Source organism: Amycolatopsis sp. NPDC049868 (assembly GCF_044461365.1).
Taxonomy (GTDB): domain Bacteria; phylum Actinomycetota; class Actinomycetes; order Mycobacteriales; family Pseudonocardiaceae; genus Amycolatopsis.
Window position 1 is genome coordinate 1 of sequence record NZ_JBITKV010000012.1, and the last position, 57,671, is coordinate 57,671.

Genomic DNA, 57,671 nt, shown 5'->3' on the forward strand with positions numbered 1-57,671 from the left:
TGGTGAGTCGGTCGCAGGGTGCGGGGCCGAATTTTGGTGGGGCTTTCAGTGGGTTGCCGGGTGTGGTGGAGAAGCTGCGGTTGAGTGTGGCGGATTTGGGGCGGTTCGGTGTGGGGGGTTCGGGTGGCGGCACCGGTGGGACTGGGGGCGGGGAGAAATCAGTCGCCGGTGAGGAAAAGTCCGGTGACCACACCGGGGACAGTACGAATACCGCCGAGCGGGATGCCGGCCACGCGCGAGGCGGCAACACCGGTACCGGGCAAAAAGCCGATGCCGAGGGCAAGACCAGCGACGGTGCCGGAACGGATAGTACGTCCCGCCCGCGGACGGTGTCCTCGGGCGAGGTTGCGGAGAACGGCACCAGCCGCGCCGCGGCCGATGATGCGGCGAATGGCACCCCGGCCGGAGAGGACTCCCGCGGTGACGCTTCCCGCGGTGACGCTTCCCGCGGTGAGGATGCCCGTGGTGACGCTTCCCGCGGTGGTGGAGTCCACAATGGAGTTTCCCGGGATGGTGCCGAGGTTTCGCCGGGTGGTGCTGGGGCGGAGTCCTCCCACACTGGCGTTTCCCGCACCACGATGGGATCAGAAGCGGGGTCGGAGCGGTTCGTCACGGTCGATACTCCACTCGGCACCGGTTTCCAGCACACTACGGCGAACGACACGTCCACGACGACAACATCAGCTGGGCATACCGGCGATACCGGATCCACCGAGGCCAGTGGTCGTGCTGGAACCACGAGTAATGCCGGGGCTGTGGCTGAGGGTGGTGTGCGGGTCGGCGGGTCCGGTCTGGTCACTACTTCGCAGGGTGAGGGGACGGCAGGTCACGGCACTGGCGGGGACAGCGCCTCAGACCAGGCGGGTTCGAACACCTCCAGGCCGAATATTTCTGCGTCGGACACGCGGTCGGATGCGGCGGGTGCTGGTGCTACGGAGCGGTCGGTGGCGGGGTCTGCCCCGGCGGCGGAGACCAGGCCGCAGACGGTCGCCACGTCGGCTGGTGCCTCGCCGGGTGAGGGAGTGGCGCGTGGCGTGGGGGAGACGCGCCCGCAGGTCACGGGCAGCGCTCCAGGGCAGTCAGGGGCGACTGACGGGTCTGGTGAGTCGGGGCAGCGGGGTGGGCCCGCGTCGACGTCTATGTCGCAGAACTCGGCGGAGCAGGTCACTGAGCGTCCGTTGTCGAGGTCTTCCGCTGGTGCGGTCGATTCCGGGGGCGCTGGTTTCGGGGATCGGCAGAAGCCGGCGACCATCGGTGGCGGGAATCAGCCGGGCCTCCCGGCGGAGGTGTCGGCGGGGCAGCAGCGGCCGGTGACCAGTGTGCAGCCGACTGCGGCGGAGCAGTTCCTCAAGCCTGCCGCGTCGGTGGGGGGTGTGTCGGATGGTGTGGGTTCTGGGAAGCCGCTGGTGGCGGGTGCGCCGTTGGATTCGCCTGGGAGGCCGGGTTCGGAGTCGTCTGCCGGGCAACAGCGACCGATGCCGGCCACGCAGTCGGTGCCGGTGGAGCGTGGGTTGACGAGTTTCCTCAAGCCGGGTCCGGTGAGTGGTCTTGCCGATGCTGTGCCGTCGGGTGGTGTCGGGTCCGGTCAGCAGGCGGTGGCCGCTGGGGTGGAACGGCCGGTCGCCACGCCTGTCTCGGAATCGTTGGCGGGTCAGCAGCGGCCGGTGCCCGACGCGCAGCCGGCAGCGGCTACGAGTGGGGCTCCGGAGGCGGTGAAACAGCCGGCTCCGGTGGCAGGAGGCAGCCCCGAGCCTGGGGCAACGACGCCTGAGCGGCAGTCCTCGCCGGATGCTGCTGCGCGGCCTGCTCCTTCGGTTGCTGACGGTTCTGGCAAGGTGCCGGAGTCGTCGGTCGTGCTGGGTGAGAGCAAGTCGGGGACGGTGCCACCCCAGCCCCAGCCGCCACAGCGGTCTGGGGTTGGTGACGTGGGTGGTCGTCTGGAGGGTGGTGGGCAGCGGCAGACGGCTGGTCTGGTGGCGGGGAAGCCGGAGGTTGTGCCGCCAGTGGCCGCGGGTGTGCCGGTGGAGTCCGTGAAGTCGTCGTTGCCGCCGGTGGGTGGTAGGCCCGAGGGAGTGTCGCCCGCGGCGCAGGAGGCTCCGGCACCGGGTGTTCCGGCGAAGTCATCGCAGGCGCAGGGGCCGGCGGTCGTTGGTGGGTCTCCGGATGGTCCGCAGCCGTCGGTTGCCCGGCCGGGGGACAAGTCGGATGGTGTGGCGCCGTCGCGGCCGTCACCGCCGCTGTTGCCGGAGTCGGTGCGTGGGTCGGAGACGCGAGTGCCTGGTGCGGGTGAGTATCGGTCGGCGGGGGCGAGGTTGCCGGTGGTGCCTGCTGTGGACGCGGGGGGTGTTCTCCCGCCGACGCCGACGCCGACGCCGACGCCGCCGTCGCGGCCTGTTGTTGTGTCGGAGAAGGACGGGGTCGAGGGGGATGGTTCGTCTCCGGTGTTGCTGTCTCCGTTGGAGGTCGGCGTGTCGGACCCGGGTTCGGTTGTGGGGTCGGGTGGCAGGCCCGGGGTAGGGGGGGCTGTGTGGGCTGGCGGGACGAGTTGGGTACGGGGTGAGGATGGCTGGTTCGTGGCGGGGGGTGAGGGTGCGGTGGCTGGGGGGCGGATTGTTGTGCCTGAGGGATCGCGGGCGGTGGTGGATGGTTCTGGTGAGCTTCAGCTGGTGGTTTTGCCTGATGGGCTTAGTCATGAGCGGGGTTTGGATGGTGCTTGGTCACGGGGGAGGGCCGACGGCGGCGAACTGATCGTCGCCAAGACCGATGGACAGCTGTCGGAGTTGCGGTTGGCGGATGGTTCGAGCGTCGAGGTGGCGCCGGAGAACGAGTTGGTGCGTGACCAGGTCACCGATGAGGTGGTCGCCTATCGGTTGGTGAGGCGTCCAGGTGGTGCGCGGCTGGCCCAGCCCCGCACGTTCCTTCCGAATTCCGACGGTAGCTGGGTCGAGACGGGCGAGCCGGTGCGGGCGGAGAGGTTCGAGGCGTGGCTGGCGGGCGCGAACAAGGCGCATGAGACGGCGCGGATGTTGTATGACACAGCCGCTCGGTCGGGGCTGGAAGTCCCGGAACGGCAACGGCTGGGGAACCTGAGCGACGAGGCGTTGAAGGACATGCTGCGGGGGAGCACCGACGATGTGGTCGCGGCGCTCTACGAGGCGGCACGGCGTCGGGATGGCGTGGCCTTGCGGTGGACGCAGATCGCGGCGTCGAACGCGTTTCAGGAAGCCAAGAACGTCAACATGGCCGCGGGTGAGGGGAAGTCGTGGCTGTTCTTGGTGGACGCGGCGCGTCAGGCGGTCCGTGAGGGTGTGGATGCGGTGCAGGTGATCACCACTCGGGCGAACCTGGCTGATCGTGAGCTCGAGCACTACGTTGATCTGCTGGGGTCGCTGGGGTTCGCGGTGCATCGGATGGATCCGGACAAGGTGCCGCCAGAGCCGGTCGCGGGACAACCCACGATCTTCATCGGGACACATCAGGACGTCGCTTTCACCTACTTGAAGCAGGGGCTGGTCCCGGGACAGCGTTCCGGGGAAAAGGCTTCCGGGCGCATCGTGGCCCTTGTCGATGAGATCGATGAGGCGTTCGTGTATGCGAATCTCAGTTTCATCATCAGTGACGGTGCGGGGGACGCGGCATCTGATGAGGTCGCGGCGGTGGTGCGGTGGGCCAGGGAGTTCCTTGTTCAGCAGCTGGAGGACGGAGGGCTGACGGCGGAGGATTTCGGCCGTATGCCAGGGCAAGTGTTGGCGGAGTCCGGTGGGCCCGCGGCGCTGACCGAGCAGGGGGCCGCCAAGGTCGCTCGGGTGCTGGGCAGGGAACTGGACGAGGCGGGGCGCCGACGGTTGGACATGGCGGCCACCGCACACTGGGAATACCGCGACAACCGTCATTACGTCAACGATCGCGGGAAGATCCTCATTCTCGACCAGACCACGCATGCGGTGCTGCAGGATCCCGAGACATCGATGGAGAGCCGCTGGAACGGCGGGTTGGCGCAGGCTCTCGAAGCGAAGCACGGCCTGAGGATTCGTCACGATACCGACACGAGCAGGAGTATCACCGCTCAGGAGCTGTATGCCCTGGATGTCTATCGCACGGTGGTGGGCGCCTCGGGGACGGCGCTGGGTAAGAACGAACATTTCGCCGAGCTCGGGTTCTCGGGGGACATCGTGGATATTCCCCGGTATTACGCGTCCCGACTGATCACTCATGATGATCATGTCAGTCCGGATCTGGACACGAAACTGGACGCGATCGCCGACGACATCCACGCGATGTGGCAGGAGGGACGTCCGCAGCTGATCCCGACGCATTGGAACGACCTGGTGGGCGATCTGTCCGAGCGGCTCACCGAGCGGGGTGTACCGCATACGGCGGTGGACGCCCGGTGGTTCCTGAACCAGGGTCTCGACCACGAGGCGGCGTTCAAGGACGTGCTCGCGCGGGCCGGGAACGAAAACCGCGTCCTGGTGATCAACATGCAAGGCAACCGAGGTGTTGACATCCAGCTCAGCGACGCGGTCAAGAAAATGGACGGGTTGCGGGTCAGGGGGACCGCGCATTCGGCCATCTCTCGCGACATCGACATCCAGCTTGCCAACCGCGCGGCCCGCAGTGGTGACCCAGGGGACGTCATCTTCTACACCTCGCCAGATGACGAACTGTTCCAGCTCTCCCGCAACGACAACGTCAAACTCGCGATCATCCGCTATGAACAAGCGCTCCCCGAGGCCATCGGGAACGCCGCCGAATCCGCGCCGCACGACACCAACCCCACCACCACACCCGAACATCAGGAACAGCTACACGCCGCCGAGGAAGCACTGCGCGATCTCGTCCGCCCCCTCCAGGACGACGCCGCAGACCGGCTCCGCCCCCACACCGGCCCCAGCACCGCCGACGCCGCCGACACCACCGTCGCCGAAGACTCCGGTCTCTCACAGAGCGAGGTGTTCGGGGTTGAGCCCGGTGTGAGGTTCCCGGCCGCGGCTGTGCCTGACTTCGATATCGAAGAGTTCGACGATGCCGTGCGGGCGGGTGCTGGACCTGTCTATCGTTATGACTCCCTGGAGCCGGGGCAGGTCTTCGATACCGGTTTCCTCCCGCCGGATACCGGCATTGCCGATGTGCCGCCGCCGGCTGAGGCGTCGGTGTTCACCATGGCGGACCCGTATTCGCACGCGCTGCCCGAGGAAGCGGGGCGGTTCCAATATGTGGTCCATGCCCCCGGTGGAATCGTCACCGCACCGGTGGGCGGCAGCGAGGCGGGGGTGCTGTTCCCCGGTGGTATCGAGGCACGGTTCATTCGTGGTGCGTATGAGATCTCCGGTGGTGATCGTGTCCGGTTCATTCCCAACCCGGGTTTCGCCCCCCACCCGGTGATCCCGTCTGCCTCGGTGCGTTTCGATGAGGGTGGTGTCCCTGTCGCCGACGATGATTCCGCTGTCACCGATATCGCCGCCCAGGTTGCTTCGATCGCGTTGTGGCGCCAGGGGCAGGGGTTGCCGCTGCCCGTCATCACCGTCACTGGTTATGAGGATGCGTCGGCCGGTTCGGCGCAGGCCGGTCGTACCGGTCAGCCGCATATCAACAGCACTACCGATGCGCTCACCGATGCCATTGACGCCGCGTTGCGTCGGCTGGCCGGGTCTGATCCGTCTGTGACTGCGAAGGATATGCCGGTCACGGCGGTTTCCACCGGGCTGCGGCCGCCGGGTTTCGCGACGTCGCCTTCCACGCTGGTGTCCCATGTTGTCACGGTTTCGGTGGATCCTAATCCTGTTCGCGGGCCGACGTTGACTTTCGCCGACCGGCGGCCGCCGTCGGCGGCGGTGCTGCCGGAGTGGCGTGGTTTGGTCGATGTGGCGAAGGCCCGGCTGGCGGTGCTGAGGGAGACGGACGGAGCCCGCTATATCGAGGTGATGAGGCAGGGGTTTGCTGTTGCGGGGGCGTCGGACGCCACCAGGCCCGGTCGTACTACTCCTGTCTGGCGTGAGCTCTACGATGATTTCGCCGAGGTCGTGGCCGCCGAGCTGCTGGATTCGTGGGATCACGCCACTGGTGACCCTGCTCCGCAGAGCCTTGACGACGCCCGTGAGTTCGCCCGTGGATGGCGGGAACGGCTGGGGATCCCGGGATCGACCGGTGGACTGCCCGGCGGCGCCCCGCACAACCGCCCACAACTCGACGACAAGCCCCACACCACCGGCGAATCCTCAAACTCCGCGCGTCCGGACGCTGAGCCCGCAGTGGACGAGACGGCTGAGTCACGAGGACCAGGGAACGGCTCCGCGGATTCCGGTCCGGAGGCGTCACTGAGTTCGGTGGTATCGGCGTTTGCGAGGTCGTGGGCGTGGCAAAACCGAGCCGCCGAGGCGTTGGCCCGGTTGGCGAAGGAGAGTCCAGAGCAGCGTAGCGAGCTGATAGCGAAGGCAATGGGCATGTTGCGGCCGCCCGGGACACCGAAGGCGGCAGCGGAGCAGGTGCCGGTCAGCGCTGAAGCCGCTCATGTTGTGGCGGCCGAGGTGTTGCTGGGTGGGCGGACGCCTCGCGCGGCCGGGAGGCTCGCGAGGACACTGCGGGACGCGTTGTGGTTGCCGGGTAGCCCTGGCGCTTCAGGGGTCATCGGGCCGCCACGGCCGGGTTCGGTCGAGGCGACCGCGGCGGCCCTGAGGGAACGGCTGGGAACGGTGCCGTCGTTGGAGACGACGGTGGCGCACGAATGGCGTGAGCTGGTCCAGTCGGCTGTGGGCCAGGTCGAGTCATTGGAGAAGGAACAGCGTACGGCGGTCCTACGGCGCGCGACAGAGATCGCGGGGGTGCCGGACCCGGGGAGGCTCGTGCCACGTGAGTGGCGGCAGCGGCGGGACGAGTTCGTGCGCGTGCTCGCCGCGGAGCTGCTGGACGAGCGTGGACAGTACACGGGCGCCGAAAGTCGGGAGAGGTTCGAGGCTGTCCAGCGGATCGCCGAAGAATGGTGGAGCAACCTACGGATGCCAGGGCACACACCGGGGTTGGGCTCGGCGCGGGAAGCCACGACGGACGAACAGGCCCGGATCGACGCACTCAAGGATGACCTGGACGAGATCGTCGGGACCCGGGCACCTCCGGCGGAAACGACCGAGGCGGACGGCACCGAAATCACCGTCGGTCATCTTCGCCGGCTCCTTGCGTCTGAACTGCGTGAAAGCCGTCTTGAGGGGCTGGTGAGGTTCAACACGACCCTCCAGCCGGTGTCGTTGACGGAGATCTTGACCAAGATCGCGCCGGACGTCCAAGGCTGGCGGAAGATCGAGGAACTCCAGCGGGATCTCGGACTGAACCCGTTGAAGTACCGGGGTGAGGGCAGGTATCTCACCGTCACGAGCCTGGACGGGAAGAAGTTCGAGCTGCGGCTCCGGACGGAGCTTGACTGGGGAAGCAAGGAGCTGAAGCCGGTCAGGCCGGGCAGGGACCTCCGGACGCTGAAGTCAAAGAACAAGAACGCACTCTCGACACACCACTACGTCGGTTTCGACAATTCCTTGGCGCCGACCATCGCGAACTCGGCCTTGCCCGGCCCGATCATCGCGGCCACTCCCCGTGTCCCGGTGTCGCCGAACCAAGAGCGGACCACCGAACTGGTGATGGAATACGGCAATTCTTACGTCGTCGGCCTTGGAAGGTCGCACGATGTGGAGGTGCCGCTACGCGTGACCGCGTCGATGGTCGACGAGGACGAGAACAGGGTGATTTCGGAGCACACCGACCCGGATGGCACTGTCACGGCGACCGGCAAGGTGAACGTGGCGGTCCCGCTCGAACTGAGGGGGGCGGCGGATCCGGCCGACGACGTGCTGGCGGTCGCGGGTGGTTTCGGCGTGCCAGACAAGATCGTCAGCGACGCCGGCATCGAGTGGTTGAGTGCCAGGCGAATCCATCGTGTCGAGGGAGCCGGGATCCCGGACCTCTATGCCCTGGCGTCCCTGGAGCTGCACAAGGGCAATGATGGTAAGGACTTCTTCGACCAGATCGTCGACCATCTGCGGGAAGAGCACGGGGGCAGGTTCGACAAGGTGTTCGCAGTCGGGGCACATGGCCGTGAGCTGCTGCGCGGGTTTTTGAGCAGGGACCGAATCCGCAAGGATTTCCACAAGATGTCGGTGCGGGTACCGCTACCGCATCCGGAGTCCGGATGGATGACCTTGGAGCCGTTGTACCCCGGCCGAGGGAAACTGCGCGCGCTGTTCGAGCGCAGGGAATCCGCGCCCCGGCTGCGGATGCGGCTGGTTCCCTTGTTCCTGCTCCGCGACGAGCCCGGTGGCTCGGCGGCGCGGCCGGTCACCGACACCGAAACGCGGCATCACGAAACGAGAGAGGAGCAGGTCGGCTCCCGTCGTCCGGGGCTGGGGGCGTTGGCCGGGTTCGGGGTGGACGTCCCCCCGGTGGCAACGGCGTTCGCCGGTGCGTCCGCCGAGGTCGGGTATGAACGCAAGCATGGAGACTCCCGAGTCGAGTTGGTCGCGCATAAGGATTCTCTCTCGGGCAAGGCCGAAACCGCCGGGGCCCAGGTCGTCTACGGGGTTCAGATTCAGCCGATGGGGTCCAAGTCGGTGTCGCTGGCGGGTGCCGTGACCGCTCATCTGTTCTCCCACTCCGCCTTGCCGGGCGGGCTGGAGGGTGCCGGTGAACAGAGTGACGCAGCGGCTTTCCGCACGGGAGAGGGCCGGGAGGTCTTCGCGCCGGCGGAGATGGAAAGCGGCAAGTTCGTGACGGGCCGGGTGACCGCGGTGAGCCAAGCGGACACGGAGTGGGCGTACAACATCGTCGTGCCGCTGCTGCGGCAGATTCCCCGGGAGCTGAAGGGATACTCACTGCGCGGGAGGACGTTCCTGCGGCAATTCGACGATCCGAAGCTGGCCGACGGGAAGAGCCTGACGCCCAAGATCCAGGACATGCTGTCCCGTGACGAAGAGTTGCGCCAGGCATTGTCACCGCGCGAGGTCATGGCACTGATGAACGTGATCCTTGGCGAGAAAGGGCTCCAGATCCCGTTGAAGCGGAAGGGGTTCGGTCATGTCGACCGCGCCACGGTGGTGTTGCGGGGAACTCAGGGACAGCTGCGGGACGGACCCCGGATCGACCTCGAGGAAATGACCCGCCCGCTGCGGACGAAGGAGACCCAGTCCACGACCTCGTATTCGGGCTCGGAGTGGTCGTGGTCGGTCGGCATGCCCCAAGGCCGCCTTTACCTGAACGCCGTGTCCCATGTGCCGACGTATCTGGTCACCGGGCCGGAGGTGTCCGGCTCGTCCGGGACGTCGTTCGGCGTTACGCGGAGTTCGGGCAGGTACATCGACCGGACGCGGGGTGATGGCCTCGACGAGGACGGGAACCTGGCTCCGCCGAGTATGGTTCAGTTCGAGTCGGAGGTGGAATTCACGCTCAACGTGCTGGCTTCGGTGAAGCAGAACGAGGGGCTGCGCCGGGTCACCTTCGGCAAGCCGGGCCGGAGCGTCCCGAAAAGCAAGGACATCACCAAGGATTTGCCATCGGGCGTGCTGCGGCGGCGAACCGCGCCGATGCGGTTCCTGGTTCCCGGGAACCTGACCACGGCCGAGGCGCCAGAGCCTTGGCCTCAGGTGCCGTCCTTCGATCCGGCTGACGCGCATGAGGTCGGCCCGGAGCCGCTGGACCTGCCGGCATCGGTGTTCGACAACGTCGAAATCGTGTCTTCGCCGGAGACCTTCAAGATCCAGGAAATGGCCAAGCGCCTGTTGACCGAGGCGTCCGGCGGTGACCCGATATTCGAGTTCGAACCGGGGAAGATCGACACCATCATCGCCCGCGACCTTTCCCCGGCTGCCCTGACCGACGACCCTGGCCTGTTCGCGCGGAGGAAGCTGGTCGAGGGGCTCAACCACAAGCGCCGGACGGAAACCCGCGTAGGCACGGTGGAGTTCGCCTTCGCGCCGGCGATCTCCCGTCTCGAAGCGACACGTGAGGAGTATCAGCAGCTCGTCGTCGAGCAGGTGGGTGCCAGTGGATACGAGACTGGGCGGAGTCGTGGGACGGGGGCGAAGCTCAAGACTGCGGTCGTCTTCGTGCCCAGCAACCAGCAGACAGTGAACGTGGCGGCGGGCGACAGCGGCGACGCGAGTACCGGCGGCGGGAACACGGCCGTCAACCCGCTGGGGTTGCTGGTGTTCAACCTCTCCCCCCTGACAGCCGGCACTAACAAAGCGGTTACGCACAAGCAGATGGGTGTCGAACGGTTCACCGACGGGGGTCTGCCCGAACCACGGCTCCTCGCGGAGGTGGCGGTCACGGTCAAGGGCATCGCGCAGGTGGACACCACGAATCCGCTGACGCTGGGGCTGACCAAACCGGTTTCGCGGCGGGCCGGTGGCGAGGTCACCCTCCCGATGAAGGTTTGGCTAAGCCGCAAGCAGCTGTACGCGATGTTGTCGCCCGAACAGCTGAGCCGGCTTCGTTCCGATCTTGATCTCTGGGAGCTCCTGTTCGGCCACGAGTTCGATCATCTGCTCAGCGAGGACGAGACGACACCGCGGTCCCGTGTCCCGTCTTCGTCGGAGCGGATGCTGCCGACGCCTTTGTCGTTGCGAGAGAACGGTTCCGCCGCGCCGTCGCTGGGGCTGAGCGGTATCACCGAGCGTATCGACCTGAACCATTTGGCCGGTGAGCTGCGCAGCCAACTGGAGACCAGCCTCGGCGCGGACGTCGCGCATCGGTTGCTGCCGGTGCCGCTGATCGAGTTCGGCAACGCCAACCACCGCAAGACCCTCGACTTCCTGACTGCGGTGAACCGATCGATCCACCATCTGCTCAACGGCCGGATGGTCGCTCCGCTCCGGCTGGAGGACCGGATCAGCGGAAAGACCTACACACTCGCCCTCACCGCCACCCGCCGGGAAGGCGGCGACCACCGCCCCGCACTGCGGGATGTGCGGTTCCGGGGGGTCGAGCACAAGACGAAGCTCCGTGCCCGTGCCCGTGTCTTGGCCGAGACCGAGCGGGTCGGTAAACGAAGCCGGACGGCTTTGACGTTCGTCGCCGCTTTCCGCGGTGCCCTCGGCGTACGTGAGGTCGACCAGACCGCCCCTGATGAGGCGCAACCGACGACCGGCCAGGGGCCGCCGATGGGGACGGTGGGCGCCGGCCAGCTGAGCCAGTTCAAGATCGGGAACCGGGAGCGGAAAAAGTCCCGGACCACCAAGTCCCTTGGCGACACGAGCGGGTATGGCGGCGTGGGCCCGGTTCTGTCCTATCTCGGGACGCTGGAAATCACCGCGAGCATCGAGCGGCACGGCACCGAGTACGCCTCGGCGACGCATACCGAAGAGGTGAATTTCGGCCAGCTTCCCCACATCTCGTTCCCACCGCCAAAACAAGGTCAGCTCGGTTTCACCGGTGAGCCGGTGCGCATCCCCGACGCGGAGCGAACCCGGGCCGGCCTGGATCACTGGCGGGCCCAGCGCGACGACGGTGTGCCGACGGCGCAGCCGCCTCCGTTCGGCACCCGCGCCGTCGAGAACTATTTCGGTGACCTGGCGCGGCTCAAGGACGTCGCAAGGGAAGCACTGGTGGATGCCGACGTCCCGATCACCCGCGAGATCGACAACGCGCTCGACTCGGTGATCACCTCTCCGATGGTCACCAACCGGCTGTCGGAGGACATCGTGTCGGCGGGCTGGAAGGTGCCGCTTCCCGGAGGGTACGTCCTGGAAGTGCACGGGAGGATGGTCGACTCCCGGTTCGCGAGCGTGGGCGACGCCGCGGTCACGGGACTGCGAAAGGAATCATACAAGTCGAATTCCGAGGTCACGACCGGTAACACCTTCGAGATGAACCGGCCGGACGCCCTGTTCGTCGCCGGCACCCAGCATCCGGCGGGGGCGGACAGCCGGTCGGAGGGCAGGGGCATCGGCCAAAGCAACCAGGTGACCTCGATCAACGAGGTCAAGGGCATCGAGGCGCCACCATCGGCGAAACTCACTCACGCCGGGACACGCGCGGACCACTCCACTACGGACCCGGCCTACCTCGGCACCGCGAAGGACGATCTTTCCCAGGTGCGGCTCCTCGATCTCGAATTCACGGTCGTGGTGGCCAAGGCGAAAGCACCGGACACGTTCCTGTCCGGCGTCCGGTTCCCGGTCACCGACGGAGCCGGGATGCGCATGCTCAACGATGTCGCCGAGGCTCTCACCGGCGATGTGCTGCCGTCCGGCCTCAAAGCGGCAGCGCGGGATCTTCACTACAGGGGCCAGGCGTGGACGAGCGCGGTACTCCAGCAGCGGGGCCGGGAGGAGGCCGTCCGCAAGGCGGAACGGGCGCAGGACGAGGAGTGGACGCGCGACGTCGGACAGCGTGCCGAGATCAACGAGCAGCTCGACGGTGCCCAGCGCAGGGTCGTCGAAGCGCGCATGCGATTCGACGAGACACAGCGGGAGCTGCTCGCTTCGGCCCAGGAGGAAGCGCGAAAGAGCAACGACGGCACAACGGCGCTCGACGCGATACGGCAGCGTCCGCGTCGCGACGCCCGTGCAGAAGCCCGTGACAATCTCGCCGAGGCCGAAGCACACCTACGGCGGCTGCGCGACAAGCTGCACAAGGTGACGATCCGGCAGCCCGACCGCCGCCTGTTCGATGCCTTGGCCGAGGCTGAGGCGGCGCTGCGGGACGCCGAAGCGCGCTCACAGGAGGCCGAAGAGCGCTGGTGGGGCGCCAAGCGCCGATACGACGAGGAGACCGAGCGGAAATACCGGCAAGATGCCGGCAACCGCCGGATGCGGGCCGAGAACGACAAGCGGTCGCTGGAGCGGATCGCCGCGGCGAAGGCCGAAGTGGATCGCCTGGTGTCCGCTGCCGGGCCTACGACTACGGAGCAGCACGCGGCGGCCGAGGCCACCCTGCGCGACCTGTACTCGGCACACGCCTGGGGAGTGACTCGCGGTCTGCGGGAGCCGAACGCGCCCGCAGCACGGCCGGCGCCTACCGCCTCGGTGTTCAAGACGCTGAAGACAGAGGTGGCTAAGGCGGCGCAAGAGGTCGAGACACTGCGTGGAAGGCACGACAGCCTGAAGGTGGAACTGGCCCGCACCGCGAACGCGGCGATGGACGGCAGCTCGCAGCGGGACCTTGTCCAGGCCAAGCTGTCGCGGCTCCTGGTGGCGCAGCATGAGCTCGCCCGGCAGCACATGGACGCGTCCGAACGGCTGGCGCGGGCGGAGGCGGGCTTGCGGCGAGTACGCGTCCGGTTCGACGACGGGACGGAGCCGGGGCAGGAAGCGCCCGTCAAGACGAGCGGGACCACACCGGGGCGGCCGGCTTTGGTGGGTGCGTCACCCGGCGCCTTGACCAGTGGCGGTCTCTCGGTCGAGGAAGCGCTCCGTCAGAAGTGGCGCGACGAGAGGGGTGTCTCGACACACCCCGGGTGCCCCCATGGAAAGGTACGCGGCTGGGACGTGTTCAGCTGCCACTGCGACCGCTGCCTGACCGCCAAGAGAAACGACAACTACCGGCGGTTCCCGGAAACACCCGATGACTTCCGCGAATTCTCTCTTACCCGAAGTGGGCGTGAGGCGGAGGGGACATATCGTCCGGAGCAGGGACGAACAGGCGGGCCGGGGCCGCATTTTCGAGGGGCGGATGGCTCTGGCCGGAACGAAGGTATCGAGCACGTGGTGTTCTGCGCTGCGGCGCAGAACGAGTTGCCGCGGCGGGAACGAAAGCGTCTCCGGGAATTCCTCGATGATTTCTGCGAACGTTTCCCGGAGCATGATGCCGCAGGCGGCCGACGACCGGTCATCGAGATTACCGGTCCTTATGCCGACCTGGTCGGCAAGATCGCGGCGGAGAAGGGCGTTGCCCACACTATCGATGAGGGAGGCGGTCGCCCCGCACACACCGACCTTCGCGTCCGGCACACCGCTGACCAGGTGTGGATCGCCGATTTCGCCGGCCGGATCATCGGTGACGTCGACAGGTGGCGCCAGTTCGGTTATCCGCCACCCACGGTGACACTGATCGGCGACTATGGCGCGCCGATAGCGCGGCACCTCGCCGCGTACGGCGACGACCAGTACCGCATCAAGACCTCCGTGTGGCCCGAGGGCAGTCAGTTCAGGACGGAGGTGCGGATCGCCTGGAACACCGAACACCCCGAAGGGGAAGCGGACGCTTCTCTTGATCTTCTGGCGGATCGGGAACCCACAATCGATGAGCAGGCCAAGATCATGGGACTGGTCGCGAACCTGAACGCGGCCATGAACCGGCCTTCGGAACTCCGGCTGCCGGTACCCGGATCGTTGACGATCCGCGGCCCCGCCGGAGCGCTCGTCGCCGGTCTCCTGCACACGCACTCGATCGACCCGAGGATCAGGATCGACTTTGGCGCCCCGCACCCTGCCGGCGTCACCACTGTCCACGTGGGCTGGAATCCCCCTGGGATCACCCACTACGTAGCGACTGCGGAGACGATCGACGGCATCGCCGACGAGATCAACGCGGTCGCGCGGGCCCGGTCGCGTGAAGGCTTCCGGCTGCACAACGTGAGCGTGCCCAACCCCGATGTCGCGGCGGCTCTGAGGGCTCGTGGTGTCCGTGACGTCTTGGCGACAGGGAACAGGAACAACGACACGAGTTTCACCGTCGACTGGGCACTCCAGGAACTGGTGTTCGGCCACGCTTCCGAACTGCCTGAGGCATACAGGGGCGAAATCGCCGATTTTCTTCGCGACCGCTACCACCCGCAAAGATGGGCTCGCGACGCGTTGGGGCAACAACCGCCGACGGTCTGGATCACCGGCCGTGGTGCCCGGGCGGTCGCCGCGGAGCTGGAGAAGAATGGGGTCACGCCCGAGGTGGCGGAAGGAGACGGCCGGGCGGATGGCGCCGACGTCTATGCCGACCTGGCGACGCCCGGAAGGCTGGACCATTCACTGACGTTCGACTTCCCCGCGCGTCCGCATGCGAGCCTTCAGGTGGTGTATCCACTGGATGACTCCGAGTTGAGTGGAGGGGACGAGGCGGCTCTCGCCGAGCTGGGCGGAGATCTCGCCCAGCTCAATGCCGACCGGTCCGTGCTGGGTGGTGATCCTCCCGGTGTGCTGGTCGTCGGTGGCAAGGCGCAGGAGGTGGCGCGCAGCCTGGTGGACGGAGCCAGGCCGGTGTCGGACCGTCTGGCGGAGACGGCTCGGCAGAGGGCTGCGGCAGCTGGGTTGGAGCCGGCCACCTCGGACGGGTATGCCGTGGTTCCTCGGACCGTGCCGGTGGGCAACCCCGGCACCGCGGTGGTTCACCTGGACTGGGGCCTGGCGTATCGCAGTCCTGACGAGGTGGTCGTCCGGCTGTCGCAAGGTGCTGACGGCACCACCGTGCCGGATGGTAACAGTACCGCCGCGCTGGTGTTGCTCGCCGTGGACGTGAACCAGGCGAGGGTGACCGGCCGGCTGAATGGCGCGTCACAGCCCTCTGTCAGGGTCCGCGGCGACCGCGACCTCGCGGGGAGGGTGATCGCCGCTCTCGGTCACCACCGGATCAACGCCCGTTACGACGCGGCGGCTCCGGCCCGCGCAGGGTTGGAGCCGGGAACTGTGGCCGTCCACATCGATCGGGCGGGACAGGGCCATGTCACCGCGTCCGCGAAGCCGAGTGCCCGGCTCTGGGATGTCCTGGACAGCGCGCCGCAGGTCGTTTCACTGGAGAGCTTCGGCGGTGACCTCAGCACCGCCCGTGAGTTCATGCGCGTGTTCTATCCGACTATTCCGGATGTCAACCCCGGCAAACTGGAGTACAGGTGCGGGCCGGCCACCGTGCAGGCCGACAACGCGATACGCGCCCACGAGACGGGGTCTGACGCAAGGTTCACCGTCGACGGGCCGGAACGATCGATCACGACCGCGGCCGTTGAACAGTCGCTGGGCGGTGGCACCTATAGGTGGATGGCCGGAGGCTACGACGAGGTCAGGGAGTTCATGACGGCCCGTCCGGGCGCGCGGGGCTCGGTCGTGATGCCAGGTGAGAGCGAGGGATTGGGGCACGCCGTCATCGTGCACCACAACCTGGGCCTGCGGCCCCGGTTCGGTGGCGGCGAGAGTGGGGCGACCACCTTCCTGGACGCCACTGTCGGGTTGCCCGCGCAACTCGAACCGGGGCCGGTGTGGTTCATGCTGCACCCTGTCTCGGATCAGTTCCTGTCTGTGCCTCAGGAGCCGCGAGGGGACGTGGGGGATAGGCGTCGTCCGGATTGGGTGGGGGTGTCTGGGGATGAGTTGGGTCGGTGGGGTGGGGAGCGGGGGGGTAAGCGGTCTGTTGTCGGGGATGACGATCCCGGGGTTGGGTCGTCCAAGCGTGCACGTCGTCAGGAGCCCGGTGAGGGTGTTGAGTCGTCGTCTGGGGCGGTTGGTGATGTGTGGGCTTCGGTGGCGGCGTGGGAGGCGGGGTTTGATGTGGATCTTCCTGGGGTGGGTGAGAATTTTGGGGGTTGGCCGGATGCTGGTGTGTCGTTGGATGAGGTGGGGTGGGGGGTTGAGGGTTGGGATGAGCAGTGGCGGTCGGGGTCAGCGGATGAAGGTGGCGGTTCTTCTGAGGGAGTTGACGGGCTGGTGGGGGGTGGTGAATCGGCTGATCCGGTGTCGAGTCGCCGCGAGCAGGTGATTTGGCAGGTGAAGCCGCCGTCGGATGGTTCGGGGTGGAGTGCTGCGCATGAGGCGGGGGTGGCCAATCTCAGTGAGTATCTTGCGCGGATCAATGCTGTTCGTGAAGAGCTGGCTCGTAGAGAGCTGAAGTTGAAGCCGGTGGATATCCGGCCGGTGGATGTGCGTGTGTTCGGTGGTGAGGCTGAGTGGCTTGCCGAGCACTTCGCTCGGCACAGGGTTGAGGTTGCGGAGGTTGCGGCGGAGGGGGCGCCTGGTGTGGCCGAGGTGCGGATCGGGCTGGATCCGGGTGCTTATCCGGTCAGGCAGAGGGTGACGGTCGACTCCCTGGCGCTGGTGGATGGTGTTCTTGTTCCTGTGACGTGGTTCACGAGCGCCCTTGTGCGGCTGGCCGCGCAGGTTCTTGAGTCCAGGGTTGTCGATCAGTTGCGTGGGCAGCCGGCTCCGGTTGTGCGTCTTGAGGGTGGTCGTGACGCGGTCGATGCAGTTATCGGTGTTCTGGCGAGTTATGGCGTCAGCGCGGACGGGATTGTCCGGCCTCGAGTTTACGGAGAGGATGGCGACAAGGCCGTCGTTTCCTGCAAGCGTACGGACAATCAGGGCTTGAAACGCGGGCCGTATCAGGATTGTGGCGGCCACAAACGCTACAGGAACCATTGTCGCTGCATCGATTGCACGGAAGGCTGGCGCCTTCATGTCAACGCGAAAAAGCTGGAAGGGGCAGGGCGCGCCATGCCCGCCCGGAGCGCTCAGGACCTCCCTGCGGAAAGCGATGTTCCGGCGGGGCAGCACGAACAGGTCGAGGCGAGACCGTCCGAGCAGCCCGGACTTGGCGAGGAGCAGGTTCGTCTGCCGGAACGCGTAACTGGGCAGGGGCTCGGTGAGGGGGTTTCTCGAGGGGGTGATCCGCTGCGGACTTCCGCGTTGTCGGATGACCACCCGGCTGAGTGGCCGCGGGGGGTGACTTGGCAGGTGAAGCAGCCGGAGGACGGTTCGGGGTGGAATTCCGCGCATGAGGCGGAGGTCGCCAATTTCAGTGAGTATCTTGCGCGGATCAATGCTGTTCGTGCGGTGCTGAAGTCCAGGCCGGTGGATGTGCGTGTGATCGGTGGTGAGGCTGAGTGGCTTGCTGAGCACTTCGCTCGACATGGGATTGAGGCCGCCGAGGTCGTGGTGGGGGGGACGTCTGGTGTGGCCGAGGTGCGGATCGGACTGGATCCAGGCGGCCATCCGGTCAGGCAGAGGATCAATGTCGGTTCCTTGGAACTCGTCGATGGTGTTCTTGTTCCTGTGACGCGGCACCTGAGCGCGTTTGTGCGGCTGGCCGCACGGGTTCTTGAGTCCAGGCTCGTCGATCAGTTGCGTGGGCAGCCGGTCCCGGTCGTCCGTCTTGAGGGGAGTCGTGACGCGGTCGATGCCGTCATCGGCGCTCTGGAGAGTCATGGCGTCGGTGCGGACGCGATTGTCCGGCCTCAAGCCTACGGTGCGAACGGGGACAAGGCCGTCGTTCTCTTCGAGCGTACGGACAACAAAAGGCTGAAACGCGGGCCGTATGAGGATTGTGGCAGCCACAAGCGCTACAGGAACGGGTGTCGTTGCGCCGATTGCACGGAAGGCTGGCGCTTTAATTTCAAGGCGAAGAACCTGGAAAGGGGGCCCGGACTTGGCGAGGAGCAGGTTCGTCTGCCGGAACGCGTAACTGGGCAGGGGCTCGGTGAGGGGGTTTCTCGAGGGGGTGATCCGCTGCGGACTTCCGCGTTGTCGGATGACCACCCGGCTGAGTGGCCGCGGGGGGTGACTTGGCAGGTGAAGCAGCCGGAGGACGGTTCGGGGTGGAATTCCGCGCATGAGGCGGAGGTCGCCAATTTCAGTGAGTATCTTGCGCGGATCAATGCTGTTCGTGCGGTGCTGAAGTCCAGGCCGGTGGATGTGCGTGTGATCGGTGGTGAGGCTGAGTGGCTTGCTGAGCACTTCGCTCGACATGGGATTGAGGCCGCCGAGGTCGTGGTGGGGGGGACGTCTGGTGTGGCCGAGGTGCGGATCGGACTGGATCCAGGCGGCCATCCGGTCAAACAGACGGTGAATGTCGATTCCTTGGATCTTGTCAATGGCATTGTCACTGCAAGGGTGCGGGCGCCCATTGCGCGGCTCGCGGCACGGATCCTTGAGTCCAGGCTCGTCGATCAGTTGCGTGGGCAGCCGGCTCCGGTCGTCCGTCTCGAGGGCAGTCGTGACGCGGTCGATGCCGTCATCGGCGTTCTAGAGGGTTATGGCGTCAGCGCCGACGCGATTGTCCGGCCTCGAGCCTACGGCGCGAACAGGAACCAGACTGTCTTCTACTTCAAGCGTACGGACAATCAGGGGTTGAAGCGCGGGCCGTATCAGAATTGTGGCGAACGTGCGCGTTACGCTCACGGCTGCCGCTGTGTCGACTGCACGGACAAAAACCGCCGTTATGTCAACGCGAGGAAGGTGGAGAGGCGCACGGCCGCGCCCGTCGCCGCGGAAGGCGATGTTTCGGCGGGGCAGGCTGGTGCGGGAGAGATTCGGATCGGGGCGACCGGGGACGAGCCGGATCGGCCAGCCGGGCAACGGACGGCTCGCGGGGATGAGGATCCCGGAGTTGGGTCGTCTAAGCGTGCACGTCGTCAGGAGCCCGGTGAGGGGAGCGCTCATCGGGAGCCGCCGGGGCAGGAGCGGCCGGTGGAGGAGTGGCCGGATCTGACCTACTTCAACGATGCGTTTCCGAGCGTTCCAGAGTGGGGAGTGCTCGGCTGGGAGGAGTTCGGAAACGCCCCGGATTGGGCGGTTCCGGAGGAGTCGGGAGTCGTATCACAGCAAGGAGTGCCCAGCGATGCTACCGGTACGTCCGCTTTCGGTGCTGCGGAGCACGATGTTCCGGTACCTCCGGGGGAGGAGTTCGGCCTCGATCTTCCTGGTGTGTCCGAGGACGTTCAGGCTTGGGCGGCTTTCGCGGGGGCTGATTCTTCGTGGGGAGCTGCGGAGAGTGGGTTAGCGGACTGGGACCCGGGGCTTGCGGAGGAATTGCCGGGCCGGTCTTGGGAGGGACTGGCGTTGGCGGAGGGGACGCAGTGGGGTGCTGCGGTCGCCGAGGGGGTTGGTGCGGATCGTTCCGGTCGGGATGAGCATGTGGAATCGACTGATTCTGCGTCTTGGCATGGTTCTGTGCAGGGGTGGGATATGTATGGCTGTGAGTGCAGTCGGTGCGAGATGGCCAAGAGTCATCACAACTGGCGGCATTACAAGAACGAGCGCAAAAATTACCGGCCTCATTGGCGTAATAGGAAAGGTGAGTCATTTCATCCGTTCTGCCCCCATGGTGAACCCGCAGCGTATAAAAATTTCGGCTGCACCTGCGACGACAGGTGCTCCGGCCTCAACAGCGAGTCGGTTCAGGCGGAGCGGCGAGCGAACCGCCATCAGCGGCGAGGGCGAAACGACACGCAGCTCTCGTTGCCTCGGGTCGTCGTCGGGGGAACGCATGCTGCTCTTGAGTTCTATCTTCCTGCGGCGCATGGTGCGTTGACTGAGGAGATCAAGTCGGCTGCTATCGGTTTTGCCTTGAGCTTCGATCACGATGGCGAGGGGGATCGTCGAGCTGAGGTCACTGGTCCCTATGCGGATCTGGTTCGGGATCTGTTGAGGGATTGGCGTGTGCCGAGCGTGATTCTTGAAGGGGAGGGGCGTCAATGTTTCACGGACGTCCGTATGGGTGTCGGACCGGGTGAGGTGGATGTTGTCGGTGGTGAGCGGAGCAGGCCACCTCGGGAATCACGGCGTGGTGGGCACCTGGCGCAACTGCCGCAAGCCTTGACATGGCGGGTGGCGCGACCGTCGACTGGTGGTCTTGAGGATGAGGTCAGAGGGTTTGCTGAAGACCTTGCGCGGGTTGAATCTGTTCGTGTGCGGGCTGGGATCGATCCGGTGGACGTGCGTGTTTTCGGTGGCGAGGCCGAGTGGCTTGCGGGGCATCTCCGCGAACATGGGTTTGAAGTTTCCGAGGTTGTGGCGGAGGGGGAGCCCGGTGTGGCCGAGGTCAGGATCGGCCTGGACCCCGGTGGCTACTCGATCAAGAAGAGCGTGCCGGTCTCACTCCTTTCTCTTGACGGCGGCGAACTCGTTCCCACTGGTCCCAGCAGGGATACGCTATTGCGGTTTGCCGCGTGGGTCCTTGAGGCCAGGGTGGTGGACCGTGTGTGGGACCAGTCGGCTCCGGTTGTCTCGGTCACGGGTGGTCGTGACAAGGTCGACATTGTCACGAGGGTTCTTGAAATTCATGATGTTCAGGCGGCAGGCATTGAGCTGCGACGCGAATACAACAACGAGCGTGCGACTATTGTCAGTGTCAAGCGGGCGAATTACAAGGGCATGCAACAGGGGCCTTATGACGACTGTGGTCAACGCGGGCGTTTCGTTCGCGGCTGCCGCTGCGACAAGTGCGCCGCCGCGGAGGCGGGTTACCAACGCGAGTACAAAAGTCGTATGCGTGGGCGTCGCGCGGTGAGGGATGCCGGTCCGGTGGAGGATGCGGCCGCTGTGGAGGTTGAGGTGGTGGGGGAGAGGGCTGTCGGGGCTGTGCAGGGTTCTGGGGTGGGGGTGTTGCCATCCTATATGGGGACGTTTGGTGAGATTTCTGATGATCGTGGAGGGCTTGGTGTTGGGGTGCGGTCGGTGTTGGATGGTTTGTCTGGTTCCGGATCGATGGTGTCGCGGGAGAGTTTTGATAGTCCTGAAGATGCTGAGGAGTTCATGGATTGGTTTTATGGGCATGCTGTGGTGAATCGCGTGTCTTATGGTTCGGGACCTGATTATTTGTTCAATTGTGCTCCGGCTGTGGTGCATTTGGCGAATACGATTCGGTCTTGGGGTGCTGGCGTGCGGGGTGTTGCGGAGGTGCCGGGGGCGGGGGAGGCGCTTCCGACGTCGGCGTTGGAGCGGGTGGCTGGTGTGGGCGCACGGTTCTTGCCGGTGGCGGGGGGTTATCGGGCGATTGAGCGGGATTTGCTGGGGCGGCCGGGTGGTTCGATGGGGTTGGTGATGACCTCGAGTGGTGATGGTCGTACTGGTCATGCGGTTTTGGCGCATCATCATCCGGGGTTGGGGGCGGTTGTTCTTCTTGATGGCAAGCGAGGGTTGCCTGCTGAGCGGGTGGATCGTGGGGTGGGTGCGCTCACTGGTGTGGTGGATGAGGCGGAGGTGTTCCCTTCGTCGGCGGTGGGTGGTCAGGTTTCGGTGTGGTTCATGCCGCTTCCGGATGTGTCGGTTGTGCCGGGTGGGATTCCTTACCCTGAGGCGACGTCTTCCGAGGCGGAAGATGTGGAGTCTTTGTCGGGGGATGGGCGTCGTCCGGATTGGGTGGGGGTGTCTGGGGATGAGTTGGATCGGTGGGGTGGGGAGCGGGGGGTTAAGCGGGCGGCTGTCGGGGATGGGGATTCGGGGGTGGGGTCGTCGAAGCGTGTGCGTCAAGAGAGTGGAGTGGGTGAGGGTGGCGGTTCTTCTGAGGGAGTTGACGGGCTGGTGGGGGGTGGTGAATCGGCTGATCCGGTGTCGAGTCGCCGCGAGCAGGTGATTTGGCAGGTGAAGCCGCCGTCGGATGGTTCGGGGTGGAGTGCTGCGCATGAGGCGGGGGTGGCCAATTTCCGTGAGTATCTTGCGCGGATCAATGCTGTTCGTGAAGAGCTGGCTCGTAGAGAGCTGAAGTTGAAGCCGGTGGATATCCGGCCGGTGGATGTGCGTGTGTTCGGTGGTGAGGCTGAGTGGCTTGCCGAGCACTTCGCTCGGCACAGGGTTGAGGTTGCGGAGGTTGCGGCGGAGGGGGCGCCTGGTGTGGCCGAGGTGCGGATCGGGCTGGATCCGGGTGCTTATCCGGTCAGGCAGAGGGTGACGGTCGACTCCCTGGCGCTGGTGGATGGTGTTCTTGTTCCTGTGACGCGGCACCTGAGCGCGTTTGTGCGGCTGGCCGCACGGGTTCTTGAGGCCGGGCTCGTCGATCGGTTGCGTGGGCAGCCGGCTCCGGTTGTGCGTCTTGAGGGTGGTCGTGAGGCGGTCGATGCGGTTATCGGTGTTCTGGGGAGTTATGGCGTCGGCGCGGACGGGATTGTCCGGCCTCAGGTTTACGGAGAGGATGGGAACAAGGCTGTCGTTTCCTGCAAGCGTACGGACAATCAGGGCTTGAAACGTGGACCGTATGAGGATTGTGGCAGCCATAAGCGCTACACGAACGGCTGCCGCTGCGTCGATTGCACGGAAGGCTGGCGCCTTCATATCAACGCGAAAAACCGGGAAAGGGGTGGGCCCCGGCAGGGGGAGGAGGTTCGCCTGCCGGAAGGCGTACCTGGGCGGGGACTCGGTGAGCTGTCGAATGACCAGCGGGGGGTGGCTTGGCTGGTGAGGCCGCCGTCGGATGGTTCGGGGTGGAGTGTCGCGCTTGAGGCGGGGGTGGCTGGTTTCAGTGAGTATCTTGCGCGGATTAATGCTGTTCGTGCGGTGCTGAAGTCCAGGCCGGTGGATGTGCGTGTGGTCGGTGGTGAGGCTGAGTGGCTTGCTGGGCATTTCGCTCGGCACGGGATTGCGGTTGCGGAGGTTGTGGCGGGGGGGATGCCTGGTGTGGCCGGGGTGCGGATCGGGCTGAATCCGGGTGGTCATCCGGTCAGGCAGACGGTGAATGTCAACTCGTTGACTCTGGTCGATGGGGTTCTTGTTCCTGTGACGCGGCACACGAGCGCGTTTGCGCGGTTGGCCGCACGGGTCCTTGAGGCCGGGCTCGTCGATCGGTTGCGTAGGCAGCCGGCTCCGGTCGTCTATCTCGAGGGTGGTCGTGACGCGGTCGATGCGGTTATCGGCGTTCTACATAGTTATGGCGTCGGCCCGGACGGGATTGTCCGGCCTCAAGTCTACGGAGAGAATGGGAACAAGGCCGTCGTTTCTTGCGAGCGTACGGACAATCAGGGACTGAAACGTGGACCGTATGAGGATTGTGGCAGCCATAAGCGCTACAGGAACGGTTGTCGTTGCGTCGATTGCACGGAAGGCTGGCACCTCAACCTCCAAGCGAAGAACCTGGAAAAGGGTGGAGCCGGGCCTGGGGAGGAGGTTCGCCTGCCGGAACGTGCATTCGGGCGGGGAATCGGTGAGCTGTCGAATGACCAGCAGGGGGTGGCTTGGCAGGTGAAGCAGCCGGAGGACGGTTCTGGGTGGAGTGCCGTGCATGAGGCGGAGGTCGCCAATTTCAGTGAGTATCTTGCGCGGATCAATGCTGTTCGTGAAGAGCTGAAGTCCGGGCCGGTGGATGTGCGTGTGTTCGGTGGTGAGGCTGAGTGGCTTGCTGAGCATTTCGCTCGGCACAGGATTGACGTTGCGGAGGTTGTAGCGGGGGAGATGCCTGGTGTGGCCGAGGTGCGGATCGGGCTGGATCCGGGTGGTCATCCGGTCAGGCAGACGGTGAATGTCGATTCTGCGGCTCTTGTCGATGGCGTTCTCACTGCAAAGGTCCGGGCGCCCCTTGCGCGGCTCGCCGCACGGATGCTTGAGTCCAGGCTTGTTGATCAGTTGCGTGGGCAGCCGGCTCCGGTTGTGCGTCTCGAGGGGAGTCGTGACGCGGTCGATGCGGTTATCGGTGTTCTGGAGAGTTATGGCGTCAGCCCGGACGGGATTGTCCGGCCCCGAATTTACGGTGCGAACGGGGACGAGACTGTCGTTCTCTTCGAGCGTACGGACAATCAGGGCTTGAAACGCGGGCCGTATCGGAATTGTGGCGAACGTGCGCGTTACGTTCACGGCTGCCGCTGCATCGACTGCACGGATAAAAACCGCCGTTATGCCAACGCGAACAAAGTGGAAAGGCGTACGGCCGCGCCCGCTCGGCAGCTCCCCGTGGATGCCGATGTTCCGGCTGGGCAGGCTGATGCGGGAGAGTTTCGGATCGGGGTGACCGGGGACGAGCCGGATCGGCCGGACGGGCAGCGGATGGCTCTCGGGGACGGGGATCCTGGGGTGGGGTCGTCGAAGCGTGTGCGTCAAGAGGCTGAGGTGGAGGGTTTTGAGTCGTCCGGCTCGGCTGGTGATATGTGGGCTTCGGTGGCGGCATGGGAGCCGGGGTTCGATGTGGATCTTTCTGGGCTGGGTGGGGATTTCGGGGCTTGGCCGGAGGCGGGTGTGTCGTTGGATGAGGTGGAGTGGGGGGTTGCGGATTGGGAGGAGCAGTGGCGGTCGGGGTTGGCGACGGATGAGGGTGGCGATTCTTCTGAGGGTGTGGCGAACCGGACGGACGTCGAGCCGGGCCTCTCCGGTCATCCGTTCGAGGATGCCGTCGACGGCACCATGAGGGTGCGGGTTCCCACAGGAAGTCTCGAGCTTCCTCCGGATGTCGTGGAACGCTTGAGCAGGTTCAGCCTGCATTACTGGGCCGAGTACATGCCGGCTCCGGTCCCGGGAATCGTGGAGGCCGCCGGCCCATACGCTGGCCTTGTGGGCGGCGATCTCGCGTCACGTGGTATCCCGGTCAGGATCAAGGAACGGCCCACCGATGGGGGTGATACTGAGCTGAGGGTCGTCTCCGGTGTCGTACCGTCTTCGGCGCCTGACTTCGCACCGATCGAGGATCCACGTCCGGCATTGGACGGCGGCGCGGCTCGTGACGACGGCCGGTCGGCCGCGGACAGGCCGGCCACACGGGGAAGTACGGGTGAGCATGCCGACGAGCGTGCCCAAGAGGGGAACGTCAGCCTCGCCCCCGCAGGCCGTGGTCGTCGCGGGCGTGAACGCCCTGCGGTGCCCAACCGCTTCGCGGACCCGGCTGAGCGGGGGCCTGAGATGCCGCGTCCTGAAGTCGTCGTTCTGCCGGCGTTCTCGCTGAGCGCTCGTCAGCTTCGTGAGCTCGCCGAGTTCGCGGACAAGTATTGGAAAGCGGCTGAGCTGTTGCTGGAAGCTGGTCTACCCCAGTTCAGGGTGCGTGCTTCCGGTGCGGAGGCCGCCTCGATCGTCGAGCACCTGGTCGGCGACCACGGGATCGACGCGGATGCGGAGCCGGATGCCGGTGCTGATACCCATCTCCACGTTGTCTGGAGTGCGTTGCGGCCGGGGCCGGAGCATGTCGCCCCTTCGGGCGGTGAACGGATTCTCCGGGTGTTCGCCAGGCGATTCGCGAAGGTCCGCGATGCTCGAGCACTGTTCGGGGAGCCACCTCCGCGTGTGTGGGTCACCGGTCCTGATGTCGAAGGTCTTCTCCTGAGGCTCGCGAGCGAGGAGGTGCCCGCGGTCGCTGGAGACGCGTCGGTGGGGCAGGCCGCTGGGATTCACGTCGACTGGCATCCCCTGGCCGAGTCACCACAGGTGACAGTGGTCGAGCCCGTGCACCCCATGTCCACCGACACTCGGTTCTCAGCGGTAGGGGAGCATTTGCGGCAGGCGGCCGCCGCGGCTGAGCGGTATCGCTCGCGGATGCCGGACATCGAGATCACCGGGCCCGAGGCCCGGTCCTTCGCCGCGGTGCTGGAGCGGGAGTACGGTGTGGTAGCCCCAGTGCGGGAAGAAGGCCAGGGCGGCGATACCCGGATGTCGGTCGATTGGGTCACCCATGAACTCACGCTGAGGATCGGTGAGAACCGGAAGCTCGCCAACAGAGCTCACATTTCCCCGCTTAATAACGTTGCCGAAATGCTGGCGAGCGTCACAGACGCACGCAGGAAGCGCGACGTCGCATCGCCCATCTTGGTGATTTCCGGCCCGGCCCACGGCGTCCGCTCGGTAGCCGAGTTCTTCAAAGATCCGGATGTCACCGTCGAGACGATCGAACGGGACGACGGTCTCGAAACCCAGGTTCATGTCGACTGGACCCCCCGGCAGAAGAAGCCGGGAGATCGCGCCCCCAATGACGATTCCGGCGAGGACGGAATGGCTATCTTGGAAGGAATGGAAAGGGGGGAATACGGTGATGCTTGTGGCAAACTTACGACTTACAAAAAAAAGAAGTGTAGATGTGAAGCTTGTACCTACGCCAACACTCAATACGAGCAGCGTCGCAAGAAGAGGCTTGTCCAGAAGAGGCGTGCAGGCCGCTCCGACGGTGAGATGGGCGCCGGTGCGGCGTTGGCGGACCCGTCGCGGTCAGGGCTTTCCGGCGGCGCCGGAGAACGGTCTGAGCAGGCCCGGATCGAGGTGGAGTACCCCTGGCTCGGACGGGTGAATCCCTCCGGCAGCAGGTTCAACTGCCTCGAATCGGTGGTGGCGACGTACAACAACCTGACGTTCGGGGAGCGGCTGGGGAGGACGTTCGAGGCTGAGCCCAGCGACGTGGCGAAACGGACAGCGTTGCTGGAACAGAAGTTCGGGGGCTGGTGCGAACGGGTCGACGGCCATGCAGGCGTGCTGGCCCGATTGCTCGCCGAGCCCGGTGCCCAGGGTTTGGTGATCATGCCGACCGACGACCAGCTCGATCTCGGGCACGCGGTGAACGTGCATCTCGGGCAGGGCACCGACGGCGGATTCAGGGTCATCGACGGGCAACGGAACAAGGAGGTGCCACGGGAGGACCTGGACCATGGCCGGGTGTGGTTCATGCCGCTTCCCGCCTTGGCGGACCCGGTGTCCCCGCACGGCGAGGTGGACGAGAGCCGAGAGGCTCACAGGCCGGCTGGGGAGCGTCCGCCGACGTGGATCGGTGCAGACCGAGACGCGTTGCGCGGGCTGTTCGGGAGCCGGGGCGAAAACGCCGATACGATGCCGCGGAATCAGGCTGGGCGGCAGGATGGCGAACCAGGGCGCTATGTCGCCACGGATGCCGGGCTGATGGTGAACCTTCCTCCTGACAGCGAAGTTCTTCCTCGTGGCGACCTGAATCGCATCAACACGTTCGCGTACAAGCTCTTGATCGAAAATCCCGGTTCCGCAGTCCTGCCGACCGTGGAGATAGCCGGAGGTCATGCGGACCTGGTCGGTCGTGCTCTGCAAGCATCCAAATTGCCCATTCCGATCAGGATCGTCGGAGAACGGCGTGACGGCAGCACTGAAGTGCGGGTTCGCCCCCGGGATGAGTCGTCCTCGCCGGGGCGGGACGAAGGTGCGGCGCTTGCGGATGCACACCGTGCCCCATTGCCTGTGTTCACGTTCGACGAGAGCGGCGTGGTGGCCGAGCAGGAGGTGCTCACGTCTCTTCTCGGCCATCTGGGGCACATCGCCCGTGGCCGTGCGCTCCTTGGTCGCTCTCCTCACACCATTCGTGTGATCGGCGACGATGCGTGGCAGCTTGTCCTGCGCTTCGGCGAGCACGGCATCCAAGCCGAGGCATGGCCGAGTGACGGCCGGCCGGGTGCCGCTGTGCGGATCGACGGGATACGTCCTCGTGACATCCCTGCGGACCTCGCCCTCACCTTCCCACCTGGTCTCGGCGATCGCGGCGCCGCTGTCGGCCTGTTGGAGTTGGCCGTGGAGGTGCATGAAGCCACGGTCATGCATTTCCTGCAGAGGACGCCAAAGCCGGTCGTCCGTATCAACGGCCGCCATGCTCCTGACGTGGCCATGGTGCTGACGCACGAGCATGGCATCACCCCCAGCGTTGTCGGTGGTGGCGATCCGCATGGTGCCAGGATCTGGGTCGAGCGGGATGTTCCGTCCGGCAGTGCGGCCCTCCCCCATCCACATCAGGTCAGTGCGATTCCGGACAGGTATTCCGGTGCGAGTTCTGAACTGCGCGAAGTTCTCGCTGCCGCGTCCGGGGTCGTTTCGCGGGAGACCTTCGGTGTGCGAAGCGATCTCGCCGACGAGTTCGCGCGCCGTTATTACGGCGGTGCGGTGTGGGTGAATCGGCCGAATTATCTGACCGGAGATCCGCGGTATCAGCAGAACTGCCCGCTGGCGCTCGTGCTGACGCACAACGTCATCGAGGCCGGGGTGACCGGCCCCGCGCCGGAGTTCGTGGCGCCGGGGACATCCGGGCCGGTCCAGACGGAGTTCGCCGAGCGGCTACTGGGCGGGTGGGGAGGTTCTTATAACCTCATGGCCGGGGGGTACCCCCAGGTCGAGGCTCTGGTACGGCAGCGGGCGCTGGCAGGTCTGGGTAGCCAGGGATCGGTGGCGACGCTGGACGCGAGTGGTTTCGGCCATGTCGTGACCGCGCACTACCACCGTGAGCTCGGTGTGGTGACCTACTTCGACGGCACCGTGGGGTTGCCCGCGGCGCTGGCGTCATGGCCGGGTCCAGTGTGGTTCATGCCCCATCGTGCCGGTCTGGTGCCGATCCCGGAGGCGTGGCCGGAGGGCGTCGCGAACGCGACTCCGGCAGGTCCCGTGAGCGGGCCGGACGGCGTGGCGAGGCGGCCTGCCCTGCTCGGCATGCATCGCGAGCGTTCCTCGTTGACACGCGTGCAGCACCTGGTGCAGCGAAGGCAGTATTCGGCCCTCGCGAAATTGCTGGGGACATCGCCTGGCCGGGCCGAGATCCTGCACACACTGCATCCGGAGATCACGGCTCGTGAGCTGCAAACCCTGGCCGGAACCGTGGACGAGCCGAATGCGGGGCGGCTGGTCGAGGTGACCTTGATGACCGGTGAAGTGCCGTGGGACATCGCCATCCAGGCGGGGCAAATCGGAGTGCCGGCGTCCACTGTGCTCGATCTCGCCCTGACCGTCGGTGTGGCACCGCAAAGCCTGGCCGTGCTGGGCGGGCACGTGCGCAGGGCTTTCGACGCGGTGGAGGAAGCCCCGGAGGGGCGGTCGAACGGCGCGACCATCGTGAGCAAGCTGCGTGAGCAGTTACGCCCGTTCGGAGTGCGTACTACGGGTGACATCGGCTTGCTCGTCGGTCTGGCGGATGGCCTGGGGTGGAGGCCGTCGGATCTGGAGCGGCTGACGTCGTTCGCCGGACGCCGGGCGGTGTCGTTGGAACTGCAGCACAGCCTGCCCGAGGGGTTTGTGGCCGAGGTGTTCAGGCGCGCGGCCGTGGCCGAGGAGGCCAAGACCGCGGGGGACGAGGCGCTGGCCGATGCGGTGGGGTTGCCCAGCGGTGTGGTGCCGCGCGAGGTGGCGGAGAGGTTGGACCTGGCGGATCCGACAGACCTGATGGGGCTGCGGGACGACTTCGCGGGGATGACCGATCGCTCCGCGCCTGGGATCGTCTCGACGCTGCGGGAGCGTCTGGTGCAGCGGGGTGTCGATCCGCAGCGGTATGTGGCGTTGAGCGCGCGGCTGGGCTTCCGGGTGACGGAACTCGGAGCCCTGCTGCCTTCGCCGCATTTCGAACGGCTGATCCACATCTTTGCTGACGACGCGTCGTTGGGGGAAGGCGTGGTGGACCGCGAGATCGCGAGGTACGCACGGAGCGTCCGCGAGGCACGTGACGAAGAGTTCATCGATCTTGAAGAGGGAGCGCGAGCTGACGAAGCCGTGCCAGGGTTCTCCGGATGGAACACCGCCGCGGTGCTCGCGACACAGCCACGCCCGAGGGGCGGCGGCAACCGAGCTCCGCCTGAATACGCCCGTGGCGGGGAGGCAGGTGACGCCGGCGAGGAGCTGCCGGGAAGCCTGTCGCTGCGCGACTATCTGCCGCCTACCGGATACTCCGACGAGGAGGCGGCGGGCTGGGCGGCGCGGCTCGAGTGCACTCCGGCGGTGATTCAGGAGCTGGCCGGGCAACCGTGGTTCTGGCCGGAACAGCTGGTGGAGCTTGTCGAGAGGCATGCTGTGCCGTCCGCCGGCTTACTGCGATTGAGCCGGCAGCTCGGCAGGATTCCGACCGAGCTGCCGGGGGTGGCGGCGGTGCTGGGACTGCTCCCGTCAGAGTTGCTGACGGTCGCCGAGACGGTCGCCGGGGACGAAGCGGTCCCCCCGCGGCAGCTGACGTGGCTGTCCGGCGCGTTCGCTCGTTTGGGGACTGAAGCCGGGACTCAGTATCACCATCTCACCGGGCACCTGCGGGCCTTCACAGGCGGTGCTTATCGCGGTGCCCCGTCATGGATGTTCTGGATGTTCAGTCGGGCCGAAGCCGACCAGCCGGAACAGGAGGGGGATTGGTGGCTCGAGACCTGGTGGGCCGAACGCTTCGGGGTGCCTGGCGAAAGCGTCCGCGAGGATCTGAGTGCGAGGCCGTGGCTCCGTTACGGGCACATTCTCGATCTCCTCGACGAACTCGGCATGCAACAGACGCCTGAGCTTTTGCAGGCCGTGCGCGACTACAGCGTTCGGCGCGGCCGGGTACCGTCCTCGGACGAGGACCTCGCCCCACTCTGGGACGAGCTTGCAGAACGCCGCATGCTGACCCGGCTGGGTCTGCCGAACACTTCCTTGACCGTCGGGCTCCTGCGCCGGTTGACCGCCTTGGTGGACCAGGGAGTCGACCGCCTTCTGGAGGTGGCGGGGCGACCGGACGTGCCTCTTCCCGCGCTGTTCGAGGCGGCGGCGCGGTGGGCGATCGACCCGCGAGCGCTGCTGCCCTTCCGCGACCTGCTCGCCCGCCGGACCGAGGTCGGGGAGGACCTGGCCGGGTTGCAGGCGACGCGCGAGCAGGTCAAGAGCCTGGTAACGAGGCTGGCCGCGGGAATGGGGTGGCCGAACGCCACGTTCATCCGGTTCCTGGCCGATGCGAACGGTCGGCTCTCGGGTGCGGATCTGCACGCAGCGGACGACTTCCTCGGCGAGTGGTCCCAGGCGGCGGAAGAACCGGACGGAGGGAACCCGGTCATCCACGCGGCTCGGGCCTGGGGTGCCGAGCAAGGTGTGCAGCCGGACTACCTCCTCACTGCGGGCGAGGACTTCACCGACCTGCGCGACCAGGACTGGGTCGACACCGCATCGCTGGCGCGGGCGGTCGAGGCCGTTGGCCGCGATCAGTTGCCGGCCCTGCTGAAACTGACTCGCCACATCCGGACGGTGCCCACCGGCCTGAGCGTCGTGACGACGCCGCGAGACCTGTTCGCGCAGGCTGCTCGGCTCGGAGCCGATCCGGCCGACGTCGCGGTGTTCATAGGGGAGTCGACGACACCACTCACTTCCGCGGAGATCGTGACCGGCTATCCGGGATGGGCCGAGCGACAGCGGACGCTGGTTGGCTTGGGGCCGAACGAGTCACTTTCTGCCGTGCACGAGTTCTTGCAGGACGCTGGTTGGACGTTCGAGTCGTTGCGGTCGTTGGAGGAACAGTCGCCCGGGTTCGCGAGGGAAGCGATCGACGACGTCCGGGGCCAGTTGACCGACGAAGTGCGGCGGCGCTGGGGAGGGCTCTTTCCCCCTGAGCGGTCCAACCTGCTCCAGGCCACGGCGTCGTGGCTTGACTACGGCCGGCTGGTCCGGTTGCTGGATACCCTGGGCGAGCCGCTTTCAGCGGAGAGCTTCGTGGCACTGCACGACTTCAGCATCGCGATCAGACGGGTCCCCGACGAGGTCATGGAAGTGGCGGCACAAGCGGACGTGTCGGCCGCTGACCTCTACCGGCTGGCACTCGGAATGCAGGCGCGTCCCAAGGCCTTGCTCGCGTTCCCCGCCCTGCTCGAACATCTCCGTCACGTCGACAGCGATGATGAGCTGGATCGCGAAAAGACCGCCGTCGAGCGTCAGATCGGCGACTTGGTGAACGCGCTGGAACTGCCGCGCCCTGAGGTGTACGAGCGCCTGGCGGAGGCCGGCGACCAGGACATCGAACTGGCGCTACTGACCGAAGAGGCCGCCGAAGCCGTGGAGGCTCGGGACGCTGCGGCTGCCATCGAGGAGTCTTCGGAGTTCGGCGAGGAGACGGAGATCCCTGGCGCTTCCGAGGCTGGCACATACAGCCGCGAGAATTTCGTCGCGAAGTATCCACGTCTCGCGTCCCTGAACCTCTACCGCGGACAGCCCAACTGTGCCGACGTCATGGTGGCGGCGGACAACACGCTGTTGCTCAACCGGAGGTTCGCGGCGGGGAGCCGCACAACGCCGAGGCGGGCGACCACTCTGGAGCAGAGGTTCGGCAAATACAAGCGGGTCGAAGGTGGCTATGCCGGCGTTGTCGCCATGATGGGCGACGACGCTGGCGCCCGGGGTTCCCTGATCACGCGAACGGGGGATGACCGCGGCCACGTCCTGAACGTATACCGCAATCCCGATACCCATATCGTCGACCTGCTCGACGTCTGGAAAGCCGAATTCCTCCCGCCAGGGGAACTGGACCACGTCTCGGCGTGGTTCACCAGGCATCCGGATCGCGAAGACCCGGTTGTCCTGCCGGAGGATGAGCCTGAGCCTCTTGAAGATCCACGTCCGGACGGGCCGCCGACCTGGATCGGTGCCCCGCCCCGAGATGTGTTGCGGCAGTTGTTCCGGCGACACGGCGGTGCGGTAGCGCGTCGTGCTCAGGCGGAGTTGCTTGGAGTTTCGGAGGGGCTTTTCGGTGAGTTGAGGGACCTGCGTTTGGACACGGGCCCCGAGGTGTTGCGGGAGCTTGCGGTGCGGTTGGGGGAGCGGGATTCGGGGAGGTTGGTGGATCTGGTTGTGCATCTTGGGTCGGTGCCCAGGGTGTTCGAGGTGGCGGGTGAGTTGGGGGTGGGTGCGCGGCCGTTGTTCGAGTTGGCGGTGGCGTTGGGGGAGTCGCCGGATCGGTTGACGGTACTGGGTGGGCAGTTGCGCGAGGTGCTTCGTGCGCCCGATGTGGGACGGCTGGATGGTGATGAGCTGATTGATCGGTTGCGGGTGATTTTGCGGCCGTTCGGGGTGCGGACCGCTAGTGAGGTCGGGTATTTGGTGGCGTTGATGAACCGGCTGGGTTGGGGGGAGGGGCAGTTGCCGGTGTTGCGGGAGGTTGAGGGGCGTCGGTTGCTGGTGCAGTTGGAGTTGCTGCACGATTTGCCGGAGGCCTATGTGCGCGAGATGTTGGGGCGGGTGCGTTCGGCGGAGGAGCATGCCGGTGATCTCGATGCGCTGGCTGAGGTTCTGGGGTTGCCGCGCGGTGATGGGGCTCTGGTGCGGGCGGTGGCGGCTGTGCTGGGGGTGGAGAGGCCGGCGGATCTGGTGGCGGTGCGGGACGTGCTCGCGGCAGTGGCTGGACATGCTGGGGTTATCGATGGGGAGGACCCGGTCCAGGATGCGGCGCGGATTCAGCGGCGGCTGCGGACGATGCTGTCGGTGCCACAGGTTGCTCTGGAGACGTACCTTGACGTCAATTTGCGGCTGGGTTTCCCGTTGTCGGATTTGGCCGCGTATCGTTATTCGCCGCATTTCAGTCGGTTGATCAAGCAATTCCTGCAGGATGTGCCGGGCCGTCGGGTCGCGGATCAGGCGGCGAGGTTCGTCGCGGCTTTCCAGGACGGTCGTGCCGTGGGGGTCGCTCCGCGTTTCGGGGAGTTCCTGGATGACACGTCCTTTGCCGATGATCCGGTGTTGATGGCCGGGGTGGTGGGGGAGCCCGCGGGTGGCCGGGGTGTGCGGATGACCAGCCGGGTGACCTCGGCGATGTTGCAGGCGTTGCCCCCTACCGAGTATTCCCCACGGGAGGTGAAGCGGTGGGTGGCCGAGCTGGGTATCGACCCGGTGCTGTTCCGGGGGTTCACGGACGAAGTGTGGTTTGATCCGCATGCCTTGCGGGACGTGGTCCGGCGGGCCGGTCTGCGGCCGGAGGCCAGGGGGAATCTGGGCTTCGTGACCGACTACCGTGGCCGGGTTCTGGTTGATCTGCCGCAGATCGCCCGTCGGCTGGGGGTGCCCGCTGAAGATCTGATCGCTGTCCTCCGGGCGCTGGATTACAGTTCGAACCCAGTCCTGCGCTGGGTTGATCCGCGGCATCTGCTCTGGGCGCGGCCGTTTTTCGCGTATCTGGCCGATGGGACATTCACCGCCGGCGAGGTGGCTGAGGCGCTCCAGGGCGTGACGGAGAGGATGGCGGAGCAGGAGCCTGGGGGGGCATTCGACGTCGGACTGGGCACCCGCCGGAGGTACTTCTGGCTGCGGAGCAGGGCTGAACTGGGGTCGGGCGAGCAGTATGAGCGGGAGACCCGCCAGTGGCTGGGTGATGCGCTGGCCGCGAAGTCGGGGGTAACCGACTCCGAACTCAGGCACCGGTTGGCGGCGGCGCCGTGGATGGACTTTCACCGGTGGATAACGCTGTCGCGCGAGCTGGGCCAAGTAATTGGCGGCTTGGCTCTGGGATGGCATGCGGACTTCAACGACTTGGCGAGGCTGGCGCTTGCCTTGCGGCGGGTTCCCGACGATATTCCGGCTTTGGCGCGTGAAACGGGTGCGGGTTCGGTGGGCAAGCTTGTCGCGTTGTTCCGTGGGCTGGGCAATGCTGATCCGCGTGTGCTGCGGTGGTTCCCGGATGTGGCCGGTCAGTTGACGGCTCGTGATGTCGAGTCGGTGGTGGAGGAGTTCAGGGAGCGGACGCAGCCTTTCGCCGAGGGGCTCACCCGGGCCGAGAACGGGGCTTTCGTGTGGACACAGGAGGATGTGCTCGGGTTCTTCGCGGCCCGTGAGCCGACTCCGGGGTTGCGGGAGGACGAGGGTGCGCGGGCTGAGGCCGCATGGCAGTGGCGGGTACAGACGTATCTGGGTGCCGGTCCGGAGGATTTCGGTGAGGTGCGTGAGATCGAGCGGCGGCTGGTCGGCCGGGGTGGGTACCTCCCTGACGAGCTGCGGCAGCTTGTTGATCGGGTGGAGGTGGGTCGTGAACGTGGCATGGAGGTTTTGCGGCTGACGCAGGCGATTGGGCGTGTTCCCGGCCCGGGCCTTACGTTCGGGATCATTGAGGGCACCGCGGTGAGCTGGTGGAATGTGTTCGGGGCGGCTCTGCGGACGGGTGCCGATCCGGAATTGATCGCGGATCATGTGCGCGGGCGGCGGGAATTGCGTGCGTTGACCGTGGACCAGATTGTGTCGGGGTATCAGAACGAGGTGCTTAGTGGGGTGGTTTCGTGGTGGCCGTTGGATGGCTGGATGCATGATTCTGGTTCACGGATGATGTCGGCGGATAGTTTCGCTCGTCGTCCGGTGGATCAGGATGCGTTCTTGAACCGGTTCTATCCGCAGGCTTTCGCGAATCGGGATAATTTCGCGAATGGTCTGCGGATGAACTGTTCCGCGGTGGTGGTGCAGATGCATAACGCGACTTTGGCGCGGCGGGCTGGTGACGAGGAGAGCGAGTTCCCGGTTCCGCCGTCGGGTGGGCCGATTCCGACGGCCGCGTTGGAGCGGGTGGTGGCTGGGGGGCGTTTGTTGCCGATGGAGGGGTCTCGAGAGGTGGAGCGGTACCTGCTCGGCCGGCCGGCCGGTGCTGGTGGTGTGGTGATCACACGATCAGATGAGCGTATCGGCCATGCGTTGTATGTGTCGCACAATCCGGCGACGGGGACGGTCGACTTGGTTGACGGGGCGACCGGTGCGTTGTCTCAACGGCCGTTCCGCCGGGTGTGGTTCATGGAGTTGCCGCGTCATGAGATTCCGATGCCCACGGTGACCGATCAGGACACCCAGGCGGCGGAGAACGCACCGCGTACGTCGGATGAGGAGCGACCAGCATGGGCCGGGGTGCGTGGTGCGGATTTACCGCGCCGGTTGCGGGCGGTGCTTTCTCGTCCGGCGGTCGGGGGTTCGGCGGTGCCGGGGGTATCGGATGGCAGGGCGGAGGAGTTGGCCAAGCTGGGAACCGCTGCCGGGCCTCAGGTGTTGGGGGAGCTTGCGGTGCGGTTGGGGGAGCGGGATTCGGGGAGGTTGGTGGATCTGGTTGTGCATCTTGGGTCGGTGCCCAGGGTGTTCGAGGTGGCGGGTGAGTTGGGGGTGGGTGCGCGGCCGTTGTTCGAGTTGGCGGTGGCGTTGGGGGAGTCGCCGGATCGGTTGACGGTACTGGGTGGGCAGTTGCGCGAGGTGCTTCGTGCGCCCGATGTGGGACGGCTGGATGGTGATGAGCTGATTGATCGGTTGCGGGTGATTTTGCGGCCGTTCGGGGTGCGGACCGCTAGTGAGGTCGGGTATTTGGTGGCGTTGATGAACCGGCTGGGTTGGGGGGAGGGGCAGTTGCCGGTGTTGCGGGAGGTTGAGGGGCGTCGGTTGCTGGTGCAGTTGGAGTTGCTGCACGATTTGCCGGAGGCCTATGTGCGCGAGATGTTGGGGCGGGTGCGTTCGGCGGAGGAGCATGCCGGTGATCTCGATGCGCTGGCTGAGGTTCTGGGGTTGCCGCGCGGTGATGGGGCTCTGGTGCGGGCGGTGGCGGCTGTGCTGGGGGTGGAGAGGCCGGCGGATCTGGTGGCGGTGCGGGACTCGCTCGCGGCGGCGGTCGAACGTCTGGGAGCACTGGACGGGAATGCTGCCGATCACGCGGTGCAAGTTGTGGCACAGCTGCGAGATATGTTGTCGGAGTACAATATTCGGGTCGCGGATTTCGTTGAGGTGAATTTGCGGTTGGGTTTCCCGTTGTCGGATTTGGCCGTGTATCGGGATTCGCCGCATTTCAACCGATTGATCAAGCAATTCCTGCAGGATCGTCCCGGGCGCCGGATCGGCGACTTGGCGGCGCGGTATGTCGAGGCGTTCCGGGAAAGAGATGGTGCGGGCATCGTCGAGGCCGGTGGTCCGGAGAGGGAGATACTGGCCGGCCTTGCCGAGGATCCGGTGCTGCTGGCAGGGCTGACGGGGGAGCCCGCAGGTGAGGCGCGTGTGCGGACAAGCGAGACGAGCCAGCAAGCGTTGCCGCGTAACGTTTATTCTTCCGAAGAGGTCAACGCGTGGTCGAGCGAGCTGAACATCGCCCCGGATCTGTTCCGCGAGCTGGCAGGATCCTCGTGGTTCGATCCGCGTCCGATACGCGAGCTGGTTCGGCGGGTTGAGCTCCAGCCGGAGGACCGGAAGAAACTGGTGGAAGTGAGTGCGACTCGTGGCCGGCTTCTCACCGATCTGCCTCAGCTTGTCCGGCAGCTGGGGGTTTCCGCGGGAAGCCTGCTCGACGTCCTCCTCGCGATGGACAACTATGCGCGGGCGGCGCCGTTCAGCGCGGTCGATCCGCGGCACCTGCTGTGGGCACGTTCGTTCTTCGCGTTCCTGGCTGACAAGACGATCTCGGCGGACAAGGCCGCGGAGACACTCAGGGCCGCGGTCGGACAGCTCGAATTCGTGGAGCGGAACTGGAACGACAGCCGGCCAGGAGGGAGTGAGATTTCCTCCGGCACCGGCCGATGGTGGTTCTGGCTGCTGAGCAGGGGGGAACTGGGCTCGGTCGAGCGGTACCGACAGGAGACCCATCGGTGGCTGGGCCTCCCGCTGTCCACGATCGTCGGGATAGCCGACGTCAACAGCAGACTCCGGCTCATCGCGGCACCCTGGATGGACTTTCACCGGTGGGAGACCATGCGGCGCGAGTTGCGTGTGACGGACCCTGAGCTCATCGACAAATTGGCGGACCTGACCCTTGGCTTGAAGCGGGTTCCCGATGAACTCCCCGGCCTGGTCCGAGAATGGGGTGCCCCTGTACGCGAGCTCCTCACCTTGGCCGCTGGGCTGGACAACATCGAGCCACGTGCCCTGCGGTGGTTCCCCGGCCAGGTCGAAGAGCTCGCGACCGCGGATCTCGACGAGCTGTCTGAAGAGATCGAGCCTTGGATAGAGCAGTTCATCCGGCGGCTCGACGGCGCGGAGACCGGGACTTGGCAGTGGAGTCACCGGGATGTGTACCGGTTCCTGGCGGCTCACGAGCCGACACCGGTCCTGTGGGACGACGACGCACGAGTCAGGGCGGCCCGGCAATGGCGGATCCGGACCGAGATGGGCTTGCCTGCGGAAAGCTCGTCCGACGTTCGCGGAGCCGAGCGGCAGCTCACCAGCGCAGGTGCGAATCGCTCTCACGAGCGGCGACCGAGTCGGCTCGGGGATGATCTGCGGCGGCGCGTGGCGGGGGAGGCGGAGCGCCTGGCGGTGTGGAAAGCCCCGTCCTATTCGGCCGCTGCTTCGGAGGCCGCCCGTGCTTACGCGACGGTGCCGGGGGTCTCCGGTGAAGTGGCCGAGAAGCTGGTCGGGCTCCGATTCGAGGGCGGCCCACACGGGTTGCGGTACATCGCCGGTAAGTTGAGGCACGAAGACGCCGAAGGGCTCGCCACCTTCTCGGTGGCCCTCGGGGAAGTACCGCGGGATGTCTTCGAGGTGGCGGACAAGTTGAACCGCGCCGGTCGTCCGTCGGCCGTCATCGACGCGGCGTGGTTGTACGGGCTCGCAGTGGAGCTGCACGTACCTCCGCGGAGCCTGTTCGTGCTGGGTGATCATGTGCTCGCGATCGCCGGGCAGGCGAGGCCGGCCGCGCGGCTGCGTGATCGGCTGGGAGCGTACGGGGTGCGCACGGTCAATGACGTGTGCTGGTTGCTGGGGCTGGCTGACCGGCTCGGCCTCAGGCCGGACGAGCTGTGGCTTCTCGAGTTGTTGTCGGGGCGCCGGAGGGTTTCGCTGGAGCTGCTGCATGATTTGCCCGGCCCGTTCGTGGCCGAGGTGGTCGAGCGGGTGCGTGCGGCCGAGATGGCTCCTGACGACGATGCGCTGGCCGAGGTGGTGGGGTTGCCCAGCGGTGCCGTGGTGAGGGAGGTGGCGCGTGCGCTGAGGGTGGAGAACAAGCCTGAACTCGTCGCCTTGCGGGACGACTTCGAGCAGGCGATTCAGCACGATCTGGAGCGGCGGGGCCCGCTGGGCCGTCCGGCGTCAGCCCGTGAAGCCGCGGAGCGCATCGTCGTCTGGTTGGAGGAGAGCCTGGGAGATCGCACGCCCGCGTACAACGTGTGGTTCGGCTCGCCTCAAGTGGCGCGGGAGCGACGCCTTCCCCGCTACGTGGAGTTGAGTGCGCGGCTGGGTTTCCCGGTGACCGAGTTCAACGCACTGCTGCCTTCGGCACATTTCGTGCGTTTGATCCGGAACTTCTGCGCTGACACTTCCTCGCTGTCCACCGACGATCTGGTCGCGGCGTATTTGGAAGGTCTGCTGGAACTCCGCGATCTGTCCACGCTGAGCCCGACCGACGACCGGCTCAGCAGGAGGGAAGAGCTGGAAGAGGACCTGCGTGTGTACGAGGAGCAGTTTTCCGCGTTCGCGTCGGAGGACGAGGAATTGCTGGCGATGCCAAGGGCAGGGCAGCCAGGAAACGACGTGCTTTCCTCGCCGGCTCACCGTCAGACAGGCGTGGTCTTGCCACGGACACCGGGCAGGCTCCGCGGCTACCTGCCCTCCCACGACCATTCTCCTCGCGAAGTGGAAAAGTGGTCGAAACAGTGGCAGATCACCGAACAGGAATTCCGTCGGCTGAACGGCTATCCGTGGTTCGATCCTGCGGAGATAGCCGGCTTGGCCGGGCGCGGAACAACAGAGGTCAAGGATCTGCTGAAGTTCAGCGAGCGGTTGGGCCGAATTCCCGTCGATCTGCTGTTGCTCGCCGGCCGGATGCGGATGTCCGACAAGCATCTGGCCGGGCTCGCCGAGACGCCGTCCGCTGAACCGGCCGAGCCAAGGCATCTGACCTGGCTGGCCCCCGCCATTTCCGACCTCATGCTGGCCTGGAACCAGGTCGCGGCGTGGAATGCCCAGCAGGTGCGGCTGCCGTGGCAGCTGAGAGACCGGGAATTCGACCTGCTCAAGATCAGCGTCGACACCGCCGCGGCCGAAATTTCGCAGGGACACCGCGGCCCGCTGGAGCGGTTGTACTGGATCCTGAGCCGAGCCGAAGCCGGGCAGCCCGAGCGGGAAGCAGACCGGTGGCTCTGCGACTGGTGGGCCGAGGCGGTCCAGATGAGGGGTAAGGATTTCGCCGCGGATCTCCGCACCCGGCCGTGGCTGGACCCTCGTCGGCTGGTGGCGCTGCTCGCCGATGTGGGCGAGGGGGCCGATCGCGTGGGGGTCAATGACATCCGGGAGCTGAGCCTGGACTTGGAGCGGATTCCTTCCGAGCTCCCACAGTTGGCGCGGGAGGCAGGGTTCGACCACCCTGAACGTCTACTGGACTTCGTCCGGGCGAACAGTGTCGACCCGCTGGTGTTGATGGCCTTCCCTCAACGGGTCGAGGCAGTCAAGGCGGGACGTGAGGGGGACGGTGCCGCACTGCGCGACGATGTGAACAGTTTGTCGCGCCGCCTTCTTCGGGGCTGGGCGCCGGACGCGGTGCAGCGGCTGATCGTGGATCGTCATCTTTCAACGGACGTCTTGAGCAGTCCGGACCGCCTCAGGGAGGAGGCCATCGATTGGGGGAGCACAGCCGGCCAGCCGATGGTTCCGCTCCTGTGCCACCGCCATGAGTTCTGGGACGTGGTCACCAGAACGTGGTTCGCGCGTGACAGCAACGCGCTGGAGGGCATGGTCGAGATCGTAGGAATCGGCCGGTTCAAGCCGTTGATCGAGCTGAGCGACATCCTCGGCGGGGTGCCTGCTCCGGCCCGGTTCCGCGTCCTGGTGCAGCAGACGAGAATGACACCGTCGGAACTGCTCGATGCTTCGCTTCAGCTCAAGGTCGATCCGTCGGAGATCCGCGCGTTCGTCGAGTCAGTGGAAGTACCGCGCGAGAAGTTCGTCGGCGCGGTGGTGTCGCGATATCCCGAGTGGGCCGCGACCCTGCGTCGGCGGCTGGACTGGCCGGAGGACGTGCCGCTGGTGAGGGCACACGACTACCTCCGCGAGACCAACCGGACCCTGGGGTCGCTGGAAAGGCTCAGTGACGGAGCCGCGCGCAGGGAGGTCGACCAGGCCAGGCCGGAAAACCGACGGCTGGTCGAAGAGACGGATGATCATGCCGGCCGGGTGGCCGGACTTAGGAACCTGGTCGGGGAATCGCTCCTCGGCATCCTCGATCTGGCGGCGGGCATGAACAGGCCTGTTCGCCCGTTGTACCGGATCGTGCAGGAGCTGGGCTTGCCGCCCAGCCGGGTTGCCGTATTGGAGGAGCAGGTCGCGGCCGCTATCGGGGACGACGACCGGCTGGCGGAATCGTTCAGCGGCCGTGAACTCGTAGCGCGGCTGGGAGCCGGGCTGGGCCGGTACGGGGTGCGGACGTCCGGAGACGTGGTGTTCCTGGCGGAGCTGCTTCACCGGCTCGAGTGGAAAGCGGAGGATCTGAAGCATCTGGAGTCGATGACGAACCGGAGGGTGTCGCTCGAGCTGCTGCACGATCTGCCGGACCTGCTCGATCCGGCGTTGCGACGGTTGCGACAGGCTGAACGGAATGCACAGGACCCCGGCGGTTTGGCCCACGTCGTGGGGCTCTCACGGTACGCGGAGGGCGTTGTGCCGAAGGTGGCGGAGAGACTGGGGGTAGCGAAAGCCGAACTCGTCGGGCTGCGTGACGACCTGGCGGGGATCCAGATCGTGCGGGGCACCGAGGAGGAAACGGCGGATCGGATCGTCCAGGGACTGAGGGCAGATCTGGAGAGCCAGGGTTTCGACCCCGATCGCTATATCCCGCTGAGTCTGCGGTTGGGACGGCCGGTGCGAGATCTCCTGCCCTTGTTGCCGTCGCCGCACGTCCGTCGGCTGGTGTTCGGTTTCGCCGATGACAACGCGCATGTCGTGGAATCCTTCGCCAAAGATATCGCTATCGCCGTTCACGAGCACCGGAAAGCGACCGGGCGACAAGCCGACCTGTACCGACTTGGTGTCGTCGACACGCTCACTGAACTGGCGGGCCTTCTGGGGCCGGGGCTGTTCGTCAGCGACGGAGTGGACGACTTCGGCGAGCATGACGCGTTGGTGACCTGGGCGCAGCGGCTGGGGGTGAGTAAGACCCACATCGAGAACGTCGCGGTCACGCCCTTCATCCCGCCGCCCGACGCCGTGTCACAGCTGATCGATCGGGCTTCGGAGCTGGGGTACCGGATCGACGGCGACACGCTGAACCGGGTGAGCCGGCGGCTCGGCCGGGTGCCTGCAGATCTGCCCGACCTGGCGCATCGGCTGGGGGTGACGCCGCAATACCTGCTCGACGTCGTCGACGACCGTGAAGCCGACGAGCCGAGGCACTTGATCTGGCTGTCGGGTGTCTTCACCGCCGCGCACGACCGGGACCTCCGGTTGGGACAACCCGAGGTCCCGGCGACGACACTTGCCCAGTACGTCACCGGTCAGATCGATCTCCCCGACCGGGCCCCTGTCAGGCGGTATTGGTCGTTCTGGGCCTGCAGCCGGTTCGAGTTCGCATATCCGCGCAGGGAAATGGACTGGCGTCTTCCCGAGCTCTGGCAGAACCGGCTGGGCCTCACCCCGCAGGAGTTCGGCGATGACCTGCGGGAAGTGCCGTGGTCCTTTGAAGATCGGCTCCGTCTGTTGCGCACTTTGAGGCTTCGTCGAGGAGCGCTATCAGACCTGAGGGAGTTGATCAGCTGGAGGACTTCCCTCTCACGCGGGCCGCCTGTATCACTCCGCGACGCGCTCGAAACACTGGCCAGGGGCCTACACCTCAATCTGCGGGAGGTCGGTCCGGTCCTGGACCGGTTCGCGCGAATCGGCGAGGGCGAATCCGCCGGACGGATGGCCAACGCACTCTCTGCCCTGTGGGAGGCCGGGCGGCCATGATGTGGCGATCTCAGGGCAGACCTCGGCGAAACCCGGTGCTTCCGGCGCGGAAGGCTTGCACGATCGTGCTGTTTCGGCGGAACCGGGAGGCACCAAGATGCATGTGCTGCTGATAGAAGACGACGTCCATGTCGGAGCCGCGCTGCGTTCGGCGCTGGCCATGCGTGGCGTGGTCCTCGAGTGGGTCGCCACCGGTCACGAGGCACTGGAGGCCGCCGATGGCTGCGACGTCGTGCTGTTGGATCTGGGGTTGCCGGATGTCAATGGCTTCGACCTGTGCCGGGCGCTGCGAGCCGGCACCGACGCGGCGATAGTCGTGGTATCCGCGCGAGGGACGGTCGACGACCGGATCGTCGGCTTGAGCTCGGGCGCGGACGACTATCTGGTCAAGCCGTACAACGTGGACGAGCTGCTCGCGCGGGTGCGCGCCGTGCTGCGGCGGCGGGCCATCGGTCTGGCGAGCCGGCCTGAACCCCTTCGCTTCGGCGATGTGGAGGTGGACGTCCCCGGCCACAAGGTGTTCGCCGGTGGCGAGCCCATCACGTTGTCTCGCAAGGAATTCCAGCTGCTCGTCATGATCGCCGCCGCGGACGGCGACGTTTGCCGCCGGGAACGGATCATCGCCGAAGTGTGGGGTGAGACATGGCCTGGCGCGAACCGGACGCTCGACGTTCATGTGGGGTATCTGCGAACCAAGCTGGGCCGTCCAGACCTGATCATCACGGTACGCGGGGTAGGTTACCGGCTCAGCGCCGACGCCGCCGGCAGAACGGCCCGGTGACTGCGGTGGGCCCCGCCCGTCGCGTTGCCCTCACCCGGCGGCGGGCAGGTTTTTGATCCAGTGTGCCTCGATCCTGAGCGACGAGGGTGCACCGGGATTGAGCAATACGTCGATACCTTTGTCCGGCAGGACTTCGGCCAGCTCCGCGATCCCGACCTCCGCCCATCCGGCGACGTCGCACCGTGTCCGGTGCGCGGGAGCGGTGGTCACCAAGACCGAGGGCACGTCGTCCGGGGCCGGGGCGATAATGACCTCGCCCTCCTCGTTGAGTGCGACCCCGAGGGGGGATTCCCGCAGCACCGCGAGCAGTTGAGCACCGTCCGCGTCGCCGCGGACCACGGCCTGGAGCGCTGCATCGACCGGATCCGTCGGGGAATCCGGCCGCGAAGGTCGGTAGTCCGGGTTCGGCTCGAACCATCGGGTGCCGCCGTCCTCGTCGAAGGACCAGCCGCCCAGCACCGCGTCGAGTGGTGGTCCCTCGTCGTCTTCGGACGGCTGCCACGCGGGGTCGATCAGCAGCATCAGCCGGCGGCCCTGTGTCGCGGCCTCCGGCTCTCGACCAGCCTCGAACGGCTCCTGAGCGGCGGCCATCACGCGACCTGGATGACGCGCAGTTCGAACGCCTCCGGATCGATCGCGGGGAAGCCGTCCTCGGTCATCGGGTCGATGACCCTGACTCCATAGGGCTCGTTGATCACCCACAGCGCATGCCCGACGGTCTCCCGGTCGCGGTGATCCTTACGGCGTACCCACACCAGGACCCTCGTTCCGTGGGGCAGGGAAGAGACGTCGTCCAGCACGCCGGCCCAATGCGCGTGCGTGCGCACGTCGATCACGGTTCCGATCTGCGCGATCGTCGGTGCGAACCACACAGCTTCGCCGGGCGGTGGTGGCTGCGACACCCGCTTCCCCTGGTCCCAGGCCTCCAGCCAGCCCCAAGGATCATGGTTGGGCAAACCGAACGGCGCCGCGTCGTCCTTCGGAACCACCACCGCGGCGTCGAGCATCTGGTCCTGCCACTCACCGCTGGCGAGGAAGGCGCGAGAGGTACACGCGAACAGCCAGCCGCGGCCGAAATCGTCCTCCTCGTCCGGTGAAACCAGCTCGGCTTCACCCTGGTAGGCGAACTGGAGCCAGCTCTCCGCCTTCTCAAGCGCCTCGTCGAAGTCCTCGGCGGGGGTTTCCCACGGCGGGTCGAAAAGGTCGTCCTCGGTCACGGGTTCGCGCCGGAACCGCGCCACCACGAGCTGGTCGACCTCGCGATCGTCCAGTTTTGCCAGTGTGCCTTGCTGGCCGTCGATGAAGACCACACCCTCGTCGGTGACGTCCGCGTAGAGCAGATGCCCGGTCAGTGCGCGGCCGTGGTACTTCCGCCGCAGCCAGATGACCGCCTTCGTGCCGGCGCCTCCGTCCGAAATGGACTTCCCGGCTTCCTGCCAGGTGACGTAGGTCGATACCTCGGCGCCGGGGAAATGCTTTTCCAGCATCCGTTCCCACCAGCCTGGCGCCTCATCGGCGGGATCCCATGGCAAGGCGGACACCGGCCGGTGGTCGACCGCGGCGTCCATCGCGATCAGGCAGTTGCGTGCGTTGACCCTCCACCGCCACGTCTGTGCCCCCGGCTGCCCGGACAAGTTCAGTCGCTCGTCGAGTGGCGCGGCGTTGGACACCGGAAAGGGCTCCGCCCCGTCTCGGGGCACACAGAGCGTTGAGGCGAGCATCGGCTCTTCGCTTTCGACGTACCGGCACGCGAACAATGCCGTCCGTTCACCGGTTGCGAGTGGCTCGCTTGTCTCCAGCCTCACCCGCCCCCCATAGGTGCTGTTCAGCCAGCTCTGTGCTGCCTCGGCCAGCTCTTTCACGCTTCCTCCGCGGTTTCTCCGACCGTGAACCGGTCGGCTTCGAAGAGGTCCAAGGTCTCCAGGGCATAGTCGACAAGGCCGAGAATTGTCTCCTTGACCTCGGTGGTCCTCCTGACGTCGCATCGCAGGATGGGGACTCGCCGCGCGAGCGCCAGCCCTTCCCGGATGCTCTTGTCCGGGAGCTGGTCGACCTCATCGAAGAGATTGACCACGATCACGTAGGGAGTTCGGTGGGCCTCCAGGAAGCTGATCGCCGTGGAGGCGGCGGCGACGTGACGACTGTCGACCAGCACGACCGCGCCGACCGCGCCGCGTACCAGGCCACCCCACATGAACCGGAACTGCTCTTTGTCGGGCGCGCCGAACAGGTACAGCTGCAGGTCGTCCCCGAGAGCGGTATGGCCGAAGTCCATCGCGACCGGCTCTGTCGGCCGCGACTTGATGTCGGAGACCGAATCGATGAATGTCGTCGTCCCGGCACCAGGGCCGCCGGCCACCACGATCTTCGCGGCGCTGATCGGCTCGTTCGCCGGCAACGTCAACGACATGATCCTTCGCCCCTTACTTCGGCCTTCGGCGATGCGCGCGTAGCTGGACGACAGTCAAGCCGCTGGTCGACCGGCCCGGAAGACGTCGATGGCGACTGAGGGAGTTTCAACTCGGGATAGTGCCCGAAGGGATGTGAACTTCGGCATCCCGCTGGGCGCAGCGAAAGGAGAAGGGACGGCCATGCCCCCTCGTGCCGAGGTGCGAGGTTTTCGACTTGAGGCATGGACAAAAGTAGCGGACTCGCTCGCGGCTCGGCTCACCGAAAGTCGGGTGGCAGGGCATCTTCCCGTCGTGGCGTGCATCGTGCCGGCACCGGTGTTTTCCTTGGTTGAGAGGTAATCGGCGTCGACTCAGGTGCGCATCGTCCGCAGTGAACCGTCGTGGACCATATGTTGCCACTATCCGGCGGCCCCGGGGACAAGACTTGTTACAGTCAGCGCAGGGACGGGCGCACAGTGTGTCCACATTTGTCAAGAATGCGCGGATGGAGTGAACGTGCGTCGTGAGACGCCGCGGAGGTGCGGCCTCGGGGTTGCGAAAATTTGCTTAACCTTTGTGGATATACACCCCACTGTGGGGCGACATACCATCGGGACAAGAGCGGACCGGTACGAAGGAAAGGTTGGACACGGCCGGCTAGTCCAGAGCACTTCTCCGTTCGAACTGCGGGCGTGGTCGGTCTCTGGTGATATTCGGTAGACGACGGTCCCTCGGCGCGACACGGAGAGTGCGATGACAGGAGATGCCGGGCGGGGACTGCGGCTCCAGCTCCTCGGGCCTGTACGCGCCTGGCGTGACGACGGGGAAATCGACCTCGGTCCAGGCCACCGCTGTGCGGTGCTGGCCGTGCTTGCCCTCGCCCCGGGACACACGGTCGCCCGGCAGGACCTCATCGGAGCACTATGGGGGGAAGAGTCGCCGACGAGTGCGGACGGCAGTATCTACACTTACGTCTCCAGGCTGAGGCAGGCACTCGAACCCGAGCGGGCACCGCGGTCCAGCCGTGGCCTGTTGGCCTCGTCGGTCGCCGGCTACTCGCTCGAGATCGACAAGGAACAGGTCGACGCGCACCGCTTCCGCGAACTGCGCGCCAGCGCCGCGCTACGTCGTGAAAGGGGGCAGGCGGCGGCAGCGCTCGAGGACATCGAGCGCGCTCTCGGACTTTGGCGCGGTGACGCGCTCGCCGACCTCCCCGGCCCGTTCGCCGCGACGCAGCGAAGTAGCCTTGGCGAGCTCCGCCTCGCTGCGGTGGAGAGCCGGGCCGAGATCCTCATGGAGCTCGGACGCCACCGTGAGCTCGTGGCCGAGCTCACCGCCCTGTGCCGCGAACACCCGCTGAGGGAGCGGCTCCGGGCCTTGCTGATGCAAGCCCTGCACGAGAGCGGGCGTACGGCGGAGGCGCTGGAAGTGTTCGCCGAGGCTCGCGCGACCCTCGTCGGCACCTCCGGTCTCGAGCCAGGAGCGGAACTGAGAACGCTCCATCAGCGGTTGCTCATCGGCGACGGTGCGGAGAGTCGCACGTCCAGGCCAGTGTCCATGGCTTCCGCGCTGGCGGCAGCCGTCCTACCAGAGCGTCCCGACTGCTTCGTAGGCCGTGAGAAGGAGCTGCGGCTCGTGCGGTCGGCGGTGTCCGATGTCGTCGCGGGCCGTGGCGGAGTCGTGTGGCTGGAAGGGGCGCCGGGGGTCGGCAAGACAGCGTTACTGGCCGAGGTGCTGACCGGTATCGCGGCGCGCGGTGTCCGCCTCAGATGGGCCACCGCGCAGGAGATCGACAACGGGCGACCGGGACAGGTTGTCCGTGACTGCCTCGGGCCGGCCGTCGGCGACGGTGACGACGGTGCCGAGATGGTCGCGGCCGTCGAACGGTGGGCGACCGCCGGCCCGGTGATCTTGGTAGCCGACGATTTCCAGTGGGCCGACGGCGCCAGCGCCGACATTTGGTGCCGGCTGTCCGGACTGACCGGGCGGCTCCCACTGCTTCTGATCAGTTCGGGCCGGACGCTACCGCGCTCCGTTCCGCTCGAACAAGCCAGACGGAAGCTCAGCGGGATCGGCCGCCACCTCACGCTCGGCCCGCTCGAACTGGCGGATGTCTTCGACATCGCGAAACAGCTCGTCGGCATGGACGTACCGGACAGGCTGCGGCAGCAGATCACTTTCGCGGGAGGAAATCCGTACTATGTCAGGGAAATCATCGCGGCTGTCGTGGCGGATACGCCGAAGCCGGGTGACTGCGTAGCCGTCGCGCCACCCGGTTGTCTCGTCGAACGGGTCAACAACCACCTCGCCTTCCTCAGCCGGTCGACACGCTCCATGCTGCAGTCGGCGAGCCTGCTCGGGGACGAGTTCACCATCACCGGTATCACCGTGGCCTCGGAGCAGCAACCTGCCGACCTCGTCGCGTGCGTCGAAGAGGCGCTTGCGGCCGAGATCCTCATCGCCGACAGCGATCTGCTGAGATTCCGCCATCGGCTCGTCCAGGTCTCGTTGTACGAGAACGTCCCGGGCGCGATGCGTGAAGCACTCCACCGGCAACTGGCGGAAAAACTGATGGAGGTCGGAGCGTCCGCGTCACAGGTCGCCGAGCAGGTGGCTGCCGCCAAACTCACCGATCCGTGGGTCGGTGCCTGGCTGGCCCGCGACTTCGGCGCCGTCGCGATCGAGAAACCACAGCTGGCGGTCGATCTTTTCAACCAGGTCCTCCACTCGGCCTCGCCGGACCTCTTGGCAGGGCTCGTCCGGCTGTTGTTCTGGCTCGGGCGTGAACCGGATGCCGAGATCAGGTCGCTCCTCACCAGGACAGGCGACCCTGACGTCGTCGCCGAGATGCGCTGGATCTTGGCGTACCTTCACCACCGCCGCGGCCGAAGCGAAGCGGCGCGTGACGAAGTGGACCGAGCCGTGGGGAATCCGCGCCTGGCCGGCGTCTGGCGTGCTCGCCACGACCTGTTGCTCGGCGCTTTGTCGGGCAGCACTGTCCTTGATCTCCGCGACTGGGCCTCCCCGCCGCCGCTGTTCTCCGGGGGTTGGTACGAGGTGCTCGACGGAGACGCTCGCGCCTCCATCGTGGGAACCGATGGGCCGGCGGTCGCCGAGTCGTGGCGACTTGCCCTCAAAGAGGCGCTGCCGGGTGAAATCCATCTAACGAACGCGATCCACGGCTACTGGACGGCCGACTGGCGCATGGCACAGACAGAACTGGAGTCACTGTTCGGCCCCGAGCAGTACACGTCGTACGTCCTGTACCGATCCGGTGTCTTGCTGCACGGCCTCGCCGCGCTGGTCGCCGTCTATCGCGACCAGCGGGAAACGGCTGAGCACCATCTGCGCGAAGCGAGCACGTACACGGATCCGGCAGCCGAGAGCCATCCGGGCAGCGACTTCGTGCTCATGGCCGAGTCGGGGCTGGCGGAGCTGGCTGGAAGGCCACGCGAAGCTCTTGACACCCTCCAGCCGCTCACCGACCGGGCGGATGCACTGCAGTCGAGGTTTCTCTGGCTGCCCGGGCTCGCCCGGCTGGCTGCGCGGTTCGAAGACCGGCATTGTGCCCAGCAAGTGCTACGCGTGGCCGAATCGAGGTATGGCCGGGCGGCCGAGCAGGACATCTTGCGGTCCTATTGCCGTGCGCTCGTCGAGGACGACCCCGACGAGGTCGTTCGGGTGGCCAACGGCACCAGTGGCGTGAACCAGCTGGGCCTGGCCGCGCTCGGGGACGCCGCCTGGCTGCTTGCCAAGCACCGGCGAAAAGCCGAAGCACGCGAAGCCTTCGACACCGCGACCACGGTCTACCGTGAAGTTGGCGCGCTCTCGGCCATCCGGCGGCTGCGGGCCGAGATGAAGGCTCTCGGGTGCACCTTCGCCAGTGCCCCTGGCCGCAGCCGAGCAAGCGGCTCCGGCTAGGCAGATGACAGACAACGGCGAGGGCCTGCGTATCGAGGTTCTCGGCCCGATACGGGCCTGGCGCGGGGCGAAGGAGCTGGAACTCGGTCCAGCACGTCAGCGCGCCATCTTCGCAGCGCTCGCGATCAGGGCTGGACACACGGTGACCGGCGGGGAGCTGGTCTCCGCGGTGTGGGGTCCGCAAGCGCCGGCGAGCGCGCTCGGCAGCGTGCACACGTACGTGTCCGGCCTCCGGCGCGCACTCGAACCGGAACGCGAGCAAGGGGTGGCGAGCGCCTTGCTGACTACGGGTTCTGCCGGCTACACCTTGCACGTCGATCCCCTGCGCGTCGATGTCCTCGAGTTCGAGCGATCGCTTGCCGACATTCGCGGGCACCGGGAGACGATCGCCCCGCGAGAGCTGGTCGCCTCACTCGACAAGGCTCTCGCGCTGTGGCTGGGCGAACCCCTGCCCGGGCTGGCCGGGCAATCCCCGCAACAGGAACGGGCTCGGCTGGCCGAACTGCGCGTAACCGCGCTCGAGTTGCGCGCCGAGGTAGTGCTCGAATTGGGTGAGCATCAGGATCTCGTCGCCGAACTCACCGGGCTCAGCCGTGAACACCCGCTGCGTGAGCGGTTCCGTGAGCTGCTGATGCTCGCGCACTACCGGAGTGGTCAGCACGCGGAGGCACTGGCGGTGTTCCGCGATGCACGAGCCACCCTCGCGGCGGAGCTCGGGGTCGAGCCGGGTGCCCCATTGCGAAAGCTGCACGCCCGGATCCTCACCGGGGACCCGACTCTGGAAGCCGCGCCACGTGACCGCACTCGGAGCTACGCCGCACCAGCGAAACAGGAACGTCACGTCGTTCTTCCCGCACCGGTCACCGGGAGGATCGAGTCCGGCGTGCGTCCCACGTTCGTCGGGAGGCAAACCGAGCTGAATCGGCTTCGGGCACTGGTCGACGACGTGTGCGAAAGGCGTGGCAGCAGTGTGTTGATCGAAGGGGATTTCGGCATCGGCAAGTCCGAGCTGCTGGTCAACGCTCTCTTCGACATTCGATCCCGTAGTTGCCAAATCGGGTGGACGATCGCTGACGAGCTGTCTGTGCACAGCCCTTGCCAGGTGATCTTCAGCTGTCTCGGGGCTGGTGAGACGCTCCGCTATTCGCGCAGCCCCGCCGCCCTGACCGGCGTGTACGGCGAGCCGGGTACGGAGGCCGAGCGAGACCTGGTTCCCTCGGTTGCCGGTGAGGCATTCTCGCTGGTGGATGAGCTGTGTGCGCGGGCACCACTCATCCTCGTCATCGATGACATCCAGTGGGCCGATGAGTCCAGCGTCCTGTTGTGGCAACGCCTCACCTTGGCGACTCGGAAACTGCCGTTGTTGCTGATCGCCGTGGCGCGGCCGGTACCGCGTAGCGCCGAACTCGCCCGGCTGAGGCAAATGATCGAGGACGAGGGCGGGGCGGTCATCCCCATCGGTCCACTCTCGGCCGACGAAGCCCTCCAACTGCACGAAACCCTCATCGGCGTGCGGGCCGGCCCCGAACTGCGGGATCTGGTCGAACGGACCACCGGTAACCCGCTTTACATCACCGAATTGACCGAAGGGCTCGTTCGTGAACAAGCACTGGTCACAGGTGCGGGCTTCACCGAGCTCAGGGACTCCGCGACCTATACCGCGCCGCGCGGCCTGGTGGACACCATCCGGCGACATCTCGACCTGCTTTCCGGGGACACTCGCGAGACGTTACGGTGGGCGGCTCTGCTCGGCACCGAATTCACCGTGGCAGACGTTGTCGCGGTGACCGGGAAGCAACCGACTCAGCTGCTCGCCGCGTTCCAGGAGGCGGTGGCCGCCCGCATCGTCGTCGACGGCGGAAGTCACCTCGCGTTCCGGCAGCCGTTGTTCCGGCTCGCTTTTTATGACGGGATCCCGGTCGGCGCTCGAATCAGCCTGCATCGCCAAGCCGCCGAGACACTCGCGTCGGCAGGCGCGTCGGTAAGTCGCGTCGCGGAGCAGATCGCGGCGACACGAGAGATGGACGCCTGGGTGGTGGAATGGCTGACCGACAATCACACCTCGGTGTCGGAGCGGGCGCCGCTGATCGCGGTGGACCTACTGGCCAGGGCTTTGGACGGCTGCGCCACGACCGACTCGCGTCGCGAGGTGATCGTCGCCGCGCTCGCCCGCCTGCGCTTCAGGCTCGATCAACCGCCGGAGGACGAGGCACGGCTCGCCATGGAGATCGCAACCGATCCCGCCGTGGCCGCCGAGATGCGCCAGTTGCTCGCACAGGCGCTGTTCCGCTCTGGAGAAGTCCAAGGTGCGGCCGCGATCTTGACCGAGGCGGTCGACGACCCGGCTGTCCCGGAGGTTTGGCGACAACGCCACCGGCGCCAGCTCGCCGACTTCCGTCGCGGTGATCTCGAGGCTGCCGACGCCACTGGGCTCCGGGCATCGGACCGATGATGCCGCAGTATCAGACCGGAGCTGACCCGCACTTTTCAAGCCGGCGAAATCCCGAACCGGTGAACTAGTCCGCTCAAAGCGGATATCTGCACCTAAACCAAGATCAGAAGCGTTCTGAGTCATTTCTGGATGGAGGCCATGCCCAAGGCAATCGAGGCGCTCATCTCGGCAACGGTGGCCACGTCGAGTTCAATGGCTGCGGCGGCGACGTTCTGCTCGAGCCAAGTGCGCCGCCCCGTTCCGGGGATTGCCGCGACGCCCGTCTGGGCGAGCACCTACCTGGGCGAGCTGACCGGTTGTCACGCCGAGATCGTCAGCCTTCCCCCACTAGTCGCCATGAGTGCCAGCCCTCCAGAGCTCGCCAGTAGCCCCGACGACGGCGTCACGCGCTGATCGGATGCAGACCGGCTGTGGAGATCAAGCGCCTCCGCCGCCCCGGCCTCAGCATGGTCAACCGCGGCCCCTACCTGTCCTTTCTCTTGAGCGATTGTGTTCAGAACCGACGGGTACTCACGCTGAGTAGCAATCCGGTGAGCCGTTCCCAGATTTGGTAACGGAACGATGACGTTCTTTGACCATCGCTTAAATTTCATGCTGAAAGCGCGCTGACGCAGCGAGGTCACGATTAGCCGCCGAACGAGTCATGGCACGCCCAAAGCACCTGAACGGCGGCTCGCAATCCAGCACTGCATGTGAGAAGAAACCTCGCAAGCGAGTGAGAACATCGCCAGACTGCGAAATATGGGTGGCGGGGGTTAATCCATATGACACTTGCCACGATGATGGAGATCGCAGGAACATCTATCTCAGCAACTGAGAGGAAGATCCTTTAACGGGAATGCGCAGGCTGGCACAGCGTGAGCATGCACGTCGACGAAATCTGACCTTGCACGACGTACCGCAACTGAAAGCGCCTGACTGCGCTAACAGTCAGGCGCCAGCGCGACAAAACCACCCGGGCTGCTACCTAGGTAAGTGAGGCCGCAATGTCGAAGCGTACTACTGACGAGTCGGATCGTCGGAAAAATTCGCCCGAACCGTCGAACCGCAGGAGAGGGCGTAGAAGGCGTGGCCAGCGGGGTGTTACCCGCTGGGACGTGGCGTTGAAGATCCTGGGCAGCAAGGTCTTGTACAGGCGTTTCATGCGCGGCCTTCGCCTCGTCGGACTGCTGATCTTGGTAGTCGTGGCGATCGTGCACAACGTCGACCTTCGGTTGCTCGCCGCGATCATCGGCGCGAAGGTCGGCATGATCTAAACCCGCCGCTAGGCGGTTTTCGGCCCGGTGAGCTTCCTGCCACCAGCCCGAACCCATGTCCGGGCTGGTGGCCGTCGAACCGGTCTACGGACCGGTCGTGTGGTCGATCGCCGCCGTCGGAGCGTCGGTCGCACTCGCCGCCGCGGTGCGGCGTAAGGACGGTTCGCCGGGCCGGAATAACGTCTTCCCTGGCACCCGTACCCTCGCTTGGGCGATCAACGGAGGCATGCTGGTGGAGGTGCTTCGGGCGGCGAAGGTGATCGGTTCGAAGGAGGGGCTGACGTTCTTCGCCCACCCGACCCGTGAGGGCGAAGGCTGGGCCGTGGTGGTTGACCTCCCGGCTGGGCGGAAGGCGTCCTCGGCGATCGTCGTGCTGGATCGCTGGCCAGCGCGCTCGGGGTGGACGAGACGAAGCTGATCCTGGAACGGGTCCGGGGCATCCGCAGGCACGTCGGGCGGCTGGCGTTCTGGGTCGCCGACAGCGGGCAGTCGAAGACCTGCACAGTTCCATGCACGCGGCCATCGGCCTTATCGAGGCGGATGACGACGAGGCGATGGCGAGCTTCGGCCCGCATGTCTTGACCAATCCAGCGTTCACCGGCTGGGCCTTCTTCGCGCTGATCAACATGGACCTGACCAAGGGCACGTCGGGAAACTGCGCGCCGCGCTGACACCAGAATCCATACCGGCCTGGGGCGACTTCGGTGAAGCTCAAGACGTCGCTGGCCAGACATAGCCTTGCCAGTAGGGTGCACTACCTGGACCAGGACACCGCCTACGTGAAGTTCTTGCCCGACATCGACCGCACCCGACAGGTAGCCAACGACGGATTCCCCATCGTCGCCCCCTGTTCATCACGCTCCACCGGCGGCCCGATCAAGGAGGAGAATGGCGTGTTTTCGGCTGGCCCACGATTCCACCAACCTGACGAGCTACCGCTCCCGCCAGGACTCGCCCATCCTGACCTGTAGCCAACGTCGTGTGCGGCTCGCGGATGGCGTGGCCCAAATCTGGGGCAGGACTCTAGGCTCAATGGAGGTTGCCCCAGCCACTTCTTTTGGCTGGGGCAACCTGTCGCTGGTAATCGTTAACCGATCACATGTCGAACTCGCCGTCCTTGGCACCCCGGACGAAGGCGGCCCATTCGGTGGGGTCAAACGCGAGGATCGGACTTGCGGCACCGAGTTTGGTGTCGCGAACCCCGATCACCCCGAGACGTCGGCGATGAGCCGTCCCCGGCCGAGGATGATCAGGTGATCGGCGGTCAGGGCCATCTCGCTCATCAGGTGCGACGAGACGAACACCGTGCGCCCCTCGGCGGCCAGGTCCTTGAGCAGATGCCGGATCCATTTGATCCCGTCGGGGTCGAGACCGTTCACCGGCTCGTCCAGCATCACGGTCTGCGGATCACCCAGCAGCGCCGTGGCGATCCCCGGCCGTTGCCCCATCCCCATGGAGAAGTCGCCGGCTCGTTTGCGCGCCACGGCCGTCAACCCGACGGTATCCAGCACCTCGTCGACCCGTCCGGCGGTGATGCCGTGCGTGGCGCCGAGTGCCAGCAGATGGTCCCGTGCCGATCGCCCCGGGTGCACCGCCCGCGCCTCCAGGAGCGCGCCGATCTCCTGTAGTGGCGCCCGATGCCGGGTGTAGCGCTTGCCGTTGATTCTCGTCGTCCCCGCGGTCGGGGTGGCCAGGCCGAGCAGGATGCGCATCGTCGTCGACTTCCCGGCGCCGTTGGGCCCCAGAAAGCCGGTCACCACACCGGGTTCGACGGTGAAGCTGAGCCCGTCGAGAGCCTTTTTCGTGCCGTAGCGTTTTTCGAGGTTCTCTACTTCGATCATCGTTCTCCTCGGGCTGTTCCGTTCACCTGAAGAATCGCCGTTCGCTCGGTGGTGCGCGTCGTCCCGGCGCAGACAACGCAGGTACCGCGAACGGTGTATTCCGATGAACGCGCGCCGGCTCTGCCTCAGGCCGCTTCGGCTTCGAGCAGGACGTAAGGGGAGAGCAGGGGAGTCGCTTGTGTCCGCCGTAGCCCGGCGGCGGTGAGCAGGGTGTCGAACTGGGTGAGGTCCCGCTCCTGTCCCGTGGTGGCGAACAGCATCGCCATGTCCATGAGTGCGGCACCTGTACTCGCACCGGTGTCGCTGATCAGCATCTCGACGATGAACAGGCGGGCGCCTGGCCGCATGGCATCGCGGATGTTCGACAGGATCGAGCGGCACGAGGTGTCGTCCCAGTCGTGCAGGACGTGTTTGAGGAGGTAGATGTCGGCGGCGGGCACGGACTCGAAGAAGTCTCCGGCGACACCGGTGATCCGGCCTTCGAGCCCGCGTTCGCGGGTTTCGTCCTCGACGGCCGCCGCGACGTGGGCGAGTTCCAGGACCGAACCGGTCAGCCGTGGATTCCGTCGCACCAGTTCGCTCACGAAGGCGCCATACGCGCCGCCGACGTCGAGGACAGTCTTCGCCGTGCCGACATCGATGGCGGCCGCGGCTTCGCGGATCACCGGCGTCGAGAGGTCGGTCATCGCTGCGCTGAACTGGCGTGCTTCGGCGGGGTTCTTGCCGAAGTATTCGAAGACAGACGACCCGAGCACCTGAACTACTTGAGGGGAGCCCATAGCGACCGATTCGGGCAGGAGTACCGCGGGGAGCCAGAACGTGGGTCCGATGGCGGCTTGGGCGTAGTGCTTGAGCGAGACCGGGGAATCCTTGTGCAGCACCGCGAGCATCGGGGTCGGTGAGAAGGTTCCCTGGTCCGCGTCGTAGGTGAGCAGGCCCAGCGCGACACCTGCCCGCAGAAGGCGGTAGGTCATGGCCGGGTCGGCCGACTCCCGCAGCGCGATGTCCTGTGCGGACAAGGGCCCGCTGTCCAGGTGCTCGGCCACCGACAGCGAGGCGATCGCCCGGACCGCCTGGCTGCCCCACGCGGCCATGATGAGGTGGTAGACCTGAGAGAAGTGTTCCTGCTCGGCTGTCATCGGTATGTGTTCACTTTCTGGATCCGGCCCCACGGCTTGAAGACCGAGAGCATGGTGGCGAAGGTCAGGAGAGCCAGTGCGGTGGCGGCGAGGAACGAGACGAACCAGATGTCCCGCAACGGTTGCTCGCCCGTGGAGAGTTCGGTGATGGGGCCGAGGAAGGCCAGCATCATCGCGCAGGCGACGAGGTTGAGGGCCAGCTTCACCGCCACCCACCAGTAGCGCTGGAGTGCCCATTTGGTCGCCAGTCCCAGGAGGACGCCGGTGACCAGGCAGACGATCCGCGCGGTTAGCGCCGTCAGGAGGACGGGGACGACGAAGAAGTCCGCGAGCGCCTGGTACACGGTGGTGCGGTCGTCTCCCGCGCGGATCCAGCCGATCGCCCCCAGGACGACGGCGAGGACGTCGATACCGATCCAGGCGCCCGTCGACACGACATGGGTGACGAGGATGCGCTTGCGCAACCGTGTGTAGAAGCTTTCTTCTGGGTTGGCGTGACCCGGTGGCAGTCCGTGCAACCTAATAGCGTCAAGATCGGCTCGGCCGATATGCCCATCCGGGGCTTCATGTCCGCCACCATTGTGATTCACGTGTGCGGTGTCGAAGGACCCGAACCACTGCAACACCTTCCTGGCCGCATCCCGGCAGCTGTCCCACACGCTCGCGTGCGCTTGCGGGGCGGCATCGCAGCCTGAGTCACGACGACACCGCCCGATGTGAGTACGGTCAGGACCGCCGCC

Annotated in this window: 16 protein-coding genes and 1 pseudogene; 8 read left to right on the top strand and 9 right to left on the bottom strand. The window is 66.3% G+C overall.

Annotated features, from left to right (window positions below; translation table 11 throughout):
• Nucleotides 1–158: 158 nt before the first annotated feature.
• Nucleotides 159–557: a hypothetical protein gene (locus tag ACIBTM_RS35940; protein ID WP_395881615.1), complete on the bottom strand. Its 399-nt coding sequence runs from the start codon at nucleotides 555–557 to the stop codon at nucleotides 159–161.
• 2,079 nt (nucleotides 558–2,636) lie between these two features.
• Here ACIBTM_RS35940 and ACIBTM_RS35945 point away from each other — a divergent pair.
• Nucleotides 2,637–43,151 (top strand): hypothetical protein, encoded by a 40,515-nt coding sequence (locus ACIBTM_RS35945; RefSeq protein WP_395881616.1) that lies wholly within the window; start codon nucleotides 2,637–2,639, stop codon nucleotides 43,149–43,151.
• 97 nt (nucleotides 43,152–43,248) lie between these two features.
• On the top strand, nucleotides 43,249–43,932 hold the full coding sequence (locus ACIBTM_RS35950; protein ID WP_395881617.1) for a response regulator transcription factor: 684 nt from the start codon (nucleotides 43,249–43,251) through the stop codon (nucleotides 43,930–43,932).
• A 30-nt stretch (nucleotides 43,933–43,962) separates the two neighbouring features.
• Here the strand turns inward: ACIBTM_RS35950 and ACIBTM_RS35955 are convergent, their stop codons facing one another.
• The 3 genes from ACIBTM_RS35955 to ACIBTM_RS35965 form a co-directional block, all read right to left on the bottom strand.
• A complete protein-coding gene (locus ACIBTM_RS35955) occupies nucleotides 43,963–44,523 on the bottom strand; it encodes a type VII secretion system-associated protein (RefSeq protein ID WP_395881618.1) in 561 nt (186 codons plus the stop codon).
• Nucleotides 44,523–45,602 carry a YrhB domain-containing protein gene (locus ACIBTM_RS35960; protein ID WP_395881619.1) on the bottom strand — a complete coding sequence of 360 codons (1,080 nt, stop codon included), beginning with the start codon at nucleotides 45,600–45,602 and terminating at the stop codon, nucleotides 44,523–44,525. The genes ACIBTM_RS35955 and ACIBTM_RS35960 overlap by 1 nt, the downstream gene beginning before the upstream one ends.
• A 188-nt stretch (nucleotides 45,603–45,790) precedes the next feature.
• Nucleotides 45,791–46,342 carry a GTP-binding protein gene (locus tag ACIBTM_RS35965; protein ID WP_395881621.1) on the bottom strand — a complete coding sequence of 184 codons (552 nt, stop codon included), beginning with the start codon at nucleotides 46,340–46,342 and terminating at the stop codon, nucleotides 45,791–45,793.
• Nucleotides 46,343–47,075: 733 nt separating this feature from the next.
• Between ACIBTM_RS35965 and ACIBTM_RS35970 the strand changes: the two genes are divergently transcribed.
• On the top strand, nucleotides 47,076–50,243 hold the full coding sequence (locus ACIBTM_RS35970) for a BTAD domain-containing putative transcriptional regulator (protein WP_395881622.1): 3,168 nt from the start codon (nucleotides 47,076–47,078) through the stop codon (nucleotides 50,241–50,243).
• A 4-nt stretch (nucleotides 50,244–50,247) separates the two neighbouring features.
• On the top strand, nucleotides 50,248–52,695 hold the full coding sequence (locus ACIBTM_RS35975) for a BTAD domain-containing putative transcriptional regulator (RefSeq protein WP_395881623.1): 2,448 nt from the start codon (nucleotides 50,248–50,250) through the stop codon (nucleotides 52,693–52,695).
• A gap of 119 nt (nucleotides 52,696–52,814) precedes the next feature.
• On the opposite strand, the gene ACIBTM_RS35980 is transcribed toward ACIBTM_RS35975, so the two are convergent.
• Nucleotides 52,815–52,970 (bottom strand): hypothetical protein, encoded by a 156-nt coding sequence (locus ACIBTM_RS35980; RefSeq protein WP_395881624.1) that lies wholly within the window; start codon nucleotides 52,968–52,970, stop codon nucleotides 52,815–52,817.
• A gap of 822 nt (nucleotides 52,971–53,792) precedes the next feature.
• Here ACIBTM_RS35980 and ACIBTM_RS35985 point away from each other — a divergent pair.
• From ACIBTM_RS35985 to ACIBTM_RS36000, 4 genes are all read left to right on the top strand, one after another.
• Complete coding sequence (locus ACIBTM_RS35985; protein ID WP_395881625.1) at nucleotides 53,793–53,951, top strand: hypothetical protein; 159 nt, start codon at nucleotides 53,793–53,795, stop codon at nucleotides 53,949–53,951.
• Between the two features lie 55 nt (nucleotides 53,952–54,006).
• On the top strand, nucleotides 54,007–54,369 hold the full coding sequence (locus tag ACIBTM_RS35990; protein ID WP_395881626.1) for a hypothetical protein: 363 nt from the start codon (nucleotides 54,007–54,009) through the stop codon (nucleotides 54,367–54,369).
• A gap of 91 nt (nucleotides 54,370–54,460) precedes the next feature.
• Nucleotides 54,461–54,622, top strand: a complete 162-nt coding sequence (locus ACIBTM_RS35995) for a hypothetical protein (RefSeq protein ID WP_395881627.1) — start codon at nucleotides 54,461–54,463, stop codon at nucleotides 54,620–54,622.
• A 33-nt stretch (nucleotides 54,623–54,655) separates the two neighbouring features.
• A complete protein-coding gene (locus ACIBTM_RS36000; RefSeq protein ID WP_395881628.1) occupies nucleotides 54,656–54,922 on the top strand; it encodes a hypothetical protein in 267 nt (88 codons plus the stop codon).
• Between the two features lie 124 nt (nucleotides 54,923–55,046).
• Here ACIBTM_RS36000 and ACIBTM_RS36005 read toward each other — a convergent pair whose 3' ends face one another.
• The 4 genes and pseudogenes from ACIBTM_RS36005 to ACIBTM_RS36020 form a co-directional block, all read right to left on the bottom strand.
• Nucleotides 55,047–55,160 carry a DUF397 domain-containing protein gene (locus ACIBTM_RS36005; RefSeq protein ID WP_395881629.1) on the bottom strand — a complete coding sequence of 38 codons (114 nt, stop codon included), beginning with the start codon at nucleotides 55,158–55,160 and terminating at the stop codon, nucleotides 55,047–55,049.
• 5 nt (nucleotides 55,161–55,165) lie between these two features.
• Nucleotides 55,166–55,792: pseudogene (locus ACIBTM_RS36010) on the bottom strand (ATP-binding cassette domain-containing protein); the annotation flags it as partial.
• A gap of 125 nt (nucleotides 55,793–55,917) precedes the next feature.
• Complete coding sequence (locus ACIBTM_RS36015) at nucleotides 55,918–56,931, bottom strand: methyltransferase (RefSeq protein WP_395881630.1); 1,014 nt, start codon at nucleotides 56,929–56,931, stop codon at nucleotides 55,918–55,920.
• A complete protein-coding gene (locus ACIBTM_RS36020) occupies nucleotides 56,928–57,395 on the bottom strand; it encodes a hypothetical protein (RefSeq protein WP_395881631.1) in 468 nt (155 codons plus the stop codon). Before ACIBTM_RS36020 ends, ACIBTM_RS36015 begins: the two co-directional genes overlap by 4 nt.
• Between the last annotated feature and the right edge of the window lie 276 nt (nucleotides 57,396–57,671).

Coding starts and splice junctions, on each gene's coding strand:
- ACIBTM_RS35955 (WP_395881618.1), bottom strand. CDS start 44,523: ATGGCCGCCGCTCAGGAGCCGTTCGAGGCTGGTCGAGAGCCGGAGGCC.
- ACIBTM_RS35965 (WP_395881621.1), bottom strand. CDS start 46,342: ATGTCGTTGACGTTGCCGGCGAACGAGCCGATCAGCGCCGCGAAGATC.
- ACIBTM_RS35950 (WP_395881617.1), top strand. CDS start 43,249: ATGCATGTGCTGCTGATAGAAGACGACGTCCATGTCGGAGCCGCGCTG.
- ACIBTM_RS35995 (WP_395881627.1), top strand. CDS start 54,461: ATGCACGCGGCCATCGGCCTTATCGAGGCGGATGACGACGAGGCGATG.
- ACIBTM_RS36015 (WP_395881630.1), bottom strand. CDS start 56,931: ATGACAGCCGAGCAGGAACACTTCTCTCAGGTCTACCACCTCATCATG.
- ACIBTM_RS35970 (WP_395881622.1), top strand. CDS start 47,076: ATGACAGGAGATGCCGGGCGGGGACTGCGGCTCCAGCTCCTCGGGCCT.
- ACIBTM_RS35975 (WP_395881623.1), top strand. CDS start 50,248: ATGACAGACAACGGCGAGGGCCTGCGTATCGAGGTTCTCGGCCCGATA.
- ACIBTM_RS35990 (WP_395881626.1), top strand. CDS start 54,007: ATGTCCGGGCTGGTGGCCGTCGAACCGGTCTACGGACCGGTCGTGTGG.